54 protein-coding genes, 4 tRNA genes and 1 pseudogene (2 of these 59 only partly in view) are annotated in these 56,291 nt (G+C 69.6%); 19 read left to right on the top strand and 40 right to left on the bottom strand.

Annotated features, from left to right (window positions below):
* Positions 1-1,271, bottom strand: the 5' end (the start) of a protein-coding gene (locus tag ACIRJT_RS01915) for a DNRLRE domain-containing protein (protein WP_403904414.1). The gene continues 4,942 nt to the left of window position 1, outside the view; only the first 1,271 of its 6,213 coding nucleotides appear in the window; the start codon lies at positions 1,269-1,271; the stop codon falls past the left edge of the window.
* Positions 1,272-1,659: 388 nt separating this feature from the next.
* On the opposite strand from ACIRJT_RS01915, the gene ACIRJT_RS01910 reads away from it, so the two are divergent.
* On the top strand, positions 1,660-2,817 hold the full coding sequence (locus ACIRJT_RS01910) for a sensor histidine kinase (RefSeq protein ID WP_403903224.1): 1,158 nt from the start codon (positions 1,660-1,662) through the stop codon (positions 2,815-2,817).
* Positions 2,818-2,935: 118 nt separating this feature from the next.
* On the opposite strand, the gene tuf is transcribed toward ACIRJT_RS01910, so the two are convergent.
* The 4 genes from tuf to rpsL form a co-directional block, all read right to left on the bottom strand.
* Complete coding sequence (gene tuf / locus ACIRJT_RS01905) at positions 2,936-4,129, bottom strand: elongation factor Tu (protein WP_007445914.1); 1,194 nt, start codon at positions 4,127-4,129, stop codon at positions 2,936-2,938.
* A gap of 157 nt (positions 4,130-4,286) precedes the next feature.
* The gene (gene fusA, locus ACIRJT_RS01900) at positions 4,287-6,416 is read right to left on the bottom strand and encodes an elongation factor G (RefSeq protein ID WP_018960198.1); all 2,130 of its coding nucleotides are present in this window, start codon (positions 6,414-6,416) and stop codon (positions 4,287-4,289) included.
* A gap of 38 nt (positions 6,417-6,454) precedes the next feature.
* Positions 6,455-6,925, bottom strand: a complete 471-nt coding sequence (gene rpsG / locus ACIRJT_RS01895; protein ID WP_003966970.1) for a 30S ribosomal protein S7 — start codon at positions 6,923-6,925, stop codon at positions 6,455-6,457.
* 2 nt (positions 6,926-6,927) lie between these two features.
* A complete protein-coding gene (rpsL, locus tag ACIRJT_RS01890; RefSeq protein ID WP_003948652.1) occupies positions 6,928-7,299 on the bottom strand; it encodes a 30S ribosomal protein S12 in 372 nt (123 codons plus the stop codon).
* Between the two features lie 519 nt (positions 7,300-7,818).
* Here rpsL and ACIRJT_RS01885 point away from each other — a divergent pair.
* Both ACIRJT_RS01885 and ACIRJT_RS01880 read left to right on the top strand, forming a co-directional pair.
* Positions 7,819-7,956, top strand: coding sequence for a hypothetical protein (locus ACIRJT_RS01885; RefSeq protein WP_403904486.1), 138 nt, complete (start codon positions 7,819-7,821; stop codon positions 7,954-7,956).
* A gap of 65 nt (positions 7,957-8,021) precedes the next feature.
* Entirely contained in the window at positions 8,022-8,345 is a 324-nt protein-coding gene (locus ACIRJT_RS01880; protein ID WP_403903219.1) for a hypothetical protein, read from the top strand.
* 67 nt (positions 8,346-8,412) lie between these two features.
* Here the strand turns inward: ACIRJT_RS01880 and ACIRJT_RS01875 are convergent, their stop codons facing one another.
* Entirely contained in the window at positions 8,413-8,826 is a 414-nt protein-coding gene (locus ACIRJT_RS01875) for a hypothetical protein (RefSeq protein WP_403903217.1), read from the bottom strand.
* A 189-nt stretch (positions 8,827-9,015) separates the two neighbouring features.
* Positions 9,016-9,261 carry a hypothetical protein gene (locus tag ACIRJT_RS01870; protein WP_403904484.1) on the bottom strand — a complete coding sequence of 82 codons (246 nt, stop codon included), beginning with the start codon at positions 9,259-9,261 and terminating at the stop codon, positions 9,016-9,018.
* Here ACIRJT_RS01870 and ACIRJT_RS01865 point away from each other — a divergent pair.
* Together ACIRJT_RS01865 and ACIRJT_RS01860 are read left to right on the top strand one after the other, a co-directional pair.
* Positions 9,206-9,594: pseudogene (locus ACIRJT_RS01865) on the top strand (peptidoglycan-binding protein); the annotation flags it as partial. The gene ACIRJT_RS01870 and the pseudogene ACIRJT_RS01865 sit on opposite strands and share 56 nt — an antisense overlap.
* 16 nt (positions 9,595-9,610) lie before the next feature.
* Positions 9,611-9,757 carry a hypothetical protein gene (locus tag ACIRJT_RS01860; RefSeq protein WP_403904482.1) on the top strand — a complete coding sequence of 49 codons (147 nt, stop codon included), beginning with the start codon at positions 9,611-9,613 and terminating at the stop codon, positions 9,755-9,757.
* 88 nt (positions 9,758-9,845) lie between these two features.
* On the opposite strand, the gene ACIRJT_RS01855 is transcribed toward ACIRJT_RS01860, so the two are convergent.
* The 10 genes from ACIRJT_RS01855 to ACIRJT_RS01810 form a co-directional block, all read right to left on the bottom strand.
* A complete protein-coding gene (locus ACIRJT_RS01855; protein WP_069754082.1) occupies positions 9,846-13,745 on the bottom strand; it encodes a DNA-directed RNA polymerase subunit beta' in 3,900 nt (1,299 codons plus the stop codon).
* 98 nt (positions 13,746-13,843) lie between these two features.
* Entirely contained in the window at positions 13,844-17,329 is a 3,486-nt protein-coding gene (gene rpoB, locus ACIRJT_RS01850; protein ID WP_403903213.1) for a DNA-directed RNA polymerase subunit beta, read from the bottom strand.
* Between the two features lie 624 nt (positions 17,330-17,953).
* The gene (rplL, locus tag ACIRJT_RS01845) at positions 17,954-18,337 is read right to left on the bottom strand and encodes a 50S ribosomal protein L7/L12 (protein WP_371625332.1); all 384 of its coding nucleotides are present in this window, start codon (positions 18,335-18,337) and stop codon (positions 17,954-17,956) included.
* Positions 18,338-18,421: 84 nt separating this feature from the next.
* Positions 18,422-18,979, bottom strand: coding sequence for a 50S ribosomal protein L10 (rplJ, locus tag ACIRJT_RS01840; protein ID WP_007445921.1), 558 nt, complete (start codon positions 18,977-18,979; stop codon positions 18,422-18,424).
* A 273-nt stretch (positions 18,980-19,252) separates the two neighbouring features.
* Positions 19,253-20,167 carry a hypothetical protein gene (locus tag ACIRJT_RS01835; RefSeq protein WP_403903208.1) on the bottom strand — a complete coding sequence of 305 codons (915 nt, stop codon included), beginning with the start codon at positions 20,165-20,167 and terminating at the stop codon, positions 19,253-19,255.
* A gap of 170 nt (positions 20,168-20,337) precedes the next feature.
* Positions 20,338-21,060, bottom strand: a complete 723-nt coding sequence (rplA, locus tag ACIRJT_RS01830; RefSeq protein ID WP_007445923.1) for a 50S ribosomal protein L1 — start codon at positions 21,058-21,060, stop codon at positions 20,338-20,340.
* A gap of 80 nt (positions 21,061-21,140) precedes the next feature.
* Entirely contained in the window at positions 21,141-21,575 is a 435-nt protein-coding gene (rplK, locus tag ACIRJT_RS01825) for a 50S ribosomal protein L11 (RefSeq protein ID WP_010058817.1), read from the bottom strand.
* A gap of 176 nt (positions 21,576-21,751) precedes the next feature.
* Entirely contained in the window at positions 21,752-22,666 is a 915-nt protein-coding gene (nusG, locus tag ACIRJT_RS01820) for a transcription termination/antitermination protein NusG (protein WP_403903206.1), read from the bottom strand.
* A gap of 73 nt (positions 22,667-22,739) precedes the next feature.
* Positions 22,740-23,027 (bottom strand): preprotein translocase subunit SecE, encoded by a 288-nt coding sequence (gene secE / locus ACIRJT_RS01815; protein WP_371625329.1) that lies wholly within the window; start codon positions 23,025-23,027, stop codon positions 22,740-22,742.
* A gap of 106 nt (positions 23,028-23,133) precedes the next feature.
* Positions 23,134-23,206: transfer RNA gene (locus ACIRJT_RS01810), tRNA-Trp, on the bottom strand.
* Between the two features lie 212 nt (positions 23,207-23,418).
* On the opposite strand from ACIRJT_RS01810, the gene ACIRJT_RS01805 reads away from it, so the two are divergent.
* Together ACIRJT_RS01805 and ACIRJT_RS01800 are read left to right on the top strand one after the other, a co-directional pair.
* Positions 23,419-24,645, top strand: a complete 1,227-nt coding sequence (locus ACIRJT_RS01805) for a pyridoxal phosphate-dependent aminotransferase (RefSeq protein ID WP_361336233.1) — start codon at positions 23,419-23,421, stop codon at positions 24,643-24,645.
* Positions 24,646-24,785: 140 nt separating this feature from the next.
* Positions 24,786-25,799 carry an adenosine deaminase gene (locus ACIRJT_RS01800; RefSeq protein ID WP_403903203.1) on the top strand — a complete coding sequence of 338 codons (1,014 nt, stop codon included), beginning with the start codon at positions 24,786-24,788 and terminating at the stop codon, positions 25,797-25,799.
* Here ACIRJT_RS01800 and ACIRJT_RS01795 read toward each other — a convergent pair.
* Positions 25,792-26,400, bottom strand: a complete 609-nt coding sequence (locus ACIRJT_RS01795; RefSeq protein WP_403903201.1) for a TetR/AcrR family transcriptional regulator — start codon at positions 26,398-26,400, stop codon at positions 25,792-25,794. The genes ACIRJT_RS01800 and ACIRJT_RS01795 overlap by 8 nt on opposite strands.
* Before the next feature lie 96 nt (positions 26,401-26,496).
* Here ACIRJT_RS01795 and ACIRJT_RS01790 point away from each other — a divergent pair, with 96 nt between their 5' ends.
* Positions 26,497-27,132 (top strand): NAD(P)-dependent oxidoreductase, encoded by a 636-nt coding sequence (locus tag ACIRJT_RS01790; RefSeq protein ID WP_403903198.1) that lies wholly within the window; start codon positions 26,497-26,499, stop codon positions 27,130-27,132.
* 47 nt (positions 27,133-27,179) lie between these two features.
* On the opposite strand, the gene ACIRJT_RS01785 is transcribed toward ACIRJT_RS01790, so the two are convergent.
* The 6 genes from ACIRJT_RS01785 to ACIRJT_RS01760 all read right to left on the bottom strand — a co-directional run bounded on the left by ACIRJT_RS01785 (position 27,180) and on the right by ACIRJT_RS01760 (position 29,807).
* A complete protein-coding gene (locus ACIRJT_RS01785) occupies positions 27,180-28,235 on the bottom strand; it encodes a UDP-N-acetylmuramate dehydrogenase (RefSeq protein ID WP_403903195.1) in 1,056 nt (351 codons plus the stop codon).
* 123 nt (positions 28,236-28,358) lie between these two features.
* Positions 28,359-28,787, bottom strand: a complete 429-nt coding sequence (locus ACIRJT_RS01780) for a MaoC family dehydratase (protein WP_403903192.1) — start codon at positions 28,785-28,787, stop codon at positions 28,359-28,361.
* On the bottom strand, positions 28,787-29,239 hold the full coding sequence (locus tag ACIRJT_RS01775) for a MaoC family dehydratase N-terminal domain-containing protein (RefSeq protein ID WP_403903189.1): 453 nt from the start codon (positions 29,237-29,239) through the stop codon (positions 28,787-28,789). Before ACIRJT_RS01775 ends, ACIRJT_RS01780 begins: the two co-directional genes overlap by 1 nt.
* 124 nt (positions 29,240-29,363) lie before the next feature.
* Positions 29,364-29,528 (bottom strand): 50S ribosomal protein L33, encoded by a 165-nt coding sequence (gene rpmG / locus ACIRJT_RS01770; protein ID WP_003956487.1) that lies wholly within the window; start codon positions 29,526-29,528, stop codon positions 29,364-29,366.
* Positions 29,529-29,616: 88 nt separating this feature from the next.
* Positions 29,617-29,689: transfer RNA gene (locus ACIRJT_RS01765), tRNA-Met, on the bottom strand.
* A gap of 45 nt (positions 29,690-29,734) precedes the next feature.
* A tRNA-Thr gene (locus ACIRJT_RS01760) sits at positions 29,735-29,807 on the bottom strand.
* A gap of 255 nt (positions 29,808-30,062) precedes the next feature.
* Here ACIRJT_RS01760 and ACIRJT_RS01755 point away from each other — a divergent pair.
* Both ACIRJT_RS01755 and ACIRJT_RS01750 read left to right on the top strand, forming a co-directional pair.
* The gene (locus ACIRJT_RS01755) at positions 30,063-31,358 is read left to right on the top strand and encodes an amidohydrolase family protein (protein ID WP_403903186.1); all 1,296 of its coding nucleotides are present in this window, start codon (positions 30,063-30,065) and stop codon (positions 31,356-31,358) included.
* Positions 31,359-31,392: 34 nt separating this feature from the next.
* Positions 31,393-32,049, top strand: coding sequence for an SDR family oxidoreductase (locus tag ACIRJT_RS01750; RefSeq protein WP_403903183.1), 657 nt, complete (start codon positions 31,393-31,395; stop codon positions 32,047-32,049).
* A gap of 98 nt (positions 32,050-32,147) precedes the next feature.
* Here the strand turns inward: ACIRJT_RS01750 and ACIRJT_RS01745 are convergent.
* Positions 32,148-32,229 (bottom strand) — tRNA-Tyr (locus ACIRJT_RS01745).
* Between the two features lie 163 nt (positions 32,230-32,392).
* Between ACIRJT_RS01745 and ACIRJT_RS01740 the strand changes: the two genes are divergently transcribed.
* From ACIRJT_RS01740 to ACIRJT_RS01730, 3 genes are all read left to right on the top strand, one after another.
* Positions 32,393-32,881, top strand: coding sequence for a YajQ family cyclic di-GMP-binding protein (locus tag ACIRJT_RS01740; protein WP_006126857.1), 489 nt, complete (start codon positions 32,393-32,395; stop codon positions 32,879-32,881).
* A gap of 248 nt (positions 32,882-33,129) precedes the next feature.
* Complete coding sequence (locus ACIRJT_RS01735) at positions 33,130-33,654, top strand: methylated-DNA--[protein]-cysteine S-methyltransferase (protein WP_403903180.1); 525 nt, start codon at positions 33,130-33,132, stop codon at positions 33,652-33,654.
* 3 nt (positions 33,655-33,657) lie between these two features.
* Positions 33,658-34,353: an alpha-ketoglutarate-dependent dioxygenase AlkB family protein gene (locus ACIRJT_RS01730; RefSeq protein WP_403903177.1), complete on the top strand. Its 696-nt coding sequence runs from the start codon at positions 33,658-33,660 to the stop codon at positions 34,351-34,353.
* Between the two features lie 45 nt (positions 34,354-34,398).
* Here the strand turns inward: ACIRJT_RS01730 and ACIRJT_RS01725 are convergent, their stop codons facing one another.
* The 14 genes from ACIRJT_RS01725 to ACIRJT_RS01660 form a co-directional block, all read right to left on the bottom strand.
* The gene (locus tag ACIRJT_RS01725) at positions 34,399-34,671 is read right to left on the bottom strand and encodes a GlsB/YeaQ/YmgE family stress response membrane protein (protein ID WP_097870170.1); all 273 of its coding nucleotides are present in this window, start codon (positions 34,669-34,671) and stop codon (positions 34,399-34,401) included.
* 122 nt (positions 34,672-34,793) lie between these two features.
* Complete coding sequence (locus ACIRJT_RS01720) at positions 34,794-35,186, bottom strand: YccF domain-containing protein (protein ID WP_403903174.1); 393 nt, start codon at positions 35,184-35,186, stop codon at positions 34,794-34,796.
* Positions 35,183-36,046 (bottom strand): zinc metalloprotease HtpX, encoded by an 864-nt coding sequence (gene htpX, locus ACIRJT_RS01715; protein ID WP_205082623.1) that lies wholly within the window; start codon positions 36,044-36,046, stop codon positions 35,183-35,185. The genes ACIRJT_RS01720 and htpX overlap by 4 nt, the downstream gene beginning before the upstream one ends.
* 274 nt (positions 36,047-36,320) lie before the next feature.
* Entirely contained in the window at positions 36,321-36,788 is a 468-nt protein-coding gene (gene mscL, locus ACIRJT_RS01710; RefSeq protein ID WP_403903170.1) for a large conductance mechanosensitive channel protein MscL, read from the bottom strand.
* A gap of 117 nt (positions 36,789-36,905) precedes the next feature.
* Positions 36,906-38,513: an NADH-quinone oxidoreductase subunit N gene (locus tag ACIRJT_RS01705; RefSeq protein ID WP_403903167.1), complete on the bottom strand. Its 1,608-nt coding sequence runs from the start codon at positions 38,511-38,513 to the stop codon at positions 36,906-36,908.
* Positions 38,510-40,183, bottom strand: a complete 1,674-nt coding sequence (locus ACIRJT_RS01700; protein WP_403904412.1) for an NADH-quinone oxidoreductase subunit M — start codon at positions 40,181-40,183, stop codon at positions 38,510-38,512. Before ACIRJT_RS01700 ends, ACIRJT_RS01705 begins: the two co-directional genes overlap by 4 nt.
* A 26-nt stretch (positions 40,184-40,209) precedes the next feature.
* Positions 40,210-42,210 (bottom strand): NADH-quinone oxidoreductase subunit L, encoded by a 2,001-nt coding sequence (locus ACIRJT_RS01695; RefSeq protein WP_403903164.1) that lies wholly within the window; start codon positions 42,208-42,210, stop codon positions 40,210-40,212.
* Entirely contained in the window at positions 42,207-42,641 is a 435-nt protein-coding gene (nuoK, locus tag ACIRJT_RS01690; RefSeq protein WP_403903161.1) for an NADH-quinone oxidoreductase subunit NuoK, read from the bottom strand. The genes ACIRJT_RS01695 and nuoK overlap by 4 nt, the downstream gene beginning before the upstream one ends.
* On the bottom strand, positions 42,641-43,339 hold the full coding sequence (locus ACIRJT_RS01685) for an NADH-quinone oxidoreductase subunit J (protein WP_403904410.1): 699 nt from the start codon (positions 43,337-43,339) through the stop codon (positions 42,641-42,643). Before ACIRJT_RS01685 ends, nuoK begins: the two co-directional genes overlap by 1 nt.
* On the bottom strand, positions 43,339-43,947 hold the full coding sequence (locus tag ACIRJT_RS01680; RefSeq protein ID WP_403903158.1) for a NuoI/complex I 23 kDa subunit family protein: 609 nt from the start codon (positions 43,945-43,947) through the stop codon (positions 43,339-43,341). Before ACIRJT_RS01680 ends, ACIRJT_RS01685 begins: the two co-directional genes overlap by 1 nt.
* On the bottom strand, positions 43,947-44,909 hold the full coding sequence (locus ACIRJT_RS01675) for an NADH-quinone oxidoreductase subunit H (RefSeq protein ID WP_403903156.1): 963 nt from the start codon (positions 44,907-44,909) through the stop codon (positions 43,947-43,949). Before ACIRJT_RS01675 ends, ACIRJT_RS01680 begins: the two co-directional genes overlap by 1 nt.
* Positions 44,906-46,381, bottom strand: coding sequence for an NADH-quinone oxidoreductase subunit C (locus ACIRJT_RS01670; protein ID WP_403903154.1), 1,476 nt, complete (start codon positions 46,379-46,381; stop codon positions 44,906-44,908). Before ACIRJT_RS01670 ends, ACIRJT_RS01675 begins: the two co-directional genes overlap by 4 nt.
* The gene (locus ACIRJT_RS01665) at positions 46,378-47,055 is read right to left on the bottom strand and encodes an NADH-quinone oxidoreductase subunit B (protein ID WP_403903151.1); all 678 of its coding nucleotides are present in this window, start codon (positions 47,053-47,055) and stop codon (positions 46,378-46,380) included. Before ACIRJT_RS01665 ends, ACIRJT_RS01670 begins: the two co-directional genes overlap by 4 nt.
* Complete coding sequence (locus tag ACIRJT_RS01660; protein ID WP_403904407.1) at positions 47,046-47,516, bottom strand: NADH-quinone oxidoreductase subunit A; 471 nt, start codon at positions 47,514-47,516, stop codon at positions 47,046-47,048. Before ACIRJT_RS01660 ends, ACIRJT_RS01665 begins: the two co-directional genes overlap by 10 nt.
* A gap of 227 nt (positions 47,517-47,743) precedes the next feature.
* Here ACIRJT_RS01660 and ACIRJT_RS01655 point away from each other — a divergent pair, with 227 nt between their 5' ends.
* The 5 genes from ACIRJT_RS01655 (at position 47,744) to ACIRJT_RS01635 (ending at position 55,135) form a co-directional block, all read left to right on the top strand.
* On the top strand, positions 47,744-48,931 hold the full coding sequence (locus ACIRJT_RS01655; protein ID WP_403903148.1) for a sensor histidine kinase: 1,188 nt from the start codon (positions 47,744-47,746) through the stop codon (positions 48,929-48,931).
* Positions 48,932-49,164: 233 nt separating this feature from the next.
* Positions 49,165-50,526: a sensor histidine kinase gene (locus ACIRJT_RS01650; protein ID WP_403903146.1), complete on the top strand. Its 1,362-nt coding sequence runs from the start codon at positions 49,165-49,167 to the stop codon at positions 50,524-50,526.
* A 500-nt stretch (positions 50,527-51,026) separates the two neighbouring features.
* Complete coding sequence (locus ACIRJT_RS01645) at positions 51,027-51,686, top strand: LuxR C-terminal-related transcriptional regulator (protein ID WP_371627956.1); 660 nt, start codon at positions 51,027-51,029, stop codon at positions 51,684-51,686.
* A gap of 418 nt (positions 51,687-52,104) precedes the next feature.
* Positions 52,105-54,069: a 2-oxoacid:acceptor oxidoreductase subunit alpha gene (locus ACIRJT_RS01640; RefSeq protein WP_403903143.1), complete on the top strand. Its 1,965-nt coding sequence runs from the start codon at positions 52,105-52,107 to the stop codon at positions 54,067-54,069.
* On the top strand, positions 54,062-55,135 hold the full coding sequence (locus tag ACIRJT_RS01635) for a 2-oxoacid:ferredoxin oxidoreductase subunit beta (RefSeq protein WP_403903141.1): 1,074 nt from the start codon (positions 54,062-54,064) through the stop codon (positions 55,133-55,135). The genes ACIRJT_RS01640 and ACIRJT_RS01635 overlap by 8 nt, the downstream gene beginning before the upstream one ends.
* Positions 55,136-55,193: 58 nt before the next feature.
* Here ACIRJT_RS01635 and ACIRJT_RS01630 read toward each other — a convergent pair whose 3' ends face one another.
* Positions 55,194-55,529 carry a winged helix-turn-helix transcriptional regulator gene (locus ACIRJT_RS01630; RefSeq protein WP_371627955.1) on the bottom strand — a complete coding sequence of 112 codons (336 nt, stop codon included), beginning with the start codon at positions 55,527-55,529 and terminating at the stop codon, positions 55,194-55,196.
* 252 nt (positions 55,530-55,781) lie between these two features.
* Here ACIRJT_RS01630 and ACIRJT_RS01625 point away from each other — a divergent pair, with 252 nt between their 5' ends.
* Positions 55,782-56,291, top strand: the 5' portion of a protein-coding gene (locus tag ACIRJT_RS01625) for an SDR family oxidoreductase (RefSeq protein WP_403903139.1). It continues 351 nt past the right edge of the window; only the first 510 of its 861 coding nucleotides appear in the window; its start codon is at positions 55,782-55,784; its stop codon lies off the right edge, out of view.

The following is a 56,291-nucleotide window of genomic DNA, read 5'->3' as shown; positions in this document are numbered from 1 at the left end:
AGCGTGGTCACGTTCGCGTTGATCCAGCCGTCGGGCTGGGACGCGCAGCCGGGATTGCCGCGCGTCTCGGTGGACTCCGCCTTCATGGCCGTCATCGTCGGCCGGTTCGTCCACCGACTGGCCGTCGTCGCGGCCGGCGAGGACCAGACCTGCCACGACTGTGCGGCACAGGTGGTGTTGGCCGAGTGGAAGTTCCACAGGCTCAGCTTCGCGCTGGAGACCAGGGCGTCCGCGATGGGCGCGGTGTTCCAGGTGATGAAGGACTGGGCGGTACGGGGGGTGCCGTTCGCGTTCGTCGTCCCGGGGTTGCCGAAGTCGAGCTCGACGTCGGTGGACCAGTCCCGGGTCTCGCCCTGCTGGACGTAGGTGTCGAAGACGTTCGACAGCGAGGAGGTCGACGGGTCGACCGTGACCGGATAGCGCGTCTCGGGGTCGGCGAGGAACGCCGCGTCCGGGGTGACGACCAGATCGACGGCGCCCTTCCTCTCCACCACCTCCATCGCCACCGGCACCCGGCGCGTGTGCTCGCCCGACACCTTGTCGACGGTGGAGTCCCACATCACCGGCGCGGGCATCACGGCCCGCTTCCTGTTCTTTCCGTCGGTGAACAGCACGCTGCCGTCGGGCTGCTCCTTCGCCTTCAGGCCCTCGGCCTTGAGCGGCAGGGTGTACGTGTAGCCCTCGGCCGGACGCTTCTTGATCTCGACGTACTGCTCGAAGCCGGTACGGGTCGCCTCGACGATCACGTCCGCCCCCGGCAGCGCCTCGGGGTACGTGGCCCTCGTCCCGTCCAGCTCGGGGGCGGGCAGACCCCCCTGCCACTGGAGGGTGATCCGCTCGTCAGCCTCGCCCAGGGTCACCAGGTCCCGGGCGGGGGCCCGGTCGGCCTCGGCCAGGGAGCGCGGCAGCCTGCCGCCCTTGCCCGCGAGGCTCAGCCCGTTCGGGTGGGCCTTGGCCTCGACGCCGTCGGCGGTCTCGCGGAGCTCGACGTCGATGTCGGTCCAGGAGCCGTTCTCCTCGTAGCGGACCGGCCCCGACGACAGCTCGGTGGTGAGGGACCCGTTCTTGTTCACCCAGGTCGTGGAGGTCTCGGTGCGCTCGGACAGCGCCTCGACGCGCTTGCCGGACAGCTTGGCGGCGACCTTCGCCGACAGGATGTCCGCGGCCTCGGAAGGCGCCGGGGGCACCTCGGACACCGGCTTCTCGGCGGCGGCCCGGGACGACTGCGGTGCGAGGGCGACGGCCTGGCCGCTCTCCGTCAGCAGGGCCATCTCCGCCGCCAGCACCAGGGCGGTGCCGAGGGCGATGCGCGGCAGTATCCGTCTTCGCCGCTGAAGGACCAACGACGAGCCCTCCCAGCCGGGGGCGGGCGCATGGTGTTCCGACACGTCGGCACCTCTCTGTTGTCGTGAGCACGAAACAGAGGTGATCCAAGCAAGGGGACCGGTGCGGAAAAAGTGAAGCCTTCACGAACCACCCACATTTTCCCGGCCCGTTCGCGTACGCACCGGGCCGAGGGAGGACGGCCCGGGAGAGCGGGCCCGCCGGCCTCCCCGGCTGCGGGAGAATCGACCGGGTCGGATCACGACGCGGGAAGACCGGGGGGACGGGATGGGGGGCACAGCACGCCCTGGAGGAGGTGCGCCACAGGGCTTCGGGGTGGCCATCGGGGCGCTGGCCGTCCTGGTGGTCGGGTCTCTCGCGCTCGTCGCCCTGGAGGTGGCGTCCTCGCCGCTCGGCAGGCGCACGGTGGTCGCCGGCCTGACCGTGCTGGTGCTGATGCCCGCGGTCATGCTGGGCCAGTACGCTCCGCCGCCGTATCGGCTGCCGCACCGCCGGCGCTGGTGGCTCCTGCTCGTCCAGGCGGTGCTGACCTATCTGCCGCTGCTGCTCTTCAACTACCGGTGGCTGAGCCTGCTGGGCTTTCTCGCCGGGGCCGTCCTGCTGACCCTGCCGCCGAACGCCTCCGTGCCCATCGCCGTGGCGGTCGGCGCCAGTGGCCCCGTGCTCTCCACCACCGACCTGATCACCACCGACCGCAGCCCGCTCAGCATCCTGCTCAGTACGGCGATCACCGCGAGTACCGTCTTCGCCGTCGCCCACCTGGCACTCCTCGCGGCCCGGCTGGGCGCCAACAGGGAGCACACGGCGCACCTGGCGGAGCAGCGGGAGCGGGCCCGGATGCAGCAGGACCTGCACGACCTGGTCGGTTCGTCGCTCACGGCGATCGTGCTCCAGGGCGAGGTGGCCCTGCGCGGCGCGGCGCAGGGCCACCCGCCGCCCGGGGGCGAGCGGGAACGCGGTGCGCTGACCGAGATCATCGCCCTGGCCCGGCGGCTCCACGACGATGTGCGGTCGATCAGCCGGCCGGACGGCGGCGACCTCTCCCTCTCCGACGAGCTCGCCCACGCCCAGCGGGTCCTCGCCGCCTCCGGCGTGGAGGTACGGACGGTGCTGCCGCCGTGGGCCGAGCCCGATCCGGCGGTCGTGGGCTGTCTGCGTTTCGTGCTGCGCGAGGCGGTGGGCAATGTGCTCCAGCACAGCCGGGCCACCTCGTGCGAGATCGTCCTGCGGGCGGACGGCGGGGAGATCCGGCTCACCGTCCGCAACGACGGGGCGGCAGGGGGGCGGGCCACCGCCGACGCTCCCGGGCGTCACGGCACGGGGCTGGCAGGACTGGCCGGCCGGGTCCTCGCGCTGGGCGGCACGTTCACCACCGCGTCCGAGGACGGGACGTTCGTCCTGACGGCGACCGTGCCAGCCGCACCGTCCACGCCCCACCCCCGGCCCGCGCCGGGCCGGGCCCCGGCCCCGTGACCCCGGCGGCCCCGCGCGCGGCGAAGGGCCGACACGACGAAGGGCCCCGCACCTCTTTCGAGGTGCGGGGCCCTTCTTGCGGCTCAGTGAGCCACCAGGTCCAAGGACCAAGCAGAAACTACTTGATGATCTTGGTGACCTGGCCGGCGCCCACGGTCCGGCCACCCTCACGGATGGCGAACTTCAGGCCCTCTTCCATGGCGACGGGCTGGATCAGCGAGACGTCCATGAGGGTGTTGTCACCCGGCATGACCATCTCGGTGCCCTCGGGAAGGGTCACAACGCCCGTCACGTCCGTGGTACGGAAGTAGAACTGCGGGCGGTAGTTGTTGAAGAACGGGGTGTGACGGCCACCCTCGTCCTTCGACAGGATGTAGGACTGCGCCTGGAACTCGGTGTGCGGCGTGACCGAGCCGGGCTTGATGATGACCTGGCCGCGCTCGACGTCCTCGCGCTTGATGCCACGGAGGAGCAGACCGACGTTCTCACCGGCCTGGCCCTCGTCGAGCAGCTTGCGGAACATCTCGATGCCGGTGACCGTGGTGGTGGTCTTCTCGGTCTTGATACCGACGATGTCGACGGTCTCGTTGACCTTCAGGACACCACGCTCGATGCGGCCGGTGACGACCGTACCGCGACCGGTGATCGTGAAGACGTCCTCGATCGGCATGAGGAACGGCTTCTCGACGTCACGCTCGGGCTGCGGGATGGACTCGTCGACGGCCTTCATCAGGTCGAGGACGGTCTGGCCCCACTCCTTGTCGCCCTCAAGGGCCTTGAGCGCCGAGACCTTGACGACCGGAAGGTCGTCGCCCGGGAACTCGTACTCGGAGAGCAGCTCACGGACCTCGAGCTCGACGAGCTCCAGGATCTCCTCGTCGTCCACCATGTCGGCCTTGTTCAGCGCGACGACGATGTAGGGGACGCCGACCTGGCGGGCCAGGAGGACGTGCTCCTTCGTCTGCGGCATCGGGCCGTCGGTGGCCGCGACCACGAGGATGGCGCCGTCCATCTGCGCCGCACCCGTGATCATGTTCTTGATGTAGTCCGCGTGGCCGGGGCAGTCGACGTGCGCGTAGTGACGCGACTCCGTCTGGTACTCGACGTGCGCGATGGAGATGGTGATACCGCGCTGGCGCTCTTCGGGAGCCTTGTCGATCTGGTCGAAGGCCGAGGCCTCGTTCAGGTCGGGGTACGCGTCGTGCAGCACCTTGGTAATGGCGGCCGTGAGGGTCGTCTTACCGTGGTCGATGTGACCGATGGTGCCGATGTTGACGTGGGGCTTAGTCCGCTCGAACTTTGCCTTCGCCACTGGGGTCCTCCTGAGTGGTTCTGTACGCCTTGCTTCATCGGCGCCAGGTGATCTTTGCTGGGGTGCCGGCGCCGGGGGCATCGGGCACAGTGCTCGCGCGCTGTGCCCGATGCCCACCAGGCTCCGGTGACAAGCCTAAAGCGTGAGCTCGGGAGAGTTACTCGCCCTTGGCCTTCGCGATGATCTCCTCGGCGACGTTCCGCGGAACCTCGGCGTAGGAGTCGAACTGCATCGAGTAGCTTGCGCGACCCGAGGTCTTGCTGCGGAGGTCTCCGACGTAGCCGAACATCTCCGAGAGGGGCACGAGGCCCTTCACGACGCGAGCGCCGCTGCGCTCCTCCATGGCCTGGATCTGGCCACGGCGGGAGTTGAGGTCGCCGATGACATCGCCCATGTAGTCCTCGGGCGTGGTGACCTCGACGGCCATCATCGGCTCGAGGAGCACGGGAGAGGCCTTGCGGGCACCCTCCTTGAACGCCTGCGAACCGGCGATCTTGAAGGCGAGCTCCGAGGAGTCGACCTCGTGGTAACCACCGTCGAGAAGGGTGACGCGGACGCCGACCATCTCGTAACCGGCCAGGATGCCGAACTGCATGGCTTCCTGAGCACCCGCGTCCACCGAGGGAATGTACTCACGGGGGATGCGGCCACCGGTGACCTTGTTGACGAACTCGTAGGAGGCGTCGCCACCCTCGATGGGCTCGAGGGCGATCTGCACCTTCGCGAACTGGCCGGTACCACCAGTCTGCTTCTTGTGCGTGAAGTCGATGCGCTCGACGGCCTTGCGGATCGTCTCGCGGTACGCGACCTGGGGCTTGCCGACGTTCGCCTCGACGCGGAACTCGCGCTTCATGCGGTCGACGAGCACCTCGAGGTGAAGCTCGCCCATACCACCGATGATGGTCTGGCCGGTCTCCTCGTCGGAGTGCACCTGGAAGGAGGGGTCCTCCTCCGAGAGGCGCTGGATGGCGACACCCAGCTTCTCCTGGTCACCCTTGGACTTCGGCTCGATGGCGACCTGAATGACCGGCGCCGGGAAGTCCATGGACTCCAGGATGACCGGGTTCTTGTCGTCGCACAGCGTCTCACCGGTGGTGGTCTGCTTGAGACCCATGACGGCGATGATGTCGCCGGCGCCCACCGATGCGATCTCCTCACGCTTGTTCGCGTGCATGCGGTAGATCTTGCCGATGCGCTCCTTCTTGCCCTTGACGGAGTTCAGCACCGCGGTGCCGGCCTCCAGGCGACCGGAGTAGATCCGGACGAAGGTGAGCTTGCCCAGGTGCGGGTCGCTCGCGATCTTGAACGCCAGGCCGGAGAACGGCTCGTCGTCCGAGGGCTTGCGCTGGATGACCTTCTCCGGGTCCTTCACGTCGTGGCCCTCGATGGCCTCGACGTCCAGGGGGGAAGGCAGGTAGCGCACGACCGCGTCGAGCAGGGGCTGGACGCCCTTGTTCTTGAACGCGGTGCCACAGAACACCGGGGTGACGGTGACGGAGTCGGCACTGCCCTTCGACGCCAGCGTGATGCGGCGGATCGCCTCGTGCAGCTGCTCCTCGGTGGGCTCGGTGCCCTCCAGGTACAGCTCCATCATGTCGTCGTCGTTCTCGGCCACGGCCTCCAGGAGCTTGCCGCGCCATTCGGCGGCCGACTCCTTGAGGTTGTCCGGGATCTCGACGGTGTTGTACATCTCGCCCTTGGCGGCCTCTTCGGGGTACACGAAGGCCTTCATCGACACGAGGTCGACGACGCCGGTGAAGTCCGCTTCGGCGCCAATGGGGAGCTGCATGACGATCGGGGTCGCGCCGAGGCGGTCGATGATCATCTGGACGCAGCGGAAGAAGTCGGCACCGGTGCGGTCGAGCTTGTTGACGAAGCAGATACGCGGAACGCCGTAGCGGTCCGCCTGGCGCCAGACGGTCTCGGACTGCGGCTCGACGCCGGCCACACCGTCGAACACGGTGACGGCGCCGTCGAGGACGCGGAGCGAACGCTCCACCTCGACGGTGAAGTCGACGTGACCCGGGGTGTCGATGATGTTGATGGTGTGGTCAACATCGTTGAGCGGCCAGTGGCAGGTCGTCGCGGCGGACGTGATCGTGATGCCGCGCTCCTGCTCCTGCTCCATCCAGTCCATCGTGGCAGCGCCGTCGTGGACTTCACCGATCTTGTAGCTCACACCGGTGTAGAAGAGGATCCGCTCAGTGGTGGTCGTCTTCCCCGCGTCGATGTGGGCCATGATCCCAATGTTGCGGACCTTGGCCAGGTCAAGCGAAGTGGTGGCCATAAGGCTCAATCTTCTCTCGGTCTCGATGGGGGTAGCGACTACCAGCGGTAGTGCGCGAAGGCCTTGTTGGACTCGGCCATCTTGTGGGTGTCCTCACGCTTCTTGACCGAAGCGCCGAGGCCGTTGGAGGCATCGAGCAGTTCGTTCATGAGGCGCTCGGTCATGGTCTTCTCGCGGCGGGCGCGGGAGTAGCCGACGAGCCAGCGCAGAGCGAGGGTGGAGGCACGACCGGGCTTGACCTCGATCGGCACCTGGTAGGTGGCGCCACCGACACGGCGGGACTTGACCTCGAGCGAGGGCTTGACGTTCTCAAGCGCGCGCTTCAGCGTGATGACCGGGTCGTTGCCGGTCTTCTCGCGGAGGCCTTCCATGGCGCCGTACACGATCCGCTCGGCGGTGGAACGCTTGCCGTCGAGGAGGATCTTGTTGATCAGCGAGGTGACAAGAGGAGAGCTGTAGACCGGGTCGATGATGACCGGGCGCTTCGGGGCGGGGCCCTTACGAGGCATTCTTACTTCTCCTTCTTGGCGCCGTAGCGGCTGCGGGCCTGCTTGCGGTTCTTGACACCCTGGGTGTCAAGGGAGCCGCGGATGATCTTGTAACGAACACCCGGCAGGTCCTTCACACGGCCACCACGCACGAGCACGATGGAGTGCTCCTGCAGGTTGTGTCCCTCACCCGGGATGTAGGCCGTGACCTCGATGCCGGAGGTCAGACGCACACGCGCGACCTTACGGAGCGCCGAGTTCGGCTTCTTCGGGGTGGTCGTGAACACACGCGTGCAGACACCGCGACGCTGGGGCGAACCCTCGAGCGCGGGCGTCTTGTTCTTCTCGACCTTGTCCTGCCGGCCCTTCCGGACCAGCTGCTGGATCGTAGGCACTACTTCTCCGGTTTCTGTGTGCCGTTCGTGAAACTAACCTGGAACATCGCCGACCCACGCGGTCGGGTGTGTCGAATACTGCGGACTCCCGCCCCAAGGGCGGAAGGGCGCAGATTGCGGTGGCTACTGACGGACTCGCGATGCGGCTGAGGACACGCACACGAGCCCAGGCACACCCCAGGCACAAGGCTTGAGCGTACCTACCTCACGGAGCTGGGTCAAAACAAATGCAGTCCACCCCGACACGCCGGGGCGGCCCTGGCCACGGGCGTACGGACCGGGCGGTCGGCGGGCCGGGTCCGTCCGTGCCTTCGGAGGGCTCCGTCGCCCAAGGTGACGGAGCCCCCCGCCCTCGGCCGGCGGCCTGCCCGGCGGACGCCGCCGCGACGCGGGGAGGGCGGGAATCGTCGGGACCCGGGAGTTGCGGCTCTTGGGTACGAGCGCGGGCCCGGACCCAAGAGCCGGTCCCCGGCGGCCGGGACGGCCGGGACGCGCAGCGGGGTCCTGGACGACAACGACGTGGACGGGCCGCTGCGGCTCCTGCTCGGCGAGGAGCGGCCCGGCCGCTTCGAGCAGCACGAGATCACCATGCAGGACATCGCCGCACTCCCGGAGGCGTACGGCAGGGAGACCGGGCTCGGCCTGCGGGGAGGCTGAGCCTCGACGCGTTCATCAGCGAACACGCCGAGGCACTCGAAGCCGACCTGCCGCGGCACTACGGCGTGGACCTGCTGGACTCGCATCGCGGCCGGCTGACCTCACACCGACTCCCGGTGCTGGTCAAGCACATGCCCCGGGACAGCGCCGTCGCTCAGGAGTTCCACGGCGAGGCGTCGGAACGGAGCGTCTGCGACTACCTGCTCGCCGCGGCCGTGGACCATCTCGCCGCCGCCAACTGGACCTCCGCCTCGGTCGACACCGACGAGGACGCCGAGCAGCCCGCATCACCGGTGCCGGTGCCGAGGCCGGGAGAGGCGTCGGCCGGGGCCGGGGCCGACGCGCCCGAGCCGCCCAGCAGGGGAGATCTCCTGCGCCTTTTCTCCTGACGCGGGAAAACCGCTGCGCGCCGGACGCTGCGACACCGGCCCGGAAAGCGCCGCCTTCAGCGAGCCGTCAGAAGAATCCGTTGACGCTCACGACGACCGCGCCTCCGGCGACAACTCCCGAGATCGCCGGCAGCCACATACGGCATTTCGGGTAGGCGCGGGCCGGGTAGAGAAACACCGGATATCCCGGGTCGTAATCGACCTGGACATGCTCACCGACCTCAAAGGTGCGACCCCCGAATTTATTCGCCTTGGCGCCCATCCATTTCGAATCACCCGCACCGGGCGAATCTTCCTGGCCTATCACCTGGAAGCGATAGGCGCGTTCGGTTTCGAGCTGGATGACGGAAAGGATTTCCACCGTCGCCGTTCGGCTCCTGCGGTACTCGCGATACGCGCTCAGGGCGATCGCACCACCCCACACCATGGCCCCCACACCCATAAGTGAGCTGACCAGTACGGGAATTGAGTAGGCAGACATGGCGGGATGCTACCAGTCGGCCATCAGGAGGAGCAATGGCAGAGAAGACCATGCACAACTGACCGAAGAGGTGGCAGAGCCCAGGACGAACCTGGGTAAGAAGGCCGACCGGTCTTGGATTTCCGGCCTGGCCACGTCCAAGGACATCAAAGCGACGGCACTGGCCACCGACAAGGAAGTACTGGCCACTCAGACCCGGGGCACGGAAGAGACCAGGAGCAGCTTCCAGGAGTCGATGAAACAGTCGGAAGTCGTCGGAATCGTCACCGCGCCGGCCATCGCGAAGCTGGAGATCACTCCTTTCATCAACATTGGTCCGGCCATAAAGGCCTGGCTGAAGAAGAGGAATCTCGAACGGAACGGAATCGGCCTGATATGCCCCATCAACGCGGTGATCCGTCTGATCAACTCGGCGATCGACAGCCTCAACCGCATCAAGGTCTCCATCCCCGGCCGGCCGCCCCGGCCGGCGACACCTCGACCGGGCCCCCGGCCCCGCCCTCGAAGCCCGGCACCCCCGCCCCCTCCCCGCTATCAGCCGTTCCCCGGGGCCGCCTTCTTCACCGCCCGCCCCAGCTCCCCCGTCGTCACCGCTGGGCCGCCGACTGGCCGCCGAGGGCTGCGCGACGTACGCCGTCGGCCCCGGACCCCGCTGGACCGAGGCCGACCGCCGCTCGTACGCCGCCTGGCAGCGCAAGCTCGGCTTTCCGGGGCTCGGAGGCCGACGGCCGGCCGGGCCGCACGTCGTGGAAAGCGCTGAAGGTCCCGTACGGTCGCGGGGGCGGTGACCCGGGTGATGGCCCTGCCGGGCGTCCAGAACCTGCTGCCGACCTGGCTGCGCACCGAACGGTCCCGCTGGCCCCTGGCGAGCATCGCCGCCCTCGCCGCGACCGCCGGGGCCGCCATCGCCGTACGGGAGACGCTCCGCTGAACGGCCCGCCCCCGCACACGCCGGAGGGCGGCCACCCCGTTGCGTACGGGGTGACCGCCCTCAGGTCGTCTCTGCGACGAGCACTCGCTTACTGGTTGTACGGACCGTAGTCGTAGTCCTCCAGCGGGACGGCCTGGCCGGAGCCGGTGCCGAACGGCGAGTAGTCGATGTCGTCGTAGCCGACGGCCGAGTACATCGCGGCCTTGGCCTCCTCGGTCGGCTCGACCCGGATGTTGCGGTAGCGGGACAGGCCCGTACCGGCCGGGATGAGCTTACCGATGATGACGTTCTCCTTGAGGCCGATCAGGGAGTCCGACTTGGCGTTGATCGCCGCGTCGGTGAGGACCCTGGTCGTCTCCTGGAAGGACGCCGCCGACAGCCACGACTCGGTGGCGAGCGAGGCCTTGGTGATACCCATCAGCTGCGGACGGCCGGAGGCGGGGTGACCGCCCTCGGTGACCACACGACGGTTCTCGGTCTCGAACTTCGACCGCTCGACCAGCTCGCCCGGAAGCAGCTCCGCGTCGCCGGACTCGATGATCGTCACGCGGCGGAGCATCTGCCGGATGATGATCTCGATGTGCTTGTCGTGGATCGACACGCCCTGCGAGTTGTAGACCTTCTGGACTTCGCCGACCAGGTGGACCTGGACCGCACGCTGGCCGAGGATGCGCAGCACGTCGTGCGGGTTGGTCGCACCGACGGTGAGCTTCTGGCCCACCTCGACCGGGTCGCCCTCGCCCACGAGCAGACGGGCACGCTTCGAGATCGGGAACGCCGTCTCGTCGCTGCCGTCGTCCGGGGTGACGACGAGCTTCTTGGTCTTCTCGGTCTCCTCGATCCGCACGCGGCCCTTGGCCTCGGAGATCGGGGCGACACCCTTGGGCGTACGGGCTTCGAAGAGCTCGACGACTCGGGGCAGACCCTGGGTGATGTCGTCACCGGCCACACCACCGGTGTGGAAGGTACGCATCGTCAGCTGGGTGCCGGGCTCACCGATGGACTGGGCGGCGATGATGCCGACCGCCTCACCGATGTCGACCAGCTTGCCGGTGGCGAGCGAGCGTCCGTAGCAGAAGGCACAAGTGCCGACCGCGGACTCACAGGTCAGGACCGAGCGGGTCTTGACCTCCTCGACGCCGGCGCCCACCAGGGCGTCGATCAGGACGTCACCGAGGTCGACGTTGGCAGGCGCGATGACCTTGCCGTCCACCACGACGTCCTCGGCGAGCATGCGGGCGTAGACCGAGGTCTCGACGTCCTCCGTCTTGCGGAGCACGCCGTCGGCGCCCTTGACCGCGATCTTCAGCTTGAGGCCGCGGTCGGTGCCGCAGTCCTCCTCACGAATGATCACGTCCTGCGAGACGTCCACCAGACGACGGGTCAGGTAACCCGAGTCGGCGGTACGCAGGGCGGTATCCGCCAGACCCTTACGGGCACCGTGCGTGGAGATGAAGTACTCCAGAACGGTGAGGCCCTCGCGGAAGGACGCCTTGATGGGACGGGGAATCGTCTCGTTCTTGGCGTTCGACACCAGACCACGCATACCCGCGATCTGACGCATCTGCATCATGTTTCCTCGGGCACCCGAGTCGACCATCATGAAGATGGGGTTCGTCTTCGGGAAGTTCGCGTTCATCGCCTCGGCAACCTCGTTGGTCGCCTTGGTCCAGATCGCGATGAGCTCCTGCGTGCGCTCGTCCTTGGTGATCAGACCGCGCTCGTACTGCTTCTGGACCTTCTCGTCCTGCTCCTCGTAGCCCCTGACGATGGCCTTCTTGGCCTCGGGCACGACGATGTCGGAGACGGCCACGGTGACGCCCGAACGGGTCGCCCAGTGGAAGCCCGCCGCCTTCAGGTTGTCGAGCGTCGCCGCCACGATGACCTTGGGGTAGCGCTCGGCCAGGTCGTTGACGATCTCGGAGAGCTGCTTCTTGCCCACCGAGTAGTCGACGAACGGGTAGTCCTCGGGCAGCAGCTCGTTGAAGAGCGCACGGCCCAGGCTGGTCCGCAGCCGGAAGGTGTCGCCGGGCTGGTACTCCGGCTCGCCCTCCTCGGCGACCGGCGGCACCCAGCCACGCGGCGGCATGGTGCCGACCGGGAAGCGGATGTCGACCTTCGCCTGGAGCGACAGCTCGCGGGCGTCGAAGGCCATGGTGGCCTCGGCCGTGGAGCCGAACGCGCGGTCCGTGCCCTTGACGTTGCGGCCCTCTTCGTCCGTGGTGAGGAAGAAGAGACCCAGCACCATGTCCTGGGTCGGCATGGTGACGGGACGACCGTCGGCCGGCTTCAGGATGTTGTTCGAGGACAGCATCAGGATGCGGGCCTCGGCCTGCGCCTCCGCGGAGAGCGGCAGGTGCACGGCCATCTGGTCACCGTCGAAGTCCGCGTTGAACGCGGTGCAGACGAGCGGGTGGATCTGGATGGCCTTGCCCTCGACCAGCTGCGGCTCGAAGGCCTGGATGCCCAGGCGGTGCAGGGTGGGCGCACGGTTCAGCAGCACCGGGTGCTCGGCGATGACCTCTTCGAGGACGTCGTACACGACGGTGCGGCCGCGCTCGACCATGCGCTTGGCCGACTTGATGTTCTGCGCGTGGTTCAGGTCCACCAGGCGCTTCATCACGAACGGCTTGAAGAGCTCCAGCGCCATCGCCTTCGGCAGACCGCACTGGTGCAGCTTGAGCTGCGGACCGACGACGATCACGGAACGCGCGGAGTAGTCCACGCGCTTGCCGAGGAGGTTCTGACGGAAACGGCCCTGCTTGCCCTTCAGCATGTCGCTGAGGGACTTCAGGGGACGGTTACCGGGACCGGTGACCGGGCGACCGCGGCGGCCGTTGTCGAACAGCGCGTCGACGGCCTCCTGCAGCATCCGCTTCTCGTTGTTCACGATGATCTCGGGGGCGCCGAGGTCAAGGAGACGCTTGAGGCGGTTGTTGCGGTTGATCACACGGCGGTACAGGTCGTTCAGGTCGGAGGTCGCGAAGCGGCCACCGTCCAGCTGCACCATCGGACGCAGGTCCGGCGGGATGACCGGCACGCAGTCGAGCACCATGCCCTTGGGCTTGTTGCTGGTCTGCAGGAACGCGGAGACGACCTTGAGGCGCTTGAGCGCACGGGTCTTCTTCTGGCCCTTGCCGGTGCGGATGATCTCGCGGAGGCGCTCGGCCTCCTCGTCGAGGTCGAAGGACTCCAGGCGCTTCTGGAGCGCCGCGGCGCCCATGCAGCCGTCGAAGTACGTGCCGAAGCGGTCACGCAGCTCGCGGTAGAGCAGCTCGTCGCCCTCCAGGTCCTGGACCTTGAGGTTCTTGAAGCGGCTCCACACCTCGTCGAGGCGGTCGATCTCGCGCTGCGCACGGTCGCGCAGCTGCTTCATCTCACGCTCGGCGCCTTCGCGCACCTTGCGGCGCACGTCCGCCTTGGCGCCCTCGGCCTCCAGCTCGGCCAGGTCGGTCTCGAGCTTCTTGGCGCGGGCCTCCAGGTCGGAGTCGCGGCGGTTCTCGGTCTGCTGGCGCTCGACGGAGACGTGGGCCTCCAGGGACGGCAGGTCGCGGGTACGACGCTCCTCGTCCACGAACGTGATCATGTACGCGGCGAAGTAGATGACCTTTTCCAGGTCCTTCGGCGCGAGGTCCAGCAGGTATCCGAGGCGCGAGGGAACGCCCTTGAAGTACCAGATGTGGGTGACGGGAGCGGCAAGCTCGATGTGGCCCATCCGCTCACGACGCACCTTGGCGCGAGTGACCTCGACGCCGCAGCGCTCGCAGATGATGCCCTTGAAGCGGACACGCTTGTACTTGCCGCAGTAGCACTCCCAGTCCCGGGTCGGACCGAAGATCTTCTCGCAGAAGAGTCCGTCCTTCTCGGGCTTGAGCGTGCGGTAGTTGATGGTCTCCGGCTTCTTCACTTCGCCGTGCGACCAGGTCCGGATGTCGTCCGCGGTGGCAAGGCCGATCCGCAGCTCGTCGAAGAAGTTGACGTCGAGCACTTGTCGTCAATCCCTCTTTCGGGGTCTCGTCTCAATCAATGGTCTGAACGGGTCCGGGGAGGGCCGGCCGCCTCGGGATGAGGCGGCCGACCGGCCCGTCAGACCTCTTCGACGCTGCTCGGCTCGCGCCGGGACAGGTCGATACCGAGTTCCTCCGCCGCGCGGAAGACGTCCTCGTCCGTGTCGCGCATCTCGATGGACATGCCGTCCGAGGACAGCACCTCCACGTTGAGGCAGAGCGACTGCATTTCCTTGATGAGCACCTTGAAGGACTCGGGAATGCCGGGCTCGGGGATGTTCTCGCCCTTGACGATGGCCTCGTAGACCTTCACGCGGCCGGTCACGTCGTCGGACTTGATCGTCAGGAGTTCCTGGAGGGCGTATGCGGCGCCGTAAGCCTCAAGGGCCCACACCTCCATCTCGCCGAAGCGCTGACCACCGAACTGTGCCTTACCACCCAGCGGCTGCTGGGTGATCATGGAGTACGGACCGGTCGAACGCGCGTGCAGCTTGTCGTCGACCAGGTGGTGCAGCTTGAGGATGTACATGAACCCGACCGAGACCGGGTCCGGGAACGGCTCGCCGGAGCGGCCGTCGTAGAGCTGGGCCTTGCCGGAGGGCTGGACCAGGCGGTCGCCGTCGCGGTTGGGGATCGTGGCCTGGAAGAGGCCGGTGATCTCGTCCTCGCGCGCACCGTCGAAGACGGGCGTGGCGACGTTGGTGCCGGGGGCGACCTGGTCGGCGCCGATGAGCTGCAGGCGCTGGGCCCACTCGTCACCGAGGCCGGAGACGTCCCAGCCGCGGCTGGCGAGCCAGCCGAGGTGGATCTCCAGGACCTGTCCCGGGTTCATTCGGGACGGGACACCCAGCGGGTTGAGGATGATGTCGACCGGGGTGCCGTCCTCCAGGAACGGCATGTCCTCGATCGGCAGGATCTTGGAGATGACGCCCTTGTTGCCGTGACGGCCGGCGAGCTTGTCACCATCGGTGATCTTGCGCTTCTGCGCGACGTAGACGCGGACCAGCTGGTTCACGCCCGGCGGCAGCTCGTCGCCCTCTTCGCGGTCGAAGACGCGGACGCCGATGACCTTGCCGATCTCACCGTGCGGCACCTTCAGCGAGGTGTCGCGCACCTCGCGCGCCTTCTCACCGAAGATCGCGCGGAGCAGGCGCTCCTCGGGGGTCAGCTCGGTCTCGCCCTTGGGCGTGACCTTGCCGACGAGGATGTCGCCGGCGACGACCTCGGCACCGATCCGGATGATGCCGCGCTCGTCGAGGTCGGCGAGGACCTCTTCGGAGACGTTCGGGATGTCCCGGGTGATCTCCTCCGGGCCGAGCTTGGTGTCACGGGCGTCGACCTCGTGCTCCTCGATGTGGATCGAGGAGAGGACGTCGTCCTGCACGAGGCGCTGCGACAGGATGATCGCGTCCTCGTAGTTGTGACCCTCCCACGGCATGAACGCCACGAGCAGGTTCTTGCCGAGGGCCATCTCACCGTTCTCGGTGGCCGGTCCGTCGGCGAGCACCTGGTCGGCCACGATCCGGTCGCCCTCGGAGACGACGACCTTCTGGTTGACCGAGGTGCCCTGGTTGGAGCGCATGAACTTGGCGATGCGGTACGTGGTGTACGTGCCGTCGTCGTTCGTGACGGTGATGTAGTCCGCGGAGACCTCCTGGACCACACCGTCCTTCTCCGCCTTGAGGACGTCACCGGCGTCGGTGGCGCAGCGGTACTCCATGCCGGTGCCCACCAGCGGGGCCTCGGACTTGATGAGCGGCACCGCCTGACGCATCATGTTCGCGCCCATGAGGGCACGGTTGGCGTCGTCGTGCTCCAGGAAGGGGATCATCGCGGTGGCGACGGACACCATCTGGCGCGGCGAGACGTCCATGTAGTCGACGTCCGTGCCGGGCACGTAGTCGACCTCTCCGCCACGACGGCGGACCAGGACGCGGGGCTCGGTGAAGCGCAGCTCGTCGGAGAGCGTCGCGTTCGCCTGGGCGATGACGAAGCGGTCCTCCTCGTCGGCCGTGACGTAGTCGACCTCGTCGGTGACCTGGCCGTCGACGACCTTGCGGTACGGCGTCTCGATGAAGCCGAACGCGTTGACGCGGCCGTACGAGGCGAGCGAACCGATCAGACCGATGTTCGGGCCTTCGGGGGTCTCGATCGGGCACATGCGTCCGTAGTGGGACGGGTGCACGTCGCGGACCTCGAAGCCGGCCCGCTCACGGGAGAGACCACCCGGGCCAAGAGCCGACAGGCGGCGCTTGTGGGTGAGACCCGACAGCGGGTTGTTCTGGTCCATGAACTGCGACAGCTGGCTGGTGCCGAAGAACTCCTTGATGGAGGCGACGACCGGCCGGATGTTGATCAGGGTCTGCGGCGTGATCGCCTCGACGTCCTGGGTGGTCATGCGCTCACGCACGACGCGCTCCATCCGCGCCAGGCCCGTACGGACCTGGTTCTGGATGAGCTCGCCGACGTTGCGCAGACGACGGTTGCCGAAGTGGTCGATGTCGTCGGTCTCGACGACGATCTCGCGACCCGACTCACCGGTCGTCTCGGTCTCGCCGGCGTGCAGCTTGACCAGGTACTTGATGGTCGCGATGACGTCGTCGGTGGTGAGCACCCCGGCGTCCAGCGGCTCATCGGCGCCGAGCTTCTTGTTCACCTTGTAGCGGCCGACCTTCGCGAGGTCGTAGCGCTTCGGGTTGAAGTAGAGGTTCTCGAGCAGCGTCTGAGCGGCCTCGCGCGTCGGCGGCTCGCCCGGACGCAGCTTGCGGTAGATGTCGAGCAGCGCGTCGTCCTGGCCCTGGGTGTGGTCCTTCTCCAGGGTGGCGCGCATCGACTCGTACTCGCCGAACTCCTCCAGGATCTGCTCGGTGCTCCAGCCGAGAGCCTTCAGGAGGACGGTGACCGACTGCTTGCGCTTGCGGTCGATGCGGACACCGACCATGTCGCGCTTGTCGATCTCCATCTCCAGCCAGGCGCCCCGGGAGGGGATGATCTTGGCGGAGAAGATGTCCTTGTCGGACGTCTTGTCGATGGAGGAGTCGAAGTAGACACCCGGCGAGCGGACCAACTGCGACACGACGACACGCTCGGTGCCGTTGATGACGAAGGTGCCCTTGTTGGTCATGAGCGGGAAGTCGCCCATGAAGACCGTCTGGGACTTGATCTCGCCGGTCTCGTTGTTGGTGAACTCGGCCGTGACGAAGAGCGGCGCGGCGAACGTGAAGTCGCGCTCCTTGCACTCGTCGATCGAGTTCTTCGGGGGCTCGAAGCGGTGGTCGCGGAACGTAAGCGACATCGACCCGGAGAAGTCCTCGATCGGTGAGATCTCCTCGAAGATCTCCTCCAGGCCGGACTTGGTGGGGACGTCTTGCCCACTGTCCAGAGCAGCCTCGACGCGAGCCTTCCAGGCGGCGTTGCCCAGGAGCCAGTCAAAGCTCTCGGTCTGCAGCGCGAGGAGGTTCGGAACCTCGAGGGGCTCCTTGATCTTTGCAAAGGAGATGCGCAGCGGGGCGGTGCTGGCACCGTTGTTCGTATTCGCGGTCGAGGCGTTGCGCGAGGCGGCCAAGAGGGGGTCCTTCCGAGGGCTCGGACTCACTACGCGCGTACCGGTCCCACCCTGGACACAAAGACAGACCGTTCCGAATCGGTCGCAAAACGACCAGGTCGGAGGGGGTCGGCCATCGGTGCTTCAGCGTGGGCATGCCCCTGGTGACGGGCAGGAGGCAGCTAACAGGCAGCGCAAAGGGTCAGTGTAGCCAAGCGGCACACTGATGTCCAGTCGGGGTTCTCAGAGACCCACGTTGCTCTCAACAGCTGTTCTCAACACCTATGTCTAGCCCTGACCCTCGCGCGGGGTGCGCTCTTCTTTACTGCCCTCTTCACTCTCGATCCATGCCTCGGATACGGATCGAAGTGATGACGCGTCCTGAGAATTGCGCGCCGCGTCCGGTTCGTCAAGGCCCGCCGGTCCGATCGGACCTCCAGGGGCCTTCACCGGCCACCCCGGGGTGCCCCGCAGGACGCCCCTGAGGGGCCCGCGAGAGGCGCACGGCGAAGATCACCCTACTCGTCGTCGGCGGAAGAGCAAGGCACCCGCCACGGGCATGCCGAAGGGCGACCACCCGGATGGGTGATCGCCCTTGGCGCGGGCACCTGAGGTGCCCGGGGAGTCCGGAGGACTCCCGAGGTGTTACTTGACCTCGACGGAAGCGCCGGCGGCCTTGAGGGACTCGGCGGCCTTCTCGGCGACGTCCTTGGCGACCTTCTCGAGGACCGGCTTCGGGGTGCCGTCGACGAGGTCCTTGGCCTCCTTGAGACCCAGCGAGGTCAGCTCACGCACGGTCTTGATGACCTGGATCTTCTTCTCGCCGGCACCGGTGAGGATGACGTCGAACTCGTCCTGCTCCTCAGCGGCCTCGGCAACGGCGCCCGGGCCGGCCGGACCGGCGACGGCGACGGCCGCGGCGGCGGTGACGTCGAACTTCTCCTCGAACGCCTTGACGAACTCGGAGAGCTCGATGAGGGTCATGCCTTCGAACTGCGCGAGCAGGTCGTCCTGGGACAGCTTCGCCATGATAGGCGTCCTTCCACTATTCGGCAGGTGCCGGATGTATGTGTCGGCGGGCGTACGTGGAGCCCGCTGGACCGCTGAGCGAAATTACTCGGCGGCCTCGGCGGGAGCCGGAGTACCGGCACCGCCCTGCTCTTCCTTCTTGGCGCGAAGCGCTTCCGCGGTGCGGACGAACTTCGACGGCAGTGCCTGGAAGAGCTGCGCAGCCTGAGTCTGCTTGCCCTTGAAAGCACCGGCCAGCTTGGAGAGCAGAACCTCGCGGGACTCGAGGTCCGCGAGCTTCTTGATCTCATCGGCGGACAGCGCCTTACCGTCAAGGACACCGCCCTTGATGATGAGGTTGGGGTTGTCCTTGGCGAAGTCACGAAGACCCTTCGCCGACTCCACCGGGTCACCGGTGACGAAGGCAACCGCCGTCGGACCCGAGAACAGGTCGTCCAGCGTGTCGATCCCGGCCTCGTTGGCCGCAATCTTGGTCAGCGTGTTCTTCACCACGGCGTACTGGGCGTTCTCACCGAGCGAACGGCGCAGCTCCTTGAGCTGTGCCACGGTGAGACCCCGGTACTCGGTCAGCACGGCGGCGTTCGAGCTGCGGAACTGGTCCGTCAGCTCGGCTACCGCGGCAGCCTTGTCGGGCCTTGCCATGAGCGTCGGCCTCCTTCCGGGTGATGAGGACCGCTCAGAAGGGGCCGGGAAAGACGAAACGCCCCAGCACAAGTGCCAGGGCGCGGCTCGACCGAACAGAGTCCGGGAGCGTTCCACAGTCACCTGCGCAGGTCGTCCGATCTAGCGGAACCTTCGGTCACCGTCCCTCTGACGAGGCACAGTGACGACCAGCGGTCTTTGGCTTCTTGGTGAGAGTACGCGACCGGACGCGGGACGAGCAAATCCGTCCCCGTTCGTCCCTTGCGGGAGGTGTCAGGAGGCGCCGCCCGGGGTATCGCCCTGCTTCAGCATCTCCTTGAAGTCCACGGTGTCCGAGGCCGCCGGCTTCTCGGAGGGGACCTCGGTGCCGTAGTCGCTGTAGAAGAGCGTCGAGTTGAACGCGCCGGTCTTCATCTCGCCGCGCTCGGTCTTCTTCACCAGCAGGTCGTTCTTGTCGACCCAGATGTCGACGGTCTGGGTGGTCACCCCGGCCAGGGCGAGCTGCTCCTTGAACGCGGCCAGCTGCTTCGCGTCCAGGTTGCTGTTCTTCGCGGTCAGGTCGGCCACGTCCACCGTGCCGGAGTAGTGCGTCGCCTCGACCCCGCGGACGTCCTCCTGGCCGACCTTCTTCACGTCGCCGGAGGCCAGGAGAGCCTTCACACCCTGCTCGGGCGTGCTGTTCTGGATCTGGTCCTTCATGACGTCGCCGGAGGCCCCGCCCAGCTCGGCGAGGTCCTTGTAGGAATACCGGATCCAGTGCTTGCCGCCGGTGTTGGCCGCCATGGCGTCGCCCATGTTGGCGTAGTACTCGTCCTTGAAATAGCGCGCCTCGACCGATCCGTCGCCGCCGGCCTGCCTCAGGGCGTCGCCCATCGTGCCGCCGGTGTACGTGATGGTCAGCGCTCCCGAGAGGCCGTCGGCCCAGCCGATGGCCCCGGACTGCTTCATGGACATGGCGCTGCCCATCTCGGTGGTGCCCTCGACCTTCGCCGACTGGGCGCCTCCGGTCTTCTGCTGCACCTGCTTCAGCGCGGCCACGGGGCTCGCCTTGGAGACGGCGCCCGCCTTGCCCTCACCGGCGCCGTCGGAGCCCTTCGAGCCGTCGGAGCCACTGCAGGCCGCTATCGACGTCAGTGCCGCCGCGGCGGCCAGAGCCGTGCCCATGCGTAGTGCCGTGCTCGTCCTCATGTACCCGTCCACCCCTCGTATCGTCCGTCGTCCCCCGCACCACAGTGGCACAGGGCACTGACAGACATGGCTCCTTACGGATACGAGGACGGGCCCCGCACCTCGAAAGGTTGCGGGGCCCGTTCACACAGTGCACGCGTACGACGCGGCTACCGGGTGAGCATCAAAGCTCAGACGGAGGCCGGGTCCTCCTCGACGAGGAGGTTGCGGGTGCGGTTGGCGTCCAGCGGGATGCCGGGGCCCATCGTGGTGGCCAGTGTGGCCTTCTTGATGTAGCGGCCCTTGGCGGCGGACGGCTTCAGACGGAGGATCTCGTCCAGCGCCGCTGCGTAGTTCTCCACCAGCTTGGTCTCGTCGAACGAGGTCTTGCCGATGATGAAGTGCAGGTTCGAGTGCTTGTCGACGCGGAACTCGATCTTGCCGCCCTTGATGTCGTTGACAGCCTTCACGACATCGGGGGTGACGGTGCCGGTCTTCGGGTTCGGCATCAGACCACGCGGACCGAGCACGCGGCCCAGGCGGCCGACCTTGCCCATGAGGTCCGGGGTCGCGACGACGGCGTCGAAGTCCAGACGGCCCTTCGCCACCTCGTCGATGAGCTCGTCGGCGCCGACGATGTCGGCTCCAGCGGCTTCCGCGGCCGCAGCACGGTCACCGGTCGCGAAGACCAGGACCCGGGCGGTCTTGCCGGTGCCGTGCGGGAGGTTCACGGTGCCACGGACCATCTGGTCGGCCTTGCGCGGGTCGACACCCAGGGCAAAGGCGACCTCGACGGTGCTGTCGAACTTCGTGGAGGCGGTGTCCTTGGCGATACGGACGGCCTCGAGCGGGGCGTAGTTGCGCTCCCGGTCGATCTTGGCGTCCGCAGCGCGGAGGTTCTTGCTGCGCTTCACTTCTACTCCTGTGGTTTCCGAGTATGGAGTCGTGGTGCGGACCAGCGCTTGGTCCTACCACTGGGGGTTACGGGGCTGAATCAGCCTTCGACCGTGATGCCCATGGAACGGGCGGTGCCGGCAATGATCTTCGACGCGGCGTCGAGGTCATTGGCGTTCAGGTCGGGGAGCTTCGTCGTGGCGATCTCGCGGACCTGGGCGGCCGTCAGCTTGGCAACCTTGGTCTTGTGCGGCTCGCCGGAGCCCTTGTCCACACCCGCGGCCTTGAGGATCAGCTTGGCGGCCGGCGGAGTCTTCGTGATGAAGGTGAAGGAGCGGTCCTCGTAGACCGTGATCTCCACCGGCACGACCATGCCACGCTGCGACTCGGTCGCGGCGTTGTAGGCCTTGCAGAACTCCATGATGTTGACGCCGTGCTGACCGAGCGCGGGGCCGACCGGCGGGGCCGGGTTCGCCGCACCGGCGTTGATCTGGAGCTTGATAAGCCCCGTGACCTTCTTCTTCTTGGGAGGCATTGCTCTCTCCGGGTCCTATGAGAGTGTTTCGCCGCCGATTCCGGTCATCCGGATGGAGGCATACCGCACAACGATAACGGGTATAGCTGTGCGACCAAAAACCCAGCAGGTCAGAGCGGCTGCGAAGCCCCTCTGACCTGCTGGGTAGGCATGTGTCCAGAAACCGGCGGGAAGTGCTAGTTCTTCTGGATCTGGTCGAAGCTGAGCTCGACCGGGGTCTCTCGGCCGAAGATCTCGACGAGGCCCTTGACCTTCTTCGAATCGGCGTTGATCTCGTTGATCGTGGCCTGCAGCGTGGCGAAGGGGCCGTCCGTGACGGTGACCGAGTCGCCGACCTCGAAGTCCAGCACCTGGACCTCGACCTTGCGGGACGGAGCCGGCTTGCCCTCGGCCTCGGCGGCCTCGCGGGCGGCCTTCTCCTCGGCCTCCGGGGCGAGCATCTTGACGATCTCGTCCAGGGTCAGCGGGTACGGGTCGTAGGCGTTGCCCACGAAGCCGGTGACGCCCGGCGTGTTCCGCACGACGCCCCAGGACTCGTTCGTCAGGTCCATGCGCACCAGCACGTAGCCGGGGAGCTTGTTCTGCCGGACGTTCTTGCGCTCGCCGTTCTTGATCTGGACGATTTCCTCTTCAGGCACCTCGGCCTGATAGACGAACTCCTCCACGTTCAGCGAGACGGCGCGCTGCTCCAGGTTGGCCTTCACGCGCTTCTCGTACCCGGCGTACGTGTGGATGACGTACCACTCGCCAGGGAGCGTGCGGAGCTCTTCGCGCAGGGCGGCGACGGGGTCGACGGGGGCGGCCGGCTCGGCCTCTTCCTCGTCGGCGCTCTCGTCGTCGGCCTCGGCGGCCGCTTCCTCAGCGGGCTCTTCCTCGACCGACTCGGCTGCCTCGGCGGCGTCCTCGTCGGACTCCTCGGCCTCGACGTTCACGGCGGCCTGCTCGGCGGGCTCGCCCGCGGCGAGGTCGGCGGCCTCGGCCTGGTCCGGGTCCACGGAGTCAGCAGCCTCAACGATGTCGAGCTCGTCCTTGGCGGACTCGAAGGCGCCAGCCTCGGGCTCGACGGCGTCGTTCAGGTTCGGGTCAGACACGATGGCTGCTTCTTCCTGGATACAAAGGGTGGAACGTGCGAAAGGGGCGCCGGGTCGGACGCCTTCCGCGAGATCAGCCGAAGACGTACTTGATGACCCGGGCGAAGCCCATGTCGAGAACCGTAACAAGACCGATCATGACGACGACGAACACGATCACCACGGAGGTGTACGTCGTCAGCTGGCTACGGGTCGGCCAGACGACCTTACGGAGTTCGGCGACGATCTGGCGGTAGAACAGCGCGAGCCGACCCAGAGGGCCCTTCTTGCCGCGCTTGCCGCCCTTCCGAGACTTCTTCTTCGACTCGGGAGCTTCATCCTCAGCATCAGGCATGTCGATGGAGCCCACGGCGTCCGTCACGCTACTCACCTGATTCCGGGTCGTGGCCGTGCCGCGCCCGGTGGAGCCGCACGGCTGTGCAATGAAGTACGTACATGCGCACACATCCTGGCGAAGGAGTGTGTAGCAGGGCCGGAGGGACTTGAACCCCCAACCGCTGGTTTTGGAGACCAGTGCTCTACCAATTGAGCTACGACCCTTTGTGGTTTCCACCAACCTACCGCATCTTTCCCGGTGCCCGGGTGCAGGAACGGTGCGGCTGGTGAAGGCCAACGACAGGTGAGTGTACGTGTTCAGGGCCGCCGCGTCGAACAGACAGCTACCGACCGGTCCTGTCCGCATGCTGCCCGGGTCCTGTCCGGTCCCTGAAACCCCTGTGCCGACGGCTTTCACGGTCTGGGAGCATGGACCCATGAGCGCTGCAACTTCACCGTCCGAGCGCCGGGTTTCGGCCCGCATCGGTGCGATCTCCGAGTCCGCGACCCTCGCCGTCGACGCCAAGGCCAAGGCCCTCAAGGCCGCCGGTCGTCCGGTGATCGGCTTCGGGGCCGGCGAGCCCGACTTCCCGACGCCCGACTACATCGTCGACGCCGCGGTCGAGGCCTGCCGCAACCCGAAGTACCACCGCTACACCCCCGCAGGCGGGCTCCCCGAGCTCAAGGCCGCCATCGCGGAGAAGACCCTGCGCGACTCCGGCTACGAGGTCGACGCCAGCCAGATCCTGGTGACCAACGGCGGCAAGCAGGCCATCTACGAGGCCTTCGCCGCGATCCTCGACCCGGGCGACGAGGTCATCGTCCCCGCCCCCTACTGGACCACCTACCCCGAGTCGATCCGGCTCGCCGGCGGTGTCCCGGTCGAGGTCGTCGCCGACGAGACCACCGGCTACCGGGTCTCCGTCGAGCAGCTGGAGGCCGCGCGCACCGAGAAGACCAAGGTCGTCCTGTTCGTCTCGCCGTCCAACCCGACCGGCGCGGTCTACAGCGAGGCCGACGCCGAGGCCATCGGCCGCTGGGCCGTCGAGCACGGCCTGTGGGTCATGACCGACGAGATCTACGAGCACCTCGTCTACGGCGACGCCACCTTCACCTCGCTCCCGGCGATCGTCCCCGAGCTGCGCGACAAGTGCATCGTCGTCAACGGCGTCGCCAAGACGTACGCGATGACCGGCTGGCGCGTGGGCTGGATCATCGGCCCGAAGGACGTCGTCAAGGCCGCGACCAACCTTCAGTCGCACGCCACCTCCAACGTCTCCAACGTCGCCCAGATCGCCGCGCTCGCGGCCGTATCCGGCCCGCTGGACGCCGTCGCCGAGATGCGCACCGCCTTCGACCGCCGCCGGGGGATCGTCGTACGGATGCTCAACGAGATCGACGGCGTGTTCTGCCCGGAGCCCGAGGGCGCCTTCTACGCCTACCCGGCGGTGAAGGACCTGCTCGGCAAGGAGATCCGCGGCAAGCGTCCGGCCACCACCGTCGAGCTGGCCGCGCTCATCCTGGACGAGGCCGAGGTCGCCGTCGTCCCGGGCGAGGCCTTCGGCACCCCGGGCTACCTGCGCCTGTCCTACGCCCTGGGCGACGACGACCTGATCGAGGGCGTCTCGCGGATCCAGAAGCTGCTGGGCGAGGCCAAGGCCTGACCGGCCACGTCACCGCTCGAACGAAAAGCGCCCCCTGCCGCTGGATCCCTCCGCCGGCCGGGGGCGCTTTTTGTTCGAGGGGCACCCCTAAACGGGAAAGCGGCTACCGCTCCGGCCCGCCCGTGCGGCAGGATCTTCCAATGGAGCGTGATGTACGTCTGTTGCCCAAGGCCCACCTGCACCTGCACTTCACCGGGTCGATGCGGCCAACCACCCTGCTCGAACTCGCCGACAAGTACGGGGTCCATCTCCCCGACGCCCTGACCGGCGGCAAACCGCCCAAGCTGCGGGCGACCGACGAGCGCGGCTGGTTCCGTTTCCAGCGGCTCTACGACATCGCCCGGTCGTGTCTGCGGTCCCCCGAGGACATTCACCGCCTGGTGCGCGAGAGCGCCCAGGAGGACGTCGCGGACGGCTCCGGCTGGCTGGAGATCCAGGTCGATCCCACCTCGTACGCCCCGCTGCTCGGCGGGCTGATCCCGGCCATCGAGATCATCCTCGACGCCGTGGACAGCGCCGCCCGGGACACCGGTCTGGGCATGCGCGTGGTGATCGCCGCCAACCGGATGAAGCACCCGCTGGACGCCCGTACCCTGGCCCGGCTCGCCGTCCGTTACGCGGATCGGGGTGTCGTCGGCTTCGGGCTCTCCAACGACGAGCGGCGCGGAATGGCCCGCGACTTCGACCGGGCCTTCGCGATCGCCCGGGAGGGCGGCCTGCTGGCGGCTCCGCACGGCGGGGAGCTCGCCGGGCCCTCCAGCGTGCGCGACTGCCTCGACGACCTGGACGCCTCGCGCATCGGGCACGGGGTCCGGGCCGCCGAGGACCCCCGGCTGCTGCGCAAGCTCGCCGAGCGCGGGGTCACCTGTGAGGTCTGCCCGTCGTCCAATGTGGCGCTCGGCGTCTACGAGAAGCCCGCAGACGTCCCCCTGCGCACTCTGTTCGACGCGGGCGTGCCGTTGGCGCTGGGGGCGGACGACCCGCTGCTGTTCGGTTCGCGGCTGGCCGCCCAGTACGAGCTGGTGCGCCGCCACCACGGCTTCACCGACGAGGAGCTGGCCGAGCTGGCCCGCCAGTCGGTGCGCGGATCGGCGGCCCCGGTCGACGTACGGGAGAAGCTGCTCTCCGGGATCGACGACTGGCTGGCTAGCTGATCCCGGAGGCCGGTCCGACCCCGCCCAGCAGTGTGCGGGCCAGCGAGGCGGCGAACGCGTCCAGAGGCTGCGGGGGCGTGCCGCCGGGGAGCGCGGCGTAGGCGAAGGCCCGCTGGGCGCAGGCGCCCATCAGCAGGGAGGCGGCGGCGTAGGTGTCCGCGTCGGCCCGGACGCGGCCCGCGGCCTGTTCGGCGCGCAGATAGGCGTCGAGTTGCCGGATCGGCAGGTGGGGCCCTGCTTCGAGCCCTCCCACGCCCTCCTCGTGACGGCGCTTGAGCTGGGGCTCGGCGTACAGGGACGCGGCCATGGGGAAGGTCTGCTCGTAGAACAGGGCGGCCACCCGGGCGATCTCGGTGAGGTTGCCCTCGACCGTGCCCTGGCCGGCAGTCAGTTCGCCGAGCAGGTTCCCGAGCCGGGGCAGCCGCTCGGCGAGGACGGTGACGAACAGCTCCTCCTTGCCGGAGAAGTACTTGTAGAGCGCCGCCTCCGAGCAGCCGGCCGCCCTGGCGATCTCCTTGGTGGTGGTCCTGGCGAGGCCGATGGAGAGCATCAGCTCGTGCGCCGCGTCGACGATCCGGACGCGGGCGGGCTTCTGGTCCATGCGTGCTCCAACAGGCCGTGACCCGGAGATCTTGACGTCCGGGCGGGGAGCCACCCACCCTAGAGGTTAGTGAACACTCACCCACCAGGGGGCACCATGAGAATCACCGTGTTCGGGGCGACCGGCGGCGTCGGTCGGGAGATCGTCGGGCAGGCCCTCAAGGGGGGCCACGAGGTGACGGTCGTGGTCCGCGACCCGGACCGGCTCCCGGAGCGGCTGGACCGCGCGGCACCGCACGCTGCCGTCCGGCTGGACGATCCGGCGGCGGTGCGGGCGGCGGTTGCGGGGCGGGACGTGGTCCTGTCGGGGCTGGGTTCGCGCGGCCGGAAGGCGAACGGCGTCGCCGAACGGCTGACCGGGCGGATCCTGACGGCGATGGAGGCCGAGGGCGTCCGCCGGCTGGTGGTGGTGAGCGCGGTGCCCGTGGGTCCGGAGCCCGCGGACGATCCCCTGGTGGACCGGCTGATGCGCAAGGCGATCGGGGCGGCCCTGGCGGAGCTGTACGCCGATCTCGCCCGGATGGAGGCGGCGTTGACCCGCAGCGCGACGGACTGGACCGCGGTGCGGCCGCCCAAGCTGACGGACGGGCCGCTCACGGGCGTCTACCGGCAGGTCGTCGGTGGTACGCCGCGCAGCAGCCGGTCCATCTCCCGGGCCGATGTGGCCCACGCGATGCTCGCGCTGGTCGAGGACCCGGCGGCCGTGAAGCGGGGCGTGGGCGTCGCGTACTGACCCCGTACGTTTCCTGCGGGCCGACGTTTCCTGCGGGCCGACGTCTCCTACAGGCTGACGCCGACCGTCACCGGCTCGTTGAACAGGGTGACGCCGAAGGCCGCGTGCACCCCGTCGACGACCTCGCGGGCCAGGGCGAGCAGGTCCTCGGTGGTGGCCGCGCCCCGGTTGGTGAGGGCGAGGGTGTGCTTGGTGGAGATCCGGGCGGGGCCGCTGCCGTAGCCCTTGGTGAATCCGGCCCGGTCGATCAACCAGGCCGCCGAGGTCTTGGTGCGTCCGTCCTCGGCGGGGAAGGCCGGGGGCCTCACGTCCGGGCCGAGGCGCTCGCCGACCCGGGTGAGGAAGTCCTGGAACGCGGCCGGTTCGAGGATCGGGTTGGTGAAGAAGGACCCCGCCGACCAGGTGTCGTGGTCCTGCGGGTCCAGCACCATGCCCTTGCCGGCGCGCAGCCGCAGCACGGTCCCGCGGGCGGCCGCCAGCGGGACGCGGTCGCCCTGCTCGACGCCCATGGCCCTGGCCGTTTCGGGGTACTTCAGAGGCGCGGAAAGCCCAGCCGCCTCTTCCAGCTCGAATCGGACACGCAGCACCACGAAGCGGTCAGGTTCGGCCTTGAAGCGACTGTGACGGTACGAGAACGCGCACTCCGCGTTCGGAATCGTCACCGTCTCCTCGGTGCGCCGGTCGTAGGCGATGACCTCCGTGATGGTGGTGGACACCTCCTGTCCGTACGCGCCGACGTTCTGGATGGGCGTCGCGCCCGCGGACCCGGGGATGCCGGCCAGGCACTCGATGCCCGCGAGGCCCGCCTCCACGGTCCGGGCGACGGCGTCGGTCCAGACCTCACCGGCCGCCAGCTCCAGGGACGTCCCCGACAGCGCGAAGTCCTGCGTGGCGATCCGCAGGGCGGTGCCGTCGAAGCCCTTGTCCCCGATGACCAGGTTGGAGCCGCCGCCGATCACCAGCAGCGGGGTGCCGCTCGCGTCGGCCTCGCGCACGGCGGCGATCACCTCGGCGTCGGTCGTGGCGGTCAGCAGCCGGGCGGCGGGGCCGCCGAGCCGGAAGGTGGTCAGGGGGGCGAGGGGGGCGTCGTGGAGTTCCTGCACGGGGACAAGAGTACGGTCCGCGCCCCCGCAGCTCGTGCGGGGCCGGGGACGGCGAGCGCCGGCGGAGGGGCGCCCCTCCGCCGGAGAAACGCCCCTCACTCCCGGCTGCCGCGCCGGTACGCCTCAGGCGAGCCGGACCACGGCCCGCGACATCCCCAGCACCTTCTTGCCGTCGCACAGGGCGATCAGGTCCACCCGGACCAGGTTGTCGTCCAGCTTCACCGCGACCTTGCCGCTGACCTCGATCAGCGCGCCCTTGTCGTCGTTGGGCACGACGACCGGCTTCGTGAAACGCACCCCGTAGTCGACGACCGCGCCCGGGTCGCCGACCCAGTCCGTGACCACCCGGATCGCCTCGGCCATCGTGAACATGCCGTGCGCGATCACATCCGGCAGCCCGACCTCGAGCGCGAACTTCTCGTTCCAGTGGATCGGGTTGAAGTCGCCCGACGCGCCGGCGTACTGCACGAGCGTGGCCCGCGTCACCGGGAACGACTGCGCAGGCAGCTCCGTACCGACCTCGACCGACCCGTAAGAGACCTTCGCCGTCATCACGCCTCCTCGGCGGCGCGCGCCACCAGCTTCATCAACGTCGTGACCACCAGCTCGCCGGCCTCGTCGTGCACATCCCCGCGGACGTCCAGGACATCGTTGCCCGCGAGGGACTTGATGGCCTCGATCGTCGACGTGACCGTCAGCCGGTCCCCCGCCCGCACCGGACGCACGTAACGGAACTTCTGGTCGCCGTGGACGACCCGGCTGTAGTCCAGGCCCAGCTGCGGGTCCCGCACCACCTCTCCGGCGGCCCGGTAGGTGATCGAGAAGACGAACGTGGGCGGCGCGATCACCTCGGCGTGGCCGAGGGCACGGGCCGCCTCCACGTCGACGTACGCCGGATGGGCGTCGCCCACCGCCTCGGCGAACTCGCGGATCTTCTCCCGGCCGACCTCGTACGCCGGAGTGGGCGGATAGGTCCGCCCCACGAAGGACTGGTCGAGCGCCATGAGCTCGCTACCTCCTGAGAAACCTGGTGAAAGACGAACAAGGGCACGCCCCTGTGCGGGAACGGACCCCCTACAACGACACGAGGCCGCCCCCAGAGGGGACGGCCTCGTGTACGAGCCTGATTCAGCGCGTTTCGCGGTGCGCGGTGTGCGAGTTGCAGCGCGGGCAGTGCTTCTTCATCTCAAGACGGTCCGGGTTGTTACGCCGGTTCTTCTTGGTGATGTAGTTCCGCTCCTTGCACTCCACGCAGGCCAGCGTGATCTTCGGGCGGACGTCGGTGGCAGCCACGTGAGTGCTCCTTGGACGGACGGTGGACGGATGAACGCATAAAAGGGTAGCCGATCGAAGGACCGACCCAGCAATCGGCTACCGTTAGTAGCGGTGACCGGACTTGAACCGGTGACACAGCGATTATGAGCCGCTTGCTCTACCGACTGAGCTACACCGCTTTGATGATGAGTCCCCCCGCCGAAGCGGGGTTTCCCGATCACCAGAGCCCCAATGCGGAATCGAACCGCAGACCTTCTCCTTACCATGGAGACGCTCTACCGACTGAGCTATTGGGGCGAGCGATGAAGACATTACACGGTCCCCCGCCGGTTGCCCAAATCCGTTTGTCCCGCCCTCGCCGGCCCCCCGCCCAGGGCCGCCCACACCGCCTGATCAGGCCTTGATCCAGGCCGCGTCCGACTCCGGAACGGGTCCGGCCGGCAGCCGGCGCGGGCGCACCGGTACGACTATTCCGCCCCTCCCGGACGCCGCCCCCGCACACCCCTAGGGTGTGGTCACTCCGTGTGATCTTGCACCCCTCCCAGGAGCGCGATGCCTGACAGCCAGCCACGGCGGCCCGACGACAACGCGCCCGACAGCGCCGACGCAGCCACCACCGCCGACCACCCCACCCTCGTCCTCGGCGGCGCCCGCCTCGCCGACGGCCGGGCCGTCGACGTACGCCTGAGCGGCAGCCGGATCGAGGCCGTCGGCACCGCGGGCAGCCTCACCGCCCGCGGCCCCCGCATCGACCTCCGCGGCTACCTGCTGCTCCCCGCCCCGGCCGAACCCCACGCCCACAGCGACACCGCACTCACCGCCGACGGCGCGGGCCCCGACAGCCCCGGCCCCGCCTCCCACCGCACCGAGGACATCCAGCGCCGCGCCACCGAGGCCGCCCTCCTCCAGCTCGGCCACGGCGCCACCGCTCTGCGCACCCACGTCCGCGTCGGCGACGTCCAGGGCCTCTCCCCGCTCGAAGCCGTCCTGCAGGCCCGGCGCGCCCTGCGCGGCCTCGCCGACGTCATGCCCGTCGCGGTCCCCCGGCTCCTCACCGGCGTCGCCGGGGCGGACAGCCTCGCGATGCTCCGGGACGCGGTGAAGATGGGCGCGGCCGTCGTCGGCGGCTGCCCCGACCTCGACCCCGACCCCACGGGCTACACCGAGGCCGTCCTGGAGATCGCCGCCGAGCACGGCTGCCCCGTGGACCTGCACACCGACGGCGACGACCCCGTCCGCCTGGCCCGGCTCGCCGCGATGGCGGCCGGCCTGCGCCCCGGCGTCACCCTCGGCCCCTGCGGCGGCCTGGCCCATCTGCCGCTGGACGCCGCGGCCCGGGCCGCCGATCAGCTCGCCGCCGCCGGGATCACCGTGGTCTGCCTGCCTCAGGGCGGCTGCGCCGGAGCCGAGCGCCGTACGACCGCCCCCGTACGCCTGCTGCGCTCCGCAGGCGTACGCGTCGCGGCGGGCAGCGGTGCGCTGCGGGACACGGCCAACCCGGTCGGTCGCGGCGATCCGCTCGAAGCCGCCTATCTCCTCGCCTCCCAGGCGGGGCTACACGCCGAACAGGCGTACGCCCTGGTCTCCACGACCGCCCGCGCGGCCCTCGGCCTTCCCGACGTGCGGGTCGAGGCGGGATTCCCCGCCGAACTCCTCGCCGTACGCGGCGAACGCCTCTCCGCGGTGCTCTCCCTGGCCTACAGCCGCATCGTCATCCACGGCGGCCGGATCGTCGCCCGCACCAGCGCCGTGCGCGAGTACTGCGACTCCGATGGAGACGCCGCCACGGGGCTCGGCGGGCTCCCGCGTCAGGGCAGGCCCGACTCCGGCGCGGGGCCGAGGAACTGAGCGCGACCCGGCCCCCGGGCGTACGGTCAGTGGTATGCGCATTGTCATCGCAGGTGGACACGGACAGATCGCACTGCGGCTGGAGCGGCTGCTCGCCGCACGCGGGGATGAAGCCGTAGGAATCATCCGCAACCCCCAACAGAGTCAGGACCTGACCGAAGCCGGCGCCCAACCCGCCGTGCTGGACCTCGAATCGGCCACCGTGGAGCAGACCGCGGAGGTGCTGCGCGGCGCGGACGCGGCCGTCTTCGCCGCGGGCGCGGGGCCGAACAGCGGTGTCGCCCGCAAGGACACCGTCGACCGCGACGCGGCCGTGCTGTTCGCCGACGCGGCCGAGGCGGCGGGCGTCCGCCGCTATCTCGTCGTCTCCTCGATGGGCGCCGACCCCGACCACCCCGGCGACGAGGTCTTCGACGTGTACCTGAGGGCCAAGGGTGCCGCCGACGCCGACGTACGCTCCCGCACCGCGCTGGACTGGACGATCCTGCGCCCCGGCATGCTGACCAACGACGCGGGCAACGGACAGGTCCTCCTGGCCGCCTCGACGGGCCGCGGCCCGATCCCCCGCGACGACGTGGCGGCCACGCTGCTGGAGCTGCTGGACACCCCGGCGACGGCGGGCCTGACCCTTGAGGCGATCTCCGGGAACGTGCCGGTGACGGTGGCCGTGAAGGACGTCGCGGGCAACTGATCCGCGGCGGGACTCCCCGGCGGAACTCCGCACCGGGAACGCGCCGGGACAACGAGGAAGCCCCCGACCGGAAGAACCGGTCGGGGGCTTCGTTCGTGTGGCGGCGCCAGGGTTCGAACCTGGGTAGGCGAAGCCGGCAGATTTACAGTCTGCTCCCTTTGGCCACTCGGGCACACCGCCTCGAACGACGCGTTGGATCTCGTGGTGATCTCCTTGGCGACGACGTAAACGATACCTGATGGCCAGGGGTGCTCCGCCACCTCATTGATCAGCCGCCGGAGGGTGCGGCGGTGGCTAGGCTTGCGCCGTATCCCCAAGCATTCGACGCAAGGAGCCACACGTCATGGCCGACTCCAGTTTCGACATCGTCTCGAAGGTCGAGCGGCAGGAGGTCGACAACGCCCTCAACCAGGCCGCCAAGGAGATCTCCCAGCGTTACGACTTCAAGGGCACGGGCGCCTCGATCTCGTGGTCGGGCGAGAAGATCCTGATGGAGGCGAACGGCGAGGAGCGCGTCAAGGCCATCCTCGACATCTTCCAGTCCAAGCTGATCAAGCGCGGCATCTCGCTGAAGTCGCTGGACGCCGGCGAGCCGCAGCTCTCCGGCAAGGAGTACAAGATCTTCGCCACGATCGAGGAAGGCATCTCCCAGGACAACGCCAAGAAGGTGGCGAAGATCATCCGCGACGAGGGCCCGAAGGGCGTCAAGGCGCAGGTCCAGGGTGACGAGCTGCGGGTCAGCTCGAAGAGCCGGGACGACCTGCAGGCCGTACAGGCGCTGCTGAAGGGGCAGGACTTCGACTTCGCGGTGCAGTTCGTGAACTACCGGTGATCAACCGCTGAGATCCGTACGGGCGTTGCCGGATCGCTTGAGCCGAACCGAGCCGAGCTGACACGACCGACTGAGCTGAGACTACTGAGCCGAGCCGAGCACGACGGGGGCACACCGCCGAGGCCGACCTCGACGGCGTGCCTCTTCGTGTGCCGGGCCCCGGGCGCGGGTGCGATGTCCGAATACCGCCGGTGGGGGTGCGGCGAGTGGGCGCAGACTGGCGGTACCGACCGGGGAAGTGAGAAGGCATGACGACGACGGTGTACGCACGGGTGGAGAGCCCGCTGGGTGAGCTGCTACTGGTCGGCGAGACGGTGGCGGACGGGCCGGATGCGGCTGGGGCGGCCGGGGTCCGGCTGCGCTCGTTGTCGATGCTCGGCCAGAAGGGCGGCGCCGTCGTCCAGGACCGCTGGCGACACGCCCCCGCGGCGTTCGCGGAGGTCGCCCGGCAGTTGGAGGCGTACTTCGCGGGGCGTTCGACGCGGTTCGACGTGCCGTTGGCGGAGGGCGCGGGCACGGAGTTCCAGCGGCGGGTCTGGGCGGCGCTGGAGTCGATCCCGTACGGGAGCACGGTGTCGTACGGGGAGGTCGCGGCGCGGGTCGGGTCCTCGGGGGCGGGCGTGCGGGCGGTGGGCACGGCGATCGGGCGCAATCCGTTGCTGGTCGTGCGGCCGTGCCACCGGGTGATCGGGGCGGACGGGGCGTTGCGGGGGTACGCGGGCGGGCTGGAGCGGAAGAAGTTGCTGCTGGGGATCGAGGGCGGGGCGGGCTGAGGCGTGGCGCCAGGGCTTCCGCCGTCCTCGGACGGCCTGTTCCGGCGGCCGCGGAGGGTGGTCGCGCCGGGGGCCGTCCATGTCCCGGAGTGGCTGCCGGTGGAGCGGCGGGCGGAGTTGGTGGCGGCGTGCCGGCAGTGGGCGCGGGGGCCGGTCCCGTTGCGGCACACGCTGCTGCCGGGCGGTGGGGTGATGTCGGTGCGGACGGTGTGCCTGGGGTGGCACTGGCAGCCGTACCGGTACGCGCGTACGGCTGACGACGTGAACGGCGCCCGGGTGGCCGCGTTCCCGGACTGGCTGGGCGACCTGGGACGGGCGGCGGTGGCCGAGGCGTACGGGGACGAGCGTGCGGCGGAGGCGTTCGCACCGGATACCGCGCTGATCAACTTCTACGACGACACCGCGCGGATGGGCATGCATCAGGACAAGGAGGAGCGGTCGAGCGCTCCTGTGGTGTCGTTGAGCATCGGGGCGAGGTGCGTGTTCCGTTTCGGGAACACGGAGGGACGCGGGCGGCCCTACACGGATGTGGAGTTGGCGTCCGGGGATCTGTTCGTCTTCGGCGGGCCGTCGCGTTTCGCTTTCCACGGGGTGCCGAAGGTGTACGCGGGGCCGGCCGACCCGGCCGCGGGACTGCGGGCCGGCCGGTTGAACCTGACGCTGCGGGAGACCGGGATGGCATCACGGGGCGTGCGGTAGAGCGGTGTGCGACGGCCGTTCACGGGCCCCCTGTCCGTCCCCGGGTCAGCGGCGTTCGCGGGAGTTGCCGAACAGCAGCCGGTAGGCGATGAGCAGGACCAGTGAACCGGCGATGGCGGCGATCCAGGTCGCGGTGTCGTAGAAGTCGTTGCTGATGGGGCGGTCGAGGAACTTGCTGGAGAGCCAGCCTCCGACGAAGGCCCCGGCGATGCCGATCAGGGTGGTGCCGATGATGCCTCCCGGGTCGCGTCCCGGGAGGAGGATTTTGGCTATGACTCCGGCGAGCAGCCCGAGAATGATCCAACTGATGATGCCCATATGGCCGCACCTACCCCTTGCTTCGTCTTGAAACCCAAGACGTCACGGGCCTGCGTTCGGTTGCCCGGGGCGTGTCCGTCGAGGTCGGGACGGACGCCCCGGTCCGGGTGCGGCGCGGCGGACTACCGGGCGGCGAAGGGCTGGTCCGTGGGGACGATCTCCTTGCCGAAGGGCATGAGGGAGACGGGGATCAGCTTGAAGTTGGCGATGCCCAGGGGGATGCCGATGATCGTGATGCACAGCGCGATGCCGGTGGTGATGTGGCCGAGCGCGAGCCACCATCCGGCGAGGACCAGCCAGAGGACGTTCCCCACGCAGGAGGGCGAGCCCGCGTCCCGGCGGTCGACGACGGTGTGGCCGAACGGCCAGAGCGCGTAGACGCCGATCCTGAAGGCGGCGAGCCCGAAGGGGATGCCGATGATGGTGATGCAGAGCAGGAGGCCCGCGAGCAGGTAGCCGAGGAACATCCAGAATCCGCAGAGGATCAGCCAGATGACGTTCAGGATGGTTTTCACGGGCGATGACCTGCCATCTGTTCTAGTCGGGCGATCCGCTCCGCCATCGGCGGGTGGGTGGAGAACATCTTCGCCATTCCCCGGCCGGGACGGAACGGGTTCGCGATCATCATGTGGCTCGCGGTCTCGATCCTGGGCTCGGGCGGCAGCGGGAGCTGTTTCGTCCCCGCGTCGAGCTTGCGCAGGGCGCTGGCGAGGGCCAGTGGGTCGCCGGTGAGCTGGGCCCCGGAGGCGTCGGCCTCGTACTCCCGGGAGCGGCTGACGGCGAGCTGGATGACGGAGGCGGCGAGCGGACCCAGAATCATGATCAGGAGCATGCCGAGGAGACCGGGCCCCTCGTCGTCGTTGGAGCGGCCCACCGGGATGAGCCAGGCGAAGTTGACCAGGAACATCACGACGGAGGCGAGGGCTCCGGCGACGGACGAGATGAGGATGTCCCGGTTGTAGACATGGCTCAGCTCGTGGCCGAGGACGCCGCGCAGCTCGCGTTCGTCGAGGATCTGGAGGATGCCCTCGGTGCAGCAGACGGCGGCGTTGCGCGGGTTGCGCCCGGTGGCGAACGCGTTGGGCGCCTGCGTCGGGGAGATGTAGAGGCGTGGCATGGGCTGGCGGGCCGCCGTGGAGAGCTCGCGGACGATGCGGTAGAGCTGCGGCGCCTCGAACTCGCTGACGGGTCGGGCGCGCATGGCCCGCAGGGCGAGCTTGTCGCTGTTCCAGTACGCGTAGGCGTTGGTGCCGACGGCTACCAGGAGCGCGACGACGAGGCCTGTACGTCCGAAGAAGCTGCCGATGACGATGATGAGTGCGGACAGTCCCCCGAGGAGTACGGCGGTCTTCAGCCCGTTGTGCCGGCGGTGCACGGTACGCCCTCCAAGTGGTGCAGCAGGGGAACCCTTTGCATGGTGGTGCTCCACTGCCCAGTGGAGCCTCCTGTACTGGTCAACGCCAGGCGAGAGGAGCTAGTTCCCTTGTGCGTGCGGCCGGAGGGCTGGGGCTGTGCCGCGTGTTCGCGCCGGTCGGGCGCCCGGCCCCGTACGGAGTGGCGCTGGGCCGTACGGGTGGCGGGGTTGCTCGTGGTGCGGCGGTCCTACAGGTGTGCGTGCGTCGCTGTGCGGGTCGGTTCTGCTGTGCGGGTCAGTGCTGCTGTGCGGGGAGCTTGGCGAGGGAGAGCGCCTCGGGGTCGGGCTCGACCTCGCTGGTGCAGTAACCGCAGCGGGAGGCGACGGCGGGGATCTCGCTGAAGCAGCGCGGGCAGTCGCGGAGGGCGGCCTTGATGTTGACGGCCTCCTCTTCTTCTTCCTTGGTGAAGCGGTTCTGCACCTTGGCCATGGGGACCACGACGCAGAAGTACAGCACTGCGGCGGTGATCAGGAAGGCGATCGCGGCGGCGATGAAGAGGCCGTACGGGAACACGACGCCGTCGACTTCGTAGGAGGCCTTGCTGAAGTCTCCCGTGCCCCGCGTGGCGAGGCCGATCAGCGGTGTGATGAAGGCATTGCTGAAGCCCGTGACGACGGCGGTGAAGGCCGCCCCGACCGCGAGACCGATCGCCATCGAGATGACGTTCCCGCGCAGGATGAAGTCCTTGAACCCGTTCAGCACTGCTCTCTCTTTCCTCTTGCTGCCGACACGTCCACGCCGATTACGTGACGTATGCAGCCAAGACCATGCCCTGTGGCGGGGGCCGTGGGCAAACCGATCTTGCGAGGCGGGGAGAGCTCAGAAGAGGCTGACGGAGGCGACGCGCAGGACGGCCTCCGGGACCCCGGAGAGCAGGATTCCGGCGATGGCGGTGAGTGCGATCGCCGTGGTGAGCGGGGTGGGGGTCCGGAATCGGCGCGGTGGAGCGGAGGCCGTGGATCCGGTGGCGGCCCCGGTGGTTTCCGGGGTGCCCTCGGGCGCCCGGAAGAGGATCGCGGTCCACTGAAGGTAGTAGTAGAGAGCGATCACCACGTTGACGGCCATGACGACGGCGAGCCAGCCGAGGCCCGCGTCGACGGCCGCGGAGAAGACGGTGACCTTCGCGAAGAGCCCGATGATGCCGGGCGGCAGTCCGGCCAGGCAGAGCAGGAAGAAGCCGAGGGCCAGGGCGGCGAGCGGGCGGGTGGCGTACAGGCCCCGGTAGTCGGAGAGCCGGTTGCCGGGGTGGGTACGGGCGACGACGGCGGCGACGGCGAACGCGCCCAGGTTCACGACGGCGTACATGAGGGCGTACGCCACGGTGGAGCCGATCTGGTCGTCGCTGGAGTACGCGGCGGCTGCGATCGGGACCAGGAGGTAGCCGGCCTGGGCGACCGAGGACCAGGCGAGGAGGCGGACAGCGCTGCGGGCGCGGTCGGCGTTCTGACGGAGGGCCGCGACGTTGCCGACGGTCATGGTGAGCGCGGCGAGGACGGCGAGTGCGGGCCCCCAGACGTCGGCGTAGGAGGGGAACGCGATGACGGTGACCAGAATGAGCCCCGAGAACCCGACGGCTTTCCCCACGACGGAGAGGTAGGCGGCGATGGGGAGGGGCGCGCCGACGTAGGTGTCGGGGACCCAGAAGTGGAACGGCGCGGCGGCGGTCTTGAAGGCGAAGCCGACGAGGGTGAGGGCGACACCGGTCTTGGCGAGGGTGTCGAGCACCGGGGGCACGTCGTCGAGGCGGACGGCGATCTCGGTGAGGTGCAGGGTGCCGGTGGTCGCGTACACGAAGCTGACGCCGAGCAGCATGACGGCGGTGGCGACGACGGAGGAGAGGAAGAACTTCCAGGCCGCCTCGGAGGAGCGCCGGTCGCCGCGCACGATGCCGACGAGGGCGAACGCGGGCAGCGAGGCGACTTCGAGGGCGACGACGAGCGTGGCGAGGTCGCGGGCGGCGGGCAGCAGGGCGGCCCCGGAGGCGGAGGCCAGGAGCAGGAACCAGTACTCCCCCGCCGGCAGCTTGCGGGTGTCGTCGAGCGAGAGCAGCACGGTGAGGAAGGCGCCGCCGAGGACGAGGGCCTGGATGACGAGGGTGAAGTGGTCGGCGGTGTAGCTGCACGCCTGGGCGCCGGTGGTGACGCAGAAGGTGGCCCGGTCCCCGGCGCGCAGGGGGATCAGGAGCGCCAGGGCGGCGGCGAGGGACGTGAGGGCGCCGTAGCCGAGGAGCCGCTTGCGGTGCGCGGGCAGGAACAGGTCGGCGACCAGGACGATCAGGGCGGCCAGCGCGGTGAGGGTGGGGGGCGCGATGGCGAGCCAGTCGATGGACTGGACGAGGCTGGGGGCGTCGGCGGCGACAAGGCTTCCGGTGGCGTCGCCGGTGCCGGGGGCGGTCAGGCCCGGGGCGGTGCTGAGGTCCGCGGTCACGACTTGCCTCCTGCGAGGAGCTTCTGCACGGCCGGGTCGGTGAGGCCGAGGAGGACCGCGGGCCAGAGACCGGCGAGGACGGTGAGCGCGGCGAGCGGGGTCCAGGCGACGGCTTCGTACGTCTGGATGTCGGCGAGCTGCGGGGTGGAGGAGGTGGCGGGCCGGGCTCCGGCGGCCCCGGACGGCTCGGCCCCGGACGGCTGCGGGCCGGCCGCCCTTTGCGCGCCGTCCGCAGCTCGCAGGGCCCGGTCGTCGGGTGACAGCCGGGCGTGGGGCGGGTGCTCGCCCATGCAGACGCGGCGGACGACGATGAGCATGTACCCGGCGGTGAGCAGGGTGCCGAACGCTCCGATGGCCATGAAGGTGCGGAACGCGGGGCGACTGAGGCCTTCGGCGGGGCTGTACGCGCCGAACAGGGTGAGCATCTCGCCCCAGAAGCCGGCCAGTCCGGGGAGGCCGAGCGAGGCGACGGCGGCGAAGGCGAGCAGGGCGCCGAGGCGGGGCGCCCGGCCGTAGAGAGCGGCCCCGGTCGCTCCGGCGAGGGTGTCGAGGTCGGCGGTGCCGTAGCGGTCCTTGATGGCGCCGACCAGGAAGAACAGCAGGCCGGTGATGAGGCCGTGGGCGATGTTGGCGAAGAGCGCGCCGTTGACTCCGGTGGGGGTCATGGTGGCGATGCCGAGCAGGACGAAGCCCATGTGGCCGACGGACGAGTAGGCGATGAGCCGCTTGAGGTCGCCCTTGGCGCCGGTACGGGCCAGGGCCAGGCAGGCGAGGGAGCCGTAGACGATGCCGACGACGGCGAACGCCGCGAGGTAGGGCGCGAAAGTCCGCATGCCGTCGGGGGCGATGGGGAGCAGGATCCGGACGAATCCGTACGTTCCCATCTTCAGCAGGACGCCCGCGAGGAGCACCGACCCGACGGTCGGGGCGGCGGTGTGGGCGTCGGGGAGCCAGCTGTGCAGGGGCCACATCGGGGTCTTCACGGCGAGGCCGAGACCGATCGCGAGTACGGCGATGACCTGCACGGATGTGGTGAGGCCCCGGCCGTTGTCAGTGGCGAGTGCCACCATGTCGAAGGTGCCGCTCTTCAGCCCGATGAGGAGGATGCCCAGCAGCATGACTACCGAGCCGAGCAGCGTGTAGAGGATGAACTTCCAGGCGGCCGCCTGCCGTTGGCCGGCGCCCCAGCGGGCGATGAGGAAGTACATCGGGATGAGGACCATCTCGAAGGCGAGGAAGAAGAGCAGCAGGTCGAGGACGGCGAAGGTGGCGAGGGTGCCGGACTCCAGGACGAGGACGAGGGCGACGAACGCCTTCGGTGAGGGGCCCGCGGGCAGCTTGAAGTAGCTGTACAGCGCGCAGAGGAAGGTCAGCAGCGCGGTCAGGAGCAGGAGGGGGAGCGAGATGCCGTCGATGCCGAGGTGGATGCGGACGTCGAGCGCCGGAATCCAGCTGATGTCGGTGGTCGCCTGCATCGTGGCGGGGTGGTCGTGGTCGAAGCCGGCGGCCAGGACGATCGCGGCGACGAGGACGGCGCCGGTGACGGTCACGCCGTGGCGGAGCACGGCCTGGTCGGGGTTCTTCCCCTTGAGTCCGGGCGGGGCGGGGAGCAGGGCCGCGACGGCGCCGAGGAGCGGGGCGACGACGACGAACGCCAGAAGGAACTGCATCACGGACGCACTGATATCGATCACGGTCACGACCCCGCGTTGACGTTGGCGAAGACGACGGCGGCGATCGCCAGGACGAGGGACCCGGCGAGCAGGGCGCTGACGTAGGTCTGCACGTTGCCGGTCTGCGCCCGGCGGACGGCGGTGCCGAGGAGGCGCGTGACGGCGCCCGATCCGTTGACGTAGGTGTCGACGACCTCGCGGTCCAGGAAGCGGACGAGGCGGGCGGCTGCCTGGACGGGGCGGACGAACAGCGCCGCGTACAGGGCGTCGAGGTGGAAGCCGGTGACCGCGTGGCGGTGCAGCCGCCCGAGGAGGAGCCTGCCGGGGTCGGCCGGGTCGGGGGCGCCCGCGATGGTGCCGTAGACGGCGGTGTGGGACGTCATGGCCTCGGCTTCGACGAGGGCGGGTTCGACACCGGGGTGGGCGGTGACGGCACCGATGGGGGTGCGGGCGGCGAGGGCGGTGGTGTGGCGCCACGCGCCGTAGGTGACGAGGCCGCTGATGAGCGTGACGCCGGTGGAGAGGACGGCGGTGGTGAGGGACGGCGTGAGGTCGTGCCCGTCGAACCAGTCGCCGATCATGCCGACGGTGAGACCGAGGGCGATGGTGGGTACGGCCAGGATCCACAGGACGGAGGTCATGGCGGCGGGCTGCTTGCCGTGGTCGGGGACGTCCGCGCCGCGCCCGCGGAAGGCGAGGAGCCAGAGGCGTACGGCGTAGGCGGCGGTCAGGACGGCGGCGAGGAGCCCGGCGACCAGGATCGTCCAGCCCGCGGCGGCCGGGGCGACGCTCCGGTCCCCGAGGGCGGTGTGCTCGGCGGCGACGAGGACGGCTTCCTTGGAGAAGAAGCCGGCGAACGGCGGGATGGCGGCCAGCGCGAGGAGCGCGACGGTCATCGTCCAGAAGGCGTCCGGGATACGGCGCGCGAGCCCTCCCATCCGGGACATGGCGGCGAGCGAGTTGGTGCCCGCGGCGTGGATGACGACGCCCGCGGCGAGGAAGAGGACCGCTTTGAACGCACCGTGCGAGATCAGGTGGAAGACTGCCGCGCCCCGGTCGCCGACGGCCAGGGCGCCCGACATGTAGCCGAGCTGGCCGATGGTCGAGTAGGCGAGGACGCGTTTGATGTCGTCCTGGGCGAGGGCGGCGAGCCCGGACCCGATCATCGTGACGGCGGCCATCACGGCGAGGACGACGAGCGCCGCGCCGGAGGCCGCGAAGACGGGCAGCAGGCGGGCCACGAAGTAGATGCCGGCGGCGACCATCGTCGCGGCGTGGATGAGCGCGGAGACGGGGGTGGGGCCGGCCATCGCGTCGGGCAGCCAGGTGTGCAGGGGGAATTGGGCCGACTTGCCGGCGACGCCCGCGAGGAGCAGCAGGGCGATGACGGTGGGGTGGTCGAGCCCGCCGTTGCCGACGGCGGCGAGGATCTTGGTGATCCGGAAGCTGCCGGTGTCTGCGGCGAGCGCGAACAGACCGATCAGGAAGGGGACGTCGCCGAGCTTGGTGACCAGGAAGGCCTTGAGGGAGGCGGCCCGGGCCTCGGGCGTCTCCCAGTAGTGGCCGACGAGGAAGTACGAGCAGATGCCCATGATCTCCCAGCCGACCAGGAGCACCATCAGGTCGCCGGAGTAGACGACCAGGAGCATCGCGGAGGTGAAGAGGGAGACGAGGGCCGCGTAGGAGGGGTAGCGGGCGTCGTCGCGGAGGTAGGCCGTGGAGTAGAGCTGTACGCAGGTGGCGACGACGGTGACGAGGACGGCGACCAGCACGGCGAAGCCGTCGAGGTGCAGCGCCAGGTCGATCGGGACCGAGCCGGTGGGCGTGAGCTGGGTCGCGGCGTCGATGGCCCGGCCGCCGCCCTGGCGGACGGCGACGACCACGGCGAGAACGGCCGCGGTGAGGGTCGGGAGGATCGCCAGCGGGCGGACGAAGCCGGGGGCGGAGCGGCCGACGGCGAGCCCGGTGATGGCCCCGAGGAACGGAAGGAGGGGGACGAGGGCGGCGAGGGTCGTGGTGGTCACGTGGTGGCCTCTGCCTTCTTCGTCTTCCCCGTCGTCCCGTCCGCACGGCCGGAGGTCGGCCCGGCGCCGTCGGTGTCGGCGGTGTCGGCGGTGTCGGCGGTGTCGGGGAGCGTCTCGGCGTCGTCGGTCTCGGCGGTGTCGCGCAGCCGGTCGATGTCGGAGGTGCCCCGGTTGCGGTAGACGGCCAGGACGATCGCGAGGCCGATGCCGATCTCGGCGGCGGCGATGGCGATGGTGAAGAGCGTGAGTGCCTGGCCGGAGTGGAGGGCGTCGCGGAGCCACACGTCGAAGGCGACGAGATTGAGGTTGACGGCGTTGAGCATCAGCTCGACGGACATCAGGACCAGGATCGCGTTGCGGCGGGCGAGGACGCCATAGAGGCCGACGCAGAAGAGGAGGGCGGCGAGCACGGCGGGATAGGCGAGATGCATCAGCTCTGCTCCTCCCGTCCGGGTGTGCCGGGTGTGCTGGGTGTGCCAGGCGAAGCGGGCGGGCCAGGCTTCACCTTGCTGGGCTTGGCCGTGCCGTTGGCGCCGGGGCTGACCGTGGTGTCCGTGTCGCGTTTGCGGGACAGGACGATCGCGCCGACGAGGGCGGCGAGCAGCAGGACGGAGAGCGCCTCGAAGGGCAGCACCCAGTTCCGGAACAGGAAGGCGCCGGTGACCTCGGTGGAGCCCTGGGCGGGCCCGTCGAGGTCGATCCAGGTGGTGCGGAAGGCGTCGACCACGACCCAGACGAGGGCCGCCGCCGCGGTGGCGGCCACCCCGAGGGCGACCCACCGGTTGCCCGAATCGGCGTCCGGGGAACGGCCGATGGGGGCCCGGGTGAGCATCAGGCCGAAGAGGAGGAGGACGACGACGGAACCGACGTAGATCAGTACCTGGACCCAGGCGATGAACTCCGCGGTGAGCAGGAGGTACTCGACGGCCAGCCCGCCGAGCGCCACCACGAGCCAGAGCGCGGCGTGCACCAGCTGCCTGGTCGTGACGGTGATGACGGCGGCGCCGAGGGTGGCGATGCCGACGAGCAGGAACGCGATCTCGACGCCGGACGGGGAGAGGAAGCCGGGGTGGTCACCTGCGGCAGCGGTGGCGGTGGCGCCCACGGTGGCGGTGGCGTTGAGCAGCATCACGGGGTCCCTCCCTTCTCGTCTGCCTGGTTCTTCCCGTCCGCCAGGTTCTTCCCGTCCGCCTGCTCCCGCTGTTCCTGTGCGCGCAGGGCGGCGAGCTTGTCCGCGGCCTTGCGGGCGGCGGCGATCTCCTTCGGTTCCTCGGCCCCGGGGTCGAGGGCGGGCGGCTCCGGCACGGTCCACATCCACTCGCGGAGCTTGTCGCGCTCGTGGGTGAGTTCGTGGATGTCCGTCTCCGCGTACTCGAACTCGGGCGACCAGAACAGCGCGTCGAAGGGGCACACCTCGATGCAGATACCGCAGTACATACAGAGGGAGAAGTCGATGGCGAAGCGGTCGAGGACGTTCCGGCTGCGCTCACGGCCGCCGGGGGCGGCGGGCGGCGACGTCTCCTTGTGGGAGTCGATGTAGATGCACCAGTCGGGGCACTCACGGGCGCAGAGCATGCAGACCGTGCAGTTCTCCTCGAACAGCCCGATGACACCGCGGGAGCGGGGCGGGAGTTCGGGCTGGGTGTCCGGGTACTGCGCGGTGACGGTCTTCCTCGTCATCGTGCGCAGGGTGACGGCAAGGCCCTTGGCCAGGCCGGATCCAGGGATCGGGGACATCAGTTGATCGCCACCTTCACGATGCCGGTGAGCGCGATCTGCGCGAGGGCGAGCGGTACGAGGGTGGTCCAGGCGAGCTTCTGCAACTGGTCCTCACGCAGGCGCGGATAGCTGACGCGCAGCCAGATGACGACGAACGCGAGGAGGGCGGTCTTGAGGATGGTCCAGAGCCAGCCGAGCCCGTCTGCGCCGAACGGGCCGTGCCAGCCGCCGAGGAACAGGACGGTGGTCAGCGCGCACAGGACCACGATGCCGGCGTACTCGGCGAGCAGGAACAGGGCGAAGCGCAGACCGGTGTACTCGGTGTACGCGCCGAAGATGATCTCGGAGTCGGCCACCGGCATGTCGAACGGCGGACGCTGCAACTCGGCCAGACCGGCGACGAAGAAGACCAGGGCGCCGACGATCTGCCAGGGCAGCCACCACCACTCGAAGGCGTCGAGGATGCCGGTCAGCGAGACCGTCCCGGCGGCCATGGCCACGGAAGCCGCGGTCAGGAGCATGGGCAGCTCGTAGGAGAGGAGCTGCGCGGCGGTACGGAGACCGCCGAGGAGGGAGAACTTGTTGGCGGAGGCCCAGCCCGCCATGAGCGAGCCGAGGACACCGATGCCCATGACGGCGAGCACGAAGAAGATGCCCGCGTCGACGGCCTGGCCGACCGCGCCGGGGCCCACGGGGATGACCACGAGGACGAGGAGGTACGGGAGGAGGGCGACGGCGGGGGCGAGCTGGAAGACGCGGCGGTCGGCGGCGGCCGGGACCACGTCCTCCTTCTGCGCGAACTTCACGCCGTCCGCGACGAGCTGGGCCCAGCCGTGGAAGCCGCCCGCGTACATGGGGCCCAGGCGGCCCTGCATGTGGGCCATCACCTTGTGTTCCGCCTGGCCGACGAGGAGGGGGGCGACCAGGAACACGACGAAGACGATGGCCAGTCGGAGGGCGACGTCGGACACGTCGTTCACTCGGGATCGCCTCCGGCGGGGTGGTCTGGGGCGGGCTTGCCGGGGGCCGGGGGCGGCTTGCCAGGGGCGGCTTCGTCGGGAGCGGCTTCGTCGGGAGCGGGGGCGGGTTCGTCCGTGGGTGCGGGCTCTTCGGACTCGGCGGCCTCGCTGCGGGTGGAGGGTTCGCCGGGGGTGGAGGTGGGGCCGCTGCGTGGGGCTTCTCCCTCGCCCGCCCCTTCCCGAACCGGCGGCTCCGGGCGCTCCGGTTCGTCGGAGGCCGGTTCATCGAAAGCCGGTTGGGCGTCGTGCCACGGGGCGTCCGTGCTGCGCACCCGGGGCGGAGGCCCTGAGGTGTCCCCGGGCACGGGCCCGTCCGACGCCGGACGCTGGCCGGCCGAGCCGCCCGACGCCGAGCGGGAACGGCGCGCCGGAGCGGCCGGGGGCGCCGCGGGAGCGTCCGGGGGTGGCTGCTGGCTTGCCGAGCCCTCGGACGCCGACCGGGAGCGGCGCGGGCGGGTCGTCGGGGCCACCTGCGGGGGCGTGGTGGCAGTCGGCTGCGTGGTCGTGGGAGCCTCCGGGGTCGCGGACACGCCAGGCGTCGCGGAGGTCTCCGCACCGGTCACCGCGGAGGCGTCCGCTCCGGTAGCTGCGGGCGTGTCCGGTCCGGTAGCTGCGAGGGTGCCCGGTCCGGTAGCTGCGGGGGGGCCCGCTCCGGTAGTTGCGGGCGTGTCCGGTCCGGTAGCTGCGGGGGTGTCCGGTCCGCTCGCCGTGGGGCGTTGTGCCGCTGAGCCCTCGCCCGCGGTGCGGGTACGGCGGGGTGGGCGGTCGGCCGCGGGGCGGGCGGCTCGGCCCGGGCGGGCGGCGGCCGGGGGGAGTTGGCCCTTCAGCGGGCCCCATTCGTTCGGGTCGGGGACGCCGGGCGGGAGCATCGCGCGACGCTTGGGGCCGGTGTGTCCCTCCGCCGGCTCCCCCGGTTCCTTGGCCCCGGGCCAGGCCTTGGCGACGCGCGCGGCCAGGACGAAGTCCTTGCGCAACGGATGGCCCTCGAAGCCTTCCGGCAGGAGCAGCGGTACGAGATGGGGGTGGCCCTCGAAGGAGACGCCGAACATCTCGTGCGTCTCGCGCTCGTGCCAGGCCGCGCCCGCGTAGACGTCGATGGCGCTGGGCAGAACCGCCGCGTCGTGCGGCACGGTCGTGCGTACCATCAGCCGCCGCACCGTACCCGTACCCGTGCCCACGGCCGCGACATGGGCGCAGACGCGGAAGCCGACGCCCGGTTCGTCCACGGCGCTGAGCCAGTCGAAGTAGCTGCACCCGAGCCCGTCGCGGGCGGTCCGCAGCGCGGTGAGCCAGCCGGCGGCGGGGACGTCGACGGTCAGCAGGTCGTACGCGGACTCCGCCGTGGCCTCGTCGCCGAACAGGTCGGTGACCGCGTCCGGCAGTCGGCCGTAGGCCTCGGCCGCGGATTCCGGGTGCCGGTCGCTGTCGCTCATCGCCGCTCCTCCGTCGGGGCCGACGTCGGGGCCGGCGCCGTGGGAGCGGACACCAGGCCGCTGCGCAGGGCCTCGGTGGACGGGCCCTGGCCCCTGGCCTCTGTGACCCCGGTGGCGTACCGCTCGGCGAGCGATTCGCGCGCGATCTTCTCCTGGAGCTTGAGAATGCCCTGGAGCAGCGCCTCGGGCCGGGGCGGGCAGCCGGGTACGTACACATCGACGGGGATGATCTGGTCGACGCCCTTGGTCACGGAGTACGAGTCCCAGTAGGGGCCGCCGCAGTTGGAGCAGGCGCCGAAGGAGATGACGTACTTCGGTTCGGGCATCTGCTCGTACAGCCGCTTCACGGCCGGGGCCATCTTGTCCGTCACCGTGCCGGACACGATCATGAGGTCGGCCTGACGGGGGCCTGGGGCGAAGGGGATCACGCCGAGCCGGATGAAGTCGTGGCGCGCCATGGACGCGGCGATGAACTCGATGGCGCAGCAGGCGAGTCCGAAGTTGAAGACCCAGAGGCTGTAGCGGCGGCCCCAGTTGAGGACGACCTTCATCGGCTCCGGTGCGAGCCGGGAGAGCACGCCGAGACGCTTGGGCTCGGGAAGGAGGACCGGGTCGGACGGGGGCGGGGGCGCGGGCTGCTGCGATGCGGGGGTCGGCCGGCTCGTCAGGCCCATGCGAGGACGCCCTTCTTCCATGCGTAGAGCAGTCCCACGGCCAGGAAGCCGAGGAAGATGAACATTTCGACCAGGGTCGTCGCGCCGTATCCGGGCGCCGCGAACACCGTGGCCCACGGGAACAGGAAGATGGAGTCGACGGCGAAGATCACGTACAGGAACGCGTAGACGTAGTAGCGGACCTGGGTGTGCGCCCAGCCCTCGCCGACCGGGTCGACGCCGCATTCGTAGGTGAGGAGCTTCTCCGGGGTGGGGACGACGGGGCGCAGCAGTCGTCCGGCCCCGAAGGCCACGGCGACGAACAGGACACCGACCAGGGCGAGCAGGCCGATGACCGAATAGCTCTGAAAGTATTCCGAGGCGAGTGCGGTGGGTCCGTCCACCAGCACGCCGGGCACGCCGGGCACGCCGGATGCGCCGGATGCGCCGGATGCGCCGGGCACGCTGGATGCGCCGGTCATGCCCACGGCGTCCGCCACGCCGGTCACGTCCGTAACGTCGGCCACGTCCGCCCCTCGCTCCCTCGTCGTCCGCATCTGTCCCGTCTACCTGTTCTGTACGCACGGGAGTCTAGGGCCTGATAAATGGAGCGTAAGCAGCCGCGTCGGGCATCAGGTGGGGTTATCCCTACTTCACCCCACCCACGAGCCCCATGGTGGGCGCGGGTCCGGCCCGGCAGGCTGGAGGTATGACCATGAGCCCTTCCGTGCCGGATCCCGACCTGCTGCCGCCCGCCCGCCTCGCCCTCGACCGGTGGACCTGGCGGGAGGTCGCGTATCTGCTCGCCAATCTGCCGTTGGCCGTCGTCGGGTTCGTCTACACGGTGGTCGTGATCGCCGTCGGCGCCGGGCTCTCCGTGACCGTGATCGGGCTGCCGCTGCTGGTCGGCGGGCTCCAGGGCTCGCGGCTGCTGGGCCGGCTGGAGCGGTGGCGGGCGCGGCGGATGCTCGGCGTACGGGTCGAGGAGCCGAGTCCGCTGGCACGCGGCCACCGGGGGCAGGGGTTCTTCGTCCGGCTGTGGGCGGGGCTCAAGGACCCGGTGGGCTGGCGGGCGTTGCTGTACGGGTTCGTCCGACTGCCGTGGGGTGTGCTGACGTTCGCGGTGACGGTGGCGAGCCTGTTCGTCCTGTGGCCGGTGCTGCCCTTCATCACGCGAGGGCTGACGACGGTGGACCGGGCGATGGCGCGGGGGCTGCTGGCGCCCTCGGACGAGTTGGAGCGGCGCATCGCCGAGCTGGAGTCGGACCGGGGCGTGGTCGTGGATACCGCCGCCGCCGACCTGCGCCGGATCGAGCGCGACCTCCACGACGGAGCACAGGCCCGCCTGGTCGCCCTCGCCATGGGGCTCGGTCTGGCGAAGGAGAAGCTCACCGACGACCCCGAAGCCGCCGCCCGCATGGTCGACGAGGCCCACGGCGAGATCAAGGTCGCCCTCCAGGAGCTGCGCGACCTGGCACGCGGAATCCACCCCGCCGTCCTCACCGACCGGGGCCTGGACGCCGCCCTCTCCGCCATCGCCTCCCGCTGCACGGTTCCGGTCAAGGTGTCGGTGGGGCTTCGGGGACGTCCGGCGGAGGCCATCGAGGGCATCGCGTACTTCACCGTCTCGGAGCTGCTCCAGAACGTCAGCAAGCACAGCGGGGCACGGTCGGCCTCCGTCGACGTGTGGCGTTCGGGGGGCCGACTGATGCTCCAGGTCACGGACGACGGCGGGGGTGGAGCCCGGATGGACGGCGGTACGGGTCTCACGGGGCTCGCCGAGCGGCTCGACGCGGTCGACGGGGTGCTCGTCCTGGACTCGCCGGAGGGCGGGCCGACCACCGTCACCGCCGAGCTGCCCTGGCGCGACCGGACCGCAGCCCGGCCGGCCGCCTGACCGCCCGGGGGTTTTCCCCACCCCCGAGCCACCCAGGGGTGGGGAAAACCCCCGGGCGGATACGGAGAGGGACCTCATGGTGCGAAAGGCCGCCGGCCAGCACCCTTGAGGGAGAACGGTCCGGGATGACGGGCCGCCTCCGGCACCATCACGGCGCAGGCCCCACGCCCAGCCCACTGCCCCACGCACAGCCCACTGAGAGACTTCAGACAGAGACGGAACGGACGGGACTCATGGCCACGGCATACGGACCGGACACGCGGGACCGGGAGCATCAGGGTTCCGGCCCCGGCTTCGGGGCGAAGACCCCGGCGAAGCACTTTCTCCCCGCTCCGCTGCGTGCGCCCCTGGAGGCCCGTGCCTGGCGCGAGCTGCTCTACGCGCTGCTGAGCTTCCCGCTCGCCACCGCGGCGTTCGTCTTCGCGGTCACCATGACGTCGCTGAGCGCGGGCCTGCTGGTCACCTTCATCGGGATACCGGTTCTCGCCGCCGGCCTGGCCGTCTGCCGGGGTTTCGGTGCGCTGGAGCGGCACCGGGCGCGCGGGCTGCTGCGGGTGGAGGTCGCCGATCCGGAGCGGGTGCGGGGGAAGACCGGCGGCCCGTTGTCCTGGATGGGCGCGGTCCTCAAGAGCGGGGTGTCCTGGCGGCACCTGCTCTACACGCTGCTCCACTTCCCGTGGGCCACGTTCACGTTCGTCGTCGCGATCACGTTCTGGACGTACGGCCTGGCGGCGCTGACGTATCCGCTGTGGTTCTGGCTCTTCCCGGTGTTCGGCGGGCAGGACGGTCTCCAGCTGTACGGGGACCGCACCCACCAGGAGTATCTGGACTCGCCCGGCGAGCTGGCGGTGACCGGGGCGATCGGCCTGGCGCTCGTGCTGGCCGCGCCGTGGATCGTGCGGGGTCTGCTGTCCGTGGACCGGCTGATGGTCACCGGTCTGCTGGGGCCGTCCCGGCTGGCCACCCGGGTGTCGGAGCTGGAGTCGGACCGGGGCGTGGTCGTGGATACCGCCGCCGCCGACCTGCGCCGGATCGAGCGCGACCTGCACGACGGAGCACAGGCCCGCCTGGTCGCCCTCGCCATGGATCTGGGCCTGGCGAAGGAGAAGCTCACCGACGACCCCGAGGCCGCCGCCCGCATGGTCGACGAGGCCCACGGCGAGGTGAAGGTGGCTCTCCAGGAGCTGCGTGACCTGGCCCGGGGAATCCACCCCGCCGTCCTCACCGACCGGGGCCTGGACGCCGCGCTCTCCGCGATAGCCTCCCGCTGCACCGTGCCCGTGACGGTCGAGGTGGACTTGGACGCGCGGCCCGCGCAGGCGATCGAGGGCATCGCGTACTTCACCGTCTCGGAGCTGCTCCAGAACATCAGCAAGCACGCCCGGGCGACCCGGGCCACGGTCGACGTGTGGCGGACGGCCGACCGGCTGATGCTCCAGGTCACCGACAACGGCCGGGGCGGGGCGTCACCGGCTTCGGGCGGCGGCCTGGCAGGGCTGACGGAACGGCTGGACGCCGTGGACGGGGTCCTCGTGGTCGACTCCCCGGCCGGTGGACCGACGACGGTCACGGCCGAGCTGCCCTGGCGCGGCTGACCCGGACGCGGAGCCTCTCGCCCTGCTCCCCGCTCCCGCTTCCCCCCTCTCCGCTTCCCTCTATCCGCTTCCCCCGCTTCCCCTCCCCCGCTTCCCCTCCCCCGCTCCCCGCTTCCCCCTCCCCCGCTCTTTCGCTGTCCCCGGCCGTCGCCTTCGCTCTCGTCCCCCGCGCTTGGCCCCCGCTCACTCCGCGTATGTACGCCCCTTCGCCCGGCCTCCCGGTCCGGCGGCGGGGCGTACGGGCGCGTTCGTCCGGGCGTACGGCCGTGAGCGTCCCGGAGCGTACGGCGGTCCGTGCCCGGGGCGCAGGGGCCCTGCTGCCGGGCCGTGCGGGTTATCCACAGGGCCCCCATCCGTGTCCGGGGCCTGGGATGCTTGGGCGGTAGGGGCGTGGTGCGCGGTGGTCGGGCGTGGTGCGTGCGAGGTCGCGGGGAACGCGGCATATGCGGCATATTCAGAACAGTGGGGGACTCGCAGTCGTGGAGAACGTGGAGAACAGGGTGCGCGTGGTCATCGCCGAGGATTCGGTCCTGCTCCGGGAGGGACTCACCCGTCTGCTGACCGATCTCGGGCATGACGTGGTCGCGGGGGTCGGGGACGCGGAGGCGCTGCTCAAGACCGTGGCGGACCTCGACGCCCAGCAGGCGCTTCCCGATGTGGTGGTCGCCGATGTGCGGATGCCGCCGACGCACACCGACGAGGGCGTGCGCGCGGCGGTGCGGCTGCGGAAGGACTATCCGGACATCGGGGTGCTGGTCCTCTCCCAGTACGTGGAGGAGCAGTACGCCACCGAGCTGCTGGCGGGCAGCAGCCGCGGGGTGGGGTATCTGCTGAAGGACCGGGTGGCCGAGGTTCGCGAGTTCGTGGACGCCGTCGTCCGGGTGGCGCAGGGCGGGACGGCGCTGGACCCGGAAGTCGTGGCGCAGTTGCTGGGCCGCAGCCGCAAGCAGGACGTGCTGGCCGGGCTGACGCCGCGCGAGCGGGAGGTCCTGGGTCTGATGGCCGAGGGCCGGACGAATTCCGCGATCGCCCGGCAGCTCGTGGTGAGCGACGGGGCGGTCGAGAAGCACGTCAGCAACATCTTCCTGAAGCTCGGGCTGTCACCCAGCGACGGGGACCACCGGCGCGTCCTCGCCGTGCTGACCTACCTGAACTCCTAGCAACCTGACACTCTGTCAGTTACCTGTGAAGGTGGAGCCGGGGCCGCCGGCAGCCGTATCCCGGAGCGCTCCGGGGGCGCTCCGGGGCACCCCAGGAGCACTCCGGGGGCATTCCGGGGTCATTGCGCGGGCCCAGGGGTGTCCGGCGGGTGCCGGACGGGCACCTCTGATCAAGAAAGGGCCGCCGGAGGCCCGGGCGACCGGGAGGACCTAGGACGAAAGACCCAGGAGGCGGCCGCCTCCATCCCATGACCGGGGGGTTGCAAAAGGTGACAAACCTTAATCAAAGGGTGTCTCAAAATAGCGTCCACCATATGATCGGTCCCTGGAGGGCCACCTACGCGGACGTAGGGTGGCCTCTGGGATCGCCGGCTGGCCGGACGGTTCCGAACCGCCGCCCCAAGGGAGGTCCAGTTCAGTGACGAGCCAGGTCAGTAGCGCGGCAGAGAAGGCCGATGAGGCCAACGACGCCGTCCTCGGGGGTCAGCGAGCCCCCCTGTCAGGTACGACGGGAACCACGGGCGGCGACGGGAAGGAAGTCCGTCGCCTGGACCGGGTGATCATCCGTTTCGCGGGCGACTCGGGTGACGGTATGCAGCTCACGGGTGACCGGTTCACCTCGGAGACCGCTTCCTTCGGCAACGATCTCTCCACGCTGCCGAACTTCCCGGCCGAGATCCGCGCCCCCGCGGGCACCCTGCCGGGGGTCTCTTCCTTCCAGTTGCACTTTGCCGATCATGACATTCTGACCCCGGGTGACGCGCCCAACGTCCTGGTCGCGATGAACCCGGCCGCGCTGAAGGCGAACATCGACGATGTTCCGCGCGGCGCGGAGATCATTGTGAACACCGATGAGTTCACGAAGCGGCCGATGGCGAAGGTCGGGTACGCGACCAATCCGCTGGAGGATGGTTCGCTGGAGGCCTACAACGTTCATCCGGTGCCGTTGACGACGTTGACGCTGGAGGCGTTGAAGGAGTTCGGGCTGCCTCGTAAGGAGGCGGAGCGGTCGAAGAACATGTTCGCGCTGGGTCTGCTGTCGTGGATGTACCACCGGCCGACCGAGGGCACCGAGACGTTCCTGCGGCAGAAGTTCGCGAAGAAGCCGCAGATCGCCGAGGCGAACGTGGCGGCCTTCCGGGCGGGCTGGAATTTCGGCGAGACGACCGAGGACTTCGCGGTCTCCTACGAGGTCGCGCCGGCCTCGCAGGCCTTCCCCACCGGCACCTACCGCAACATTTCGGGAAACCTCGCGCTGTCCTACGGGCTGATCGCGGCCGGGCAGCTGGCGGACCTGCCGTTGTATCTGGGGTCGTATCCGATCACTCCCGCGTCGGACATCCTGCACGAGCTGTCGCGGCACAAGAACTTCGGCGTGCGGACGTTCCAGGCGGAGGACGAGATCGCCGGGATCGGTGCGGCCCTGGGTGCGGCGTTCGGCGGGGCGCTGGGCATCACGACGACCTCCGGTCCGGGGGTGGCGCTGAAGTCGGAGACGATCGGGCTTGCGGTCTCCCTGGAGCTGCCGCTGCTGATCATCGACATCCAGCGGGGCGGGCCGTCGACCGGGCTGCCGACCAAGACCGAGCAGGCCGACCTGCTGCAGGCGATGTTCGGCAGGAACGGTGAGGCCCCGGTTCCGATCGTCGCTCCGCAGACTCCGGCCGACTGTTTCGACGCCGCGATCGAGGCGGCCCGGATCGCCCTGACCTACCGCACCCCTGTCTTCCTGCTCTCCGACGGCTATCTCGCCAACGGCTCCGAGCCGTGGCGGATCCCGGACACGGCAACCCTGCCCGACCTGAAGACCCCCTTCGCCACGGGCCCGAACCACACGCTGGCGGACGGGACGGAGGTGTTCTGGCCCTACAAGCGCGACCCGCAGACGCTGGCCCGCCCGTGGGCCGTCCCCGGGACGGCCGGCCTGGAGCACCGTATCGGCGGGATCGAGAAGCAGGACGGCACGGGCAACATCTCCTACGACCCGGCCAACCACGACTTCATGGTCCGCACCCGCCAGGCCAAGATCGACGGCATCGAGGTCCCCGATCTCCAGGTCGACGACCCCGCCGGGGCCGACACCCTGGTGCTCGGCTGGGGATCGACGTACGGGCCGATCACCGCGGCGGTACGCCGACTGCGGGCCGCCGGGGCGTCCATCGCCCAGGCCCACCTGCGCCACCTCAACCCCTTCCCGAAGAATCTCGGCGAGGTGCTGAAGGGCTACGACAAGGTCGTCGTCCCTGAGATGAACCTCGGCCAGCTCGCGATGCTGCTCAGGGCGAAGTATCTGGTGGACGCCCACAGCTACAACCAGGTCAACGGAATGCCGTTCAAGGCGGAGCAGCTCGCCACGGCCCTCAAGGAGGCCATCGATGCCTGAGACCGAAGAACTGCTCCACAACGAGCTGCTGCAACTGGTGCCCAAGGCCGAGGCGAAGCAGTCCATGAAGGACTTCAAGTCCGACCAGGAAGTGCGCTGGTGCCCCGGCTGCGGCGACTACGCCGTCCTCGCCGCCGTCCAGGGCTTCATGCCGGAGCTGGGGCTCGCGAAGGAGAACATCACCTTCGTCTCCGGAATCGGCTGCTCCTCCCGCTTCCCGTACTACATGAACACCTACGGGATGCACTCCATCCACGGCCGCGCCCCCTCCATCGCGACCGGACTCGCCACCTCGCGGCGCGACCTGTCCGTCTGGGTCGTCACCGGCGACGGCGACGCCCTCTCCATCGGCGGCAACCACCTCATCCACGCCCTGCGCCGCAACGTCAACCTCAAGATCCTGCTCTTCAACAACCGGATCTACGGGCTGACGAAGGGCCAGTACAGCCCCACCTCCGAGCTGGGCAAGATCACCAAGTCGACGCCGATGGGGTCGCTCGACGCACCGTTCAATCCGGTGTCCCTCGCCATCGGCGCGGAGGCCACGTTCGTGGCGCGCACGGTCGACTCCGACCGCAAGCACCTCACCAGCGTGCTGCGCGCGGCCGCGGAGCACTCGGGCACGGCGCTGGTGGAGATCTACCAGAACTGCAACATCTTCAACGACGGCGCTTTCGAGGTCCTCAAGGACAAGGAGCAGGCCGCCGAGGCCGTCATCCGCCTCGAACACGGCCAGCCGATCCTCTTCGGCTCCCAGGAGCCGAAGGGCGTCGTGCGCGATCCGGCCACCGGCGATCTGATGGTCGTGGCCGTCACGGAGGAGAACCGCTCGCAGGTCCTCGTCCACGACGCCCACGCGGAATCGCCCACGACGGCGTTCGCGCTGTCCCGGATCGCCGACGCGGACACCCTGCACCACACCCCCATCGGAGTGCTGCGCAGCGTCGAACGGCCCGTCTACGACACCCTGATGTCGGACCAGCTCGACGCCGCCGTCGAACAGAACGGCAAGGGCGACCTCGGCTCCCTCCTCGCCGGCAACGACACCTGGACCGTCGTCGGCTGAGGCCGGTCGAGGACCGTACGCGCGCCGTCCGGGGCCCGGACCCGATCCCACACGGAGATCAGGTCCGGGCCCCGTCGTATGCCTCGCGTGCCGCCCGCACCGCGTCCACCCGGCGTTCGGTCCAGCGGGCGAGCGCCCACACCTGCTCGGCGGCCTCGATGCCGAGCGGGGTGAGCGTGTAGTCCACCCGCGGCGGGATCACCGGCTTCGCGTCCCGGTGGACGAAGCCGTCGCGCTCCAGCGTCCGGAGGGTCTGGGCCAGCATCTTCTCGCTGACCCCGCCCACCGCGCGGCGCAGTTCGCTGAAACGGTACGAACGCTCCAGCAGCGCCGCCAGTACGAGGACGCCCCAGCGGCTCGTCACGTGTTCCAGGATCAGCCGGGACGGGCACATGGGCTGGTTGACGTCCCAGGCCAGGAGCGCGGACAGGGCCGAAGCCGGCGCCGGACCCGGGGCCGGATCCGCCTCCCGCACCTGCCTGCCCGCGCCCTCGGTCGCGGTCCCGTCCGCACCCTTCGAACTCCTAGCACTCTCTGTCATACCAGTACCTTACTTCAAAGTGGGTACTTTCCTAAAGTTAGCGCCACCCGTAGGGTCGTCATCACAAGCCGGAAACGGACCGAACCACCTCAATCGGAGACCCTCATGAGCATCGTTGTCACCGGAGCCACCGGCGCACTCGGCCGCCTCGTCGTCGACGCCCTGCTGACCACGGCCCCGGCCGGCGAGGTCGTCGCGGTCGTGCGTGACAAGGAGAAGGCCGCCGCGCTCGCCGCCCGGGGCGTAGAACTGCGCATCGCGGACTACGACCGCCCCGAGTCCCTCTCCGGAGCCTTCCGGTCCGGCGACCGGGTGCTGCTGATCTCCGGCAGCGAGGTGGGCAAGCGCGTGCCGCAGCACGCCGCGGTCGTCGACGCGGCGAAGGCGGCGGGCGTCGCACAGTTCGCGTACACCGGCGTGCTCGGCGGGCCGGACGCGGACTTCACCCTGGCCGACGAGCACAGGGCCACCGAGCGGCTGATCCTCGACTCCGGACTGCCGTACACGTTCCTGCGGAACGGCTGGTACACGGAGAACTACACCGCCAACCTGGCACCGGTCCTGGAGCACCACGCGGTGCTCGCCAACGCGGGCGACGGGCGCGTCGCCTCCGCC

The organism is Streptomyces sp. NPDC102283 (genome assembly GCF_044766265.1).
Lineage (GTDB): Bacteria > Actinomycetota > Actinomycetes > Streptomycetales > Streptomycetaceae > Streptomyces.
Note: the sequence above shows the minus strand (reverse complement) of the source record. Positions and strands in the feature narration are given on the sequence as shown.

Coding starts and splice junctions, on each gene's coding strand:
- fusA (WP_018960198.1), bottom strand. CDS start 6,416: ATGGCCACCACTTCGCTTGACCTGGCCAAGGTCCGCAACATTGGGATC.
- rpsG (WP_003966970.1), bottom strand. CDS start 6,925: ATGCCTCGTAAGGGCCCCGCCCCGAAGCGCCCGGTCATCATCGACCCG.
- ACIRJT_RS01875 (WP_403903217.1), bottom strand. CDS start 8,826: ATGTCTGCCTACTCAATTCCCGTACTGGTCAGCTCACTTATGGGTGTG.
- ACIRJT_RS01870 (WP_403904484.1), bottom strand. CDS start 9,261: ATGCGGTTGAGGCTGTCGATCGCCGAGTTGATCAGACGGATCACCGCG.
- rplL (WP_371625332.1), bottom strand. CDS start 18,337: ATGGCGAAGCTGTCCCAGGACGACCTGCTCGCGCAGTTCGAAGGCATG.
- rplJ (WP_007445921.1), bottom strand. CDS start 18,979: ATGGCAAGGCCCGACAAGGCTGCCGCGGTAGCCGAGCTGACGGACCAG.
- ACIRJT_RS01835 (WP_403903208.1), bottom strand. CDS start 20,167: ATGAGGACGAGCACGGCACTACGCATGGGCACGGCTCTGGCCGCCGCG.
- rplK (WP_010058817.1), bottom strand. CDS start 21,575: ATGCCTCCCAAGAAGAAGAAGGTCACGGGGCTTATCAAGCTCCAGATC.
- ACIRJT_RS01805 (WP_361336233.1), top strand. CDS start 23,419: ATGAGCGCTGCAACTTCACCGTCCGAGCGCCGGGTTTCGGCCCGCATC.
- ACIRJT_RS01800 (WP_403903203.1), top strand. CDS start 24,786: ATGGAGCGTGATGTACGTCTGTTGCCCAAGGCCCACCTGCACCTGCAC.
- ACIRJT_RS01795 (WP_403903201.1), bottom strand. CDS start 26,400: ATGGACCAGAAGCCCGCCCGCGTCCGGATCGTCGACGCGGCGCACGAG.
- ACIRJT_RS01790 (WP_403903198.1), top strand. CDS start 26,497: ATGAGAATCACCGTGTTCGGGGCGACCGGCGGCGTCGGTCGGGAGATC.
- ACIRJT_RS01780 (WP_403903192.1), bottom strand. CDS start 28,787: ATGACGGCGAAGGTCTCTTACGGGTCGGTCGAGGTCGGTACGGAGCTG.
- ACIRJT_RS01775 (WP_403903189.1), bottom strand. CDS start 29,239: ATGGCGCTCGACCAGTCCTTCGTGGGGCGGACCTATCCGCCCACTCCG.
- ACIRJT_RS01755 (WP_403903186.1), top strand. CDS start 30,063: ATGCCTGACAGCCAGCCACGGCGGCCCGACGACAACGCGCCCGACAGC.
- ACIRJT_RS01750 (WP_403903183.1), top strand. CDS start 31,393: ATGCGCATTGTCATCGCAGGTGGACACGGACAGATCGCACTGCGGCTG.
- ACIRJT_RS01740 (WP_006126857.1), top strand. CDS start 32,393: ATGGCCGACTCCAGTTTCGACATCGTCTCGAAGGTCGAGCGGCAGGAG.
- ACIRJT_RS01735 (WP_403903180.1), top strand. CDS start 33,130: ATGACGACGACGGTGTACGCACGGGTGGAGAGCCCGCTGGGTGAGCTG.
- ACIRJT_RS01725 (WP_097870170.1), bottom strand. CDS start 34,671: ATGGGCATCATCAGTTGGATCATTCTCGGGCTGCTCGCCGGAGTCATA.
- ACIRJT_RS01700 (WP_403904412.1), bottom strand. CDS start 40,183: ATGCAGTTCCTTCTGGCGTTCGTCGTCGTCGCCCCGCTCCTCGGCGCC.
- nuoK (WP_403903161.1), bottom strand. CDS start 42,641: ATGCATCTCGCCTATCCCGCCGTGCTCGCCGCCCTCCTCTTCTGCGTC.
- ACIRJT_RS01685 (WP_403904410.1), bottom strand. CDS start 43,339: ATGCTGCTCAACGCCACCGCCACCGTGGGCGCCACCGCCACCGCTGCC.
- ACIRJT_RS01680 (WP_403903158.1), bottom strand. CDS start 43,947: ATGTCCCCGATCCCTGGATCCGGCCTGGCCAAGGGCCTTGCCGTCACC.
- ACIRJT_RS01670 (WP_403903154.1), bottom strand. CDS start 46,381: ATGAGCGACAGCGACCGGCACCCGGAATCCGCGGCCGAGGCCTACGGC.
- ACIRJT_RS01665 (WP_403903151.1), bottom strand. CDS start 47,055: ATGGGCCTGACGAGCCGGCCGACCCCCGCATCGCAGCAGCCCGCGCCC.
- ACIRJT_RS01660 (WP_403904407.1), bottom strand. CDS start 47,516: ATGACCGGCGCATCCAGCGTGCCCGGCGCATCCGGCGCATCCGGCGCA.
- ACIRJT_RS01655 (WP_403903148.1), top strand. CDS start 47,744: ATGACCATGAGCCCTTCCGTGCCGGATCCCGACCTGCTGCCGCCCGCC.
- ACIRJT_RS01650 (WP_403903146.1), top strand. CDS start 49,165: ATGGCCACGGCATACGGACCGGACACGCGGGACCGGGAGCATCAGGGT.
- ACIRJT_RS01635 (WP_403903141.1), top strand. CDS start 54,062: ATGCCTGAGACCGAAGAACTGCTCCACAACGAGCTGCTGCAACTGGTG.
- ACIRJT_RS01630 (WP_371627955.1), bottom strand. CDS start 55,529: ATGTGCCCGTCCCGGCTGATCCTGGAACACGTGACGAGCCGCTGGGGC.